The 56,412-nt window shown below is 54.7% G+C and carries 56 protein-coding genes (1 of these 56 cut by a window edge); 44 read left to right on the top strand and 12 right to left on the bottom strand.

Going from position 1 to position 56,412, the window contains the following annotated elements; genetic code table 11:
* The 3 genes from upp to OGX94_RS12330 all read left to right on the top strand — a co-directional run.
* On the top strand, positions 1-64 hold the end of the coding sequence (gene upp / locus OGX94_RS12320; RefSeq protein ID WP_003835110.1) for a uracil phosphoribosyltransferase. The gene continues 563 nt to the left of window position 1, outside the view; the window shows 64 of its 627 coding nt (coding positions 564-627); its start codon lies beyond the left edge, outside the window; it ends in the stop codon at positions 62-64.
* A 96-nt stretch (positions 65-160) separates the two neighbouring features.
* The gene (uraA, locus tag OGX94_RS12325) at positions 161-1,450 is read left to right on the top strand and encodes a uracil permease (RefSeq protein ID WP_003835107.1); all 1,290 of its coding nucleotides are present in this window, start codon (positions 161-163) and stop codon (positions 1,448-1,450) included.
* Between the two features lie 95 nt (positions 1,451-1,545).
* Positions 1,546-2,247, top strand: coding sequence for a DnaA inactivator Hda (locus OGX94_RS12330; RefSeq protein WP_257661984.1), 702 nt, complete (start codon positions 1,546-1,548; stop codon positions 2,245-2,247).
* A gap of 35 nt (positions 2,248-2,282) precedes the next feature.
* On the opposite strand, the gene arsC is transcribed toward OGX94_RS12330, so the two are convergent.
* Complete coding sequence (arsC, locus tag OGX94_RS12335) at positions 2,283-2,642, bottom strand: arsenate reductase (glutaredoxin) (protein WP_125112684.1); 360 nt, start codon at positions 2,640-2,642, stop codon at positions 2,283-2,285.
* 123 nt (positions 2,643-2,765) lie between these two features.
* Complete coding sequence (bepA, locus tag OGX94_RS12340; RefSeq protein ID WP_286569331.1) at positions 2,766-4,229, bottom strand: beta-barrel assembly-enhancing protease; 1,464 nt, start codon at positions 4,227-4,229, stop codon at positions 2,766-2,768.
* A gap of 226 nt (positions 4,230-4,455) precedes the next feature.
* On the opposite strand from bepA, the gene OGX94_RS12345 reads away from it, so the two are divergent.
* The 4 genes from OGX94_RS12345 to iadA all read left to right on the top strand — a co-directional run bounded on the left by OGX94_RS12345 (position 4,456) and on the right by iadA (position 7,982).
* A complete protein-coding gene (locus tag OGX94_RS12345) occupies positions 4,456-5,520 on the top strand; it encodes an AI-2E family transporter (RefSeq protein ID WP_003037941.1) in 1,065 nt (354 codons plus the stop codon).
* 122 nt (positions 5,521-5,642) lie between these two features.
* Entirely contained in the window at positions 5,643-6,344 is a 702-nt protein-coding gene (locus OGX94_RS12350; protein ID WP_286569333.1) for a nucleoside recognition domain-containing protein, read from the top strand.
* Between the two features lies 1 nt (position 6,345).
* Entirely contained in the window at positions 6,346-6,807 is a 462-nt protein-coding gene (locus OGX94_RS12355) for a YjiG family protein (protein ID WP_003835099.1), read from the top strand.
* Between the two features lie 11 nt (positions 6,808-6,818).
* The gene (gene iadA / locus OGX94_RS12360; protein ID WP_193134302.1) at positions 6,819-7,982 is read left to right on the top strand and encodes a beta-aspartyl-peptidase; all 1,164 of its coding nucleotides are present in this window, start codon (positions 6,819-6,821) and stop codon (positions 7,980-7,982) included.
* A gap of 105 nt (positions 7,983-8,087) precedes the next feature.
* Here iadA and bcp read toward each other — a convergent pair whose 3' ends face one another.
* Complete coding sequence (gene bcp / locus OGX94_RS12365; protein ID WP_003835095.1) at positions 8,088-8,558, bottom strand: thioredoxin-dependent thiol peroxidase; 471 nt, start codon at positions 8,556-8,558, stop codon at positions 8,088-8,090.
* On the bottom strand, positions 8,558-9,130 hold the full coding sequence (locus OGX94_RS12370; protein WP_003037954.1) for a glycine cleavage system transcriptional repressor: 573 nt from the start codon (positions 9,128-9,130) through the stop codon (positions 8,558-8,560). Before OGX94_RS12370 ends, bcp begins: the two co-directional genes overlap by 1 nt.
* 145 nt (positions 9,131-9,275) lie before the next feature.
* On the opposite strand from OGX94_RS12370, the gene dapA reads away from it, so the two are divergent.
* The 6 genes from dapA (at position 9,276) to ypfH (ending at position 15,828) form a co-directional block, all read left to right on the top strand.
* Complete coding sequence (gene dapA, locus OGX94_RS12375; protein ID WP_003037957.1) at positions 9,276-10,154, top strand: 4-hydroxy-tetrahydrodipicolinate synthase; 879 nt, start codon at positions 9,276-9,278, stop codon at positions 10,152-10,154.
* Between the two features lie 16 nt (positions 10,155-10,170).
* On the top strand, positions 10,171-11,205 hold the full coding sequence (gene bamC / locus OGX94_RS12380; protein ID WP_003835088.1) for an outer membrane protein assembly factor BamC: 1,035 nt from the start codon (positions 10,171-10,173) through the stop codon (positions 11,203-11,205).
* Positions 11,206-11,316: 111 nt separating this feature from the next.
* The gene (purC, locus tag OGX94_RS12385; RefSeq protein ID WP_286569336.1) at positions 11,317-12,030 is read left to right on the top strand and encodes a phosphoribosylaminoimidazolesuccinocarboxamide synthase; all 714 of its coding nucleotides are present in this window, start codon (positions 11,317-11,319) and stop codon (positions 12,028-12,030) included.
* A gap of 128 nt (positions 12,031-12,158) precedes the next feature.
* A complete protein-coding gene (ypfJ, locus tag OGX94_RS12390) occupies positions 12,159-13,025 on the top strand; it encodes a KPN_02809 family neutral zinc metallopeptidase (RefSeq protein ID WP_003037967.1) in 867 nt (288 codons plus the stop codon).
* Between the two features lie 15 nt (positions 13,026-13,040).
* Positions 13,041-15,056, top strand: a complete 2,016-nt coding sequence (locus OGX94_RS12395; protein ID WP_257661766.1) for a tRNA(Met) cytidine acetyltransferase TmcA — start codon at positions 13,041-13,043, stop codon at positions 15,054-15,056.
* Positions 15,057-15,129: 73 nt separating this feature from the next.
* Positions 15,130-15,828 carry an esterase gene (gene ypfH, locus OGX94_RS12400; protein ID WP_003835082.1) on the top strand — a complete coding sequence of 233 codons (699 nt, stop codon included), beginning with the start codon at positions 15,130-15,132 and terminating at the stop codon, positions 15,826-15,828.
* Between the two features lie 103 nt (positions 15,829-15,931).
* Here the strand turns inward: ypfH and OGX94_RS12405 are convergent, their stop codons facing one another.
* From OGX94_RS12405 to OGX94_RS12415, 3 genes are read right to left on the bottom strand one after another with little or no spacing between them, the layout of a single operon-like run.
* The gene (locus tag OGX94_RS12405; protein WP_003835080.1) at positions 15,932-16,132 is read right to left on the bottom strand and encodes a YpfN family protein; all 201 of its coding nucleotides are present in this window, start codon (positions 16,130-16,132) and stop codon (positions 15,932-15,934) included.
* A 27-nt stretch (positions 16,133-16,159) separates the two neighbouring features.
* On the bottom strand, positions 16,160-17,287 hold the full coding sequence (dapE, locus tag OGX94_RS12410) for a succinyl-diaminopimelate desuccinylase (RefSeq protein WP_003037976.1): 1,128 nt from the start codon (positions 17,285-17,287) through the stop codon (positions 16,160-16,162).
* 3 nt (positions 17,288-17,290) lie between these two features.
* Positions 17,291-17,647, bottom strand: a complete 357-nt coding sequence (locus OGX94_RS12415) for an ArsC family reductase (RefSeq protein WP_003835078.1) — start codon at positions 17,645-17,647, stop codon at positions 17,291-17,293.
* A gap of 389 nt (positions 17,648-18,036) precedes the next feature.
* Between OGX94_RS12415 and ypfM the strand changes: the two genes are divergently transcribed.
* Entirely contained in the window at positions 18,037-18,096 is a 60-nt protein-coding gene (gene ypfM, locus OGX94_RS12420) for a protein YpfM (protein ID WP_001386977.1), read from the top strand.
* Between the two features lie 75 nt (positions 18,097-18,171).
* Here the strand turns inward: ypfM and acrD are convergent, their stop codons facing one another.
* Both acrD and narQ read right to left on the bottom strand, forming a co-directional pair.
* A complete protein-coding gene (gene acrD / locus OGX94_RS12425; RefSeq protein WP_286569339.1) occupies positions 18,172-21,285 on the bottom strand; it encodes a multidrug efflux RND transporter permease AcrD in 3,114 nt (1,037 codons plus the stop codon).
* A gap of 184 nt (positions 21,286-21,469) precedes the next feature.
* Positions 21,470-23,167 (bottom strand): nitrate/nitrite two-component system sensor histidine kinase NarQ, encoded by a 1,698-nt coding sequence (gene narQ, locus OGX94_RS12430; protein WP_125112678.1) that lies wholly within the window; start codon positions 23,165-23,167, stop codon positions 21,470-21,472.
* A 260-nt stretch (positions 23,168-23,427) separates the two neighbouring features.
* Here narQ and aegA point away from each other — a divergent pair, with 260 nt between their 5' ends.
* From aegA to OGX94_RS12445, 3 genes are all read left to right on the top strand, one after another.
* Complete coding sequence (gene aegA / locus OGX94_RS12435) at positions 23,428-25,407, top strand: formate-dependent uric acid utilization protein AegA (protein ID WP_206159765.1); 1,980 nt, start codon at positions 23,428-23,430, stop codon at positions 25,405-25,407.
* 156 nt (positions 25,408-25,563) lie between these two features.
* Positions 25,564-26,139 carry a GDP-mannose pyrophosphatase NudK gene (gene nudK, locus OGX94_RS12440; RefSeq protein ID WP_003835070.1) on the top strand — a complete coding sequence of 192 codons (576 nt, stop codon included), beginning with the start codon at positions 25,564-25,566 and terminating at the stop codon, positions 26,137-26,139.
* Between the two features lie 123 nt (positions 26,140-26,262).
* A complete protein-coding gene (locus OGX94_RS12445) occupies positions 26,263-27,306 on the top strand; it encodes a DUF1176 domain-containing protein (protein ID WP_286569341.1) in 1,044 nt (347 codons plus the stop codon).
* Here the strand turns inward: OGX94_RS12445 and tkt are convergent.
* A complete protein-coding gene (tkt, locus tag OGX94_RS12450) occupies positions 27,296-29,290 on the bottom strand; it encodes a transketolase (protein WP_286569342.1) in 1,995 nt (664 codons plus the stop codon). The genes OGX94_RS12445 and tkt overlap by 11 nt on opposite strands.
* Positions 29,291-29,570: 280 nt before the next feature.
* Between tkt and maeB the strand changes: the two genes are divergently transcribed.
* The 18 genes from maeB to eutR all read left to right on the top strand — a co-directional run bounded on the left by maeB (position 29,571) and on the right by eutR (position 46,870).
* A complete protein-coding gene (maeB, locus tag OGX94_RS12455) occupies positions 29,571-31,850 on the top strand; it encodes an NADP-dependent oxaloacetate-decarboxylating malate dehydrogenase (RefSeq protein ID WP_003835063.1) in 2,280 nt (759 codons plus the stop codon).
* A gap of 160 nt (positions 31,851-32,010) precedes the next feature.
* The gene (eutS, locus tag OGX94_RS12460; RefSeq protein WP_003037995.1) at positions 32,011-32,346 is read left to right on the top strand and encodes an ethanolamine utilization microcompartment protein EutS; all 336 of its coding nucleotides are present in this window, start codon (positions 32,011-32,013) and stop codon (positions 32,344-32,346) included.
* A 12-nt stretch (positions 32,347-32,358) separates the two neighbouring features.
* Positions 32,359-32,838, top strand: a complete 480-nt coding sequence (gene eutP / locus OGX94_RS12465) for an ethanolamine utilization acetate kinase EutP (protein ID WP_257661769.1) — start codon at positions 32,359-32,361, stop codon at positions 32,836-32,838.
* Positions 32,816-33,514 carry an ethanolamine utilization acetate kinase EutQ gene (gene eutQ, locus OGX94_RS12470; protein ID WP_003835059.1) on the top strand — a complete coding sequence of 233 codons (699 nt, stop codon included), beginning with the start codon at positions 32,816-32,818 and terminating at the stop codon, positions 33,512-33,514. The genes eutP and eutQ overlap by 23 nt, the downstream gene beginning before the upstream one ends.
* Positions 33,515-33,523: 9 nt before the next feature.
* Positions 33,524-34,327: an ethanolamine utilization cob(I)yrinic acid a,c-diamide adenosyltransferase EutT gene (gene eutT / locus OGX94_RS12475; RefSeq protein ID WP_063941691.1), complete on the top strand. Its 804-nt coding sequence runs from the start codon at positions 33,524-33,526 to the stop codon at positions 34,325-34,327.
* Positions 34,324-35,340, top strand: coding sequence for a phosphate acetyltransferase (gene pta, locus OGX94_RS12480; RefSeq protein WP_257661771.1), 1,017 nt, complete (start codon positions 34,324-34,326; stop codon positions 35,338-35,340). The genes eutT and pta overlap by 4 nt, the downstream gene beginning before the upstream one ends.
* Before the next feature lie 36 nt (positions 35,341-35,376).
* On the top strand, positions 35,377-35,670 hold the full coding sequence (gene eutM / locus OGX94_RS12485; RefSeq protein WP_003835054.1) for an ethanolamine utilization microcompartment protein EutM: 294 nt from the start codon (positions 35,377-35,379) through the stop codon (positions 35,668-35,670).
* 114 nt (positions 35,671-35,784) lie between these two features.
* Positions 35,785-36,072, top strand: coding sequence for an ethanolamine utilization microcompartment protein EutN (eutN, locus tag OGX94_RS12490; protein ID WP_003038011.1), 288 nt, complete (start codon positions 35,785-35,787; stop codon positions 36,070-36,072).
* A gap of 11 nt (positions 36,073-36,083) precedes the next feature.
* Complete coding sequence (locus OGX94_RS12495; protein WP_003835050.1) at positions 36,084-37,487, top strand: aldehyde dehydrogenase family protein; 1,404 nt, start codon at positions 36,084-36,086, stop codon at positions 37,485-37,487.
* A 12-nt stretch (positions 37,488-37,499) separates the two neighbouring features.
* Positions 37,500-38,339, top strand: coding sequence for an ethanolamine utilization protein EutJ (gene eutJ, locus OGX94_RS12500; protein ID WP_063941690.1), 840 nt, complete (start codon positions 37,500-37,502; stop codon positions 38,337-38,339).
* Positions 38,329-39,516: an ethanolamine utilization ethanol dehydrogenase EutG gene (eutG, locus tag OGX94_RS12505; RefSeq protein ID WP_148361673.1), complete on the top strand. Its 1,188-nt coding sequence runs from the start codon at positions 38,329-38,331 to the stop codon at positions 39,514-39,516. Before eutJ ends, eutG begins: the two co-directional genes overlap by 11 nt.
* Positions 39,517-39,635: 119 nt before the next feature.
* Entirely contained in the window at positions 39,636-40,868 is a 1,233-nt protein-coding gene (eutH, locus tag OGX94_RS12510) for an ethanolamine utilization protein EutH (protein WP_003835043.1), read from the top strand.
* Entirely contained in the window at positions 40,865-42,268 is a 1,404-nt protein-coding gene (gene eutA / locus OGX94_RS12515) for an ethanolamine ammonia-lyase reactivating factor EutA (RefSeq protein WP_257661772.1), read from the top strand. The genes eutH and eutA overlap by 4 nt, the downstream gene beginning before the upstream one ends.
* An 11-nt stretch (positions 42,269-42,279) precedes the next feature.
* Complete coding sequence (eutB, locus tag OGX94_RS12520) at positions 42,280-43,641, top strand: ethanolamine ammonia-lyase subunit alpha (RefSeq protein WP_003038029.1); 1,362 nt, start codon at positions 42,280-42,282, stop codon at positions 43,639-43,641.
* 20 nt (positions 43,642-43,661) lie between these two features.
* Positions 43,662-44,558, top strand: coding sequence for an ethanolamine ammonia-lyase subunit EutC (eutC, locus tag OGX94_RS12525; RefSeq protein WP_008785418.1), 897 nt, complete (start codon positions 43,662-43,664; stop codon positions 44,556-44,558).
* A gap of 9 nt (positions 44,559-44,567) precedes the next feature.
* Positions 44,568-45,227: an ethanolamine utilization microcompartment protein EutL gene (gene eutL / locus OGX94_RS12530; RefSeq protein WP_063941688.1), complete on the top strand. Its 660-nt coding sequence runs from the start codon at positions 44,568-44,570 to the stop codon at positions 45,225-45,227.
* 11 nt (positions 45,228-45,238) lie between these two features.
* The gene (gene eutK, locus OGX94_RS12535; RefSeq protein WP_003835033.1) at positions 45,239-45,769 is read left to right on the top strand and encodes an ethanolamine utilization microcompartment protein EutK; all 531 of its coding nucleotides are present in this window, start codon (positions 45,239-45,241) and stop codon (positions 45,767-45,769) included.
* 48 nt (positions 45,770-45,817) lie between these two features.
* Positions 45,818-46,870, top strand: a complete 1,053-nt coding sequence (eutR, locus tag OGX94_RS12540) for an HTH-type transcriptional regulator EutR (RefSeq protein WP_003835032.1) — start codon at positions 45,818-45,820, stop codon at positions 46,868-46,870.
* 95 nt (positions 46,871-46,965) lie between these two features.
* Here eutR and hemF read toward each other — a convergent pair whose 3' ends face one another.
* Both hemF and amiA read right to left on the bottom strand, forming a co-directional pair.
* Positions 46,966-47,865 carry an oxygen-dependent coproporphyrinogen oxidase gene (hemF, locus tag OGX94_RS12545; RefSeq protein WP_003835030.1) on the bottom strand — a complete coding sequence of 300 codons (900 nt, stop codon included), beginning with the start codon at positions 47,863-47,865 and terminating at the stop codon, positions 46,966-46,968.
* Positions 47,866-47,867: 2 nt separating this feature from the next.
* The gene (amiA, locus tag OGX94_RS12550; protein ID WP_003038046.1) at positions 47,868-48,737 is read right to left on the bottom strand and encodes an N-acetylmuramoyl-L-alanine amidase AmiA; all 870 of its coding nucleotides are present in this window, start codon (positions 48,735-48,737) and stop codon (positions 47,868-47,870) included.
* 212 nt (positions 48,738-48,949) lie between these two features.
* On the opposite strand from amiA, the gene OGX94_RS12555 reads away from it, so the two are divergent.
* The 9 genes from OGX94_RS12555 (at position 48,950) to cysA (ending at position 56,373) form a co-directional block, all read left to right on the top strand.
* The gene (locus tag OGX94_RS12555; protein WP_003038048.1) at positions 48,950-49,375 is read left to right on the top strand and encodes a GNAT family acetyltransferase; all 426 of its coding nucleotides are present in this window, start codon (positions 48,950-48,952) and stop codon (positions 49,373-49,375) included.
* Positions 49,362-49,811, top strand: a complete 450-nt coding sequence (locus OGX94_RS12560) for a DUF2919 domain-containing protein (protein ID WP_003835027.1) — start codon at positions 49,362-49,364, stop codon at positions 49,809-49,811. The genes OGX94_RS12555 and OGX94_RS12560 overlap by 14 nt, the downstream gene beginning before the upstream one ends.
* A 59-nt stretch (positions 49,812-49,870) precedes the next feature.
* Complete coding sequence (locus OGX94_RS12565) at positions 49,871-50,446, top strand: RpoE-regulated lipoprotein (RefSeq protein WP_003835025.1); 576 nt, start codon at positions 49,871-49,873, stop codon at positions 50,444-50,446.
* Between the two features lie 93 nt (positions 50,447-50,539).
* Complete coding sequence (gene yfeX / locus OGX94_RS12570; RefSeq protein ID WP_286569343.1) at positions 50,540-51,439, top strand: porphyrinogen peroxidase; 900 nt, start codon at positions 50,540-50,542, stop codon at positions 51,437-51,439.
* Positions 51,440-51,611: 172 nt separating this feature from the next.
* Positions 51,612-52,403: an SDR family oxidoreductase UcpA gene (gene ucpA / locus OGX94_RS12575; RefSeq protein ID WP_003835020.1), complete on the top strand. Its 792-nt coding sequence runs from the start codon at positions 51,612-51,614 to the stop codon at positions 52,401-52,403.
* Between the two features lie 157 nt (positions 52,404-52,560).
* A complete protein-coding gene (gene cysP / locus OGX94_RS12580; RefSeq protein ID WP_003835019.1) occupies positions 52,561-53,577 on the top strand; it encodes a thiosulfate/sulfate ABC transporter substrate-binding protein CysP in 1,017 nt (338 codons plus the stop codon).
* Positions 53,578-54,411 carry a sulfate/thiosulfate ABC transporter permease CysT gene (gene cysT, locus OGX94_RS12585; RefSeq protein ID WP_003038061.1) on the top strand — a complete coding sequence of 278 codons (834 nt, stop codon included), beginning with the start codon at positions 53,578-53,580 and terminating at the stop codon, positions 54,409-54,411.
* Complete coding sequence (gene cysW, locus OGX94_RS12590) at positions 54,411-55,286, top strand: sulfate/thiosulfate ABC transporter permease CysW (RefSeq protein WP_003038064.1); 876 nt, start codon at positions 54,411-54,413, stop codon at positions 55,284-55,286. The genes cysT and cysW overlap by 1 nt, the downstream gene beginning before the upstream one ends.
* Positions 55,276-56,373: a sulfate/thiosulfate ABC transporter ATP-binding protein CysA gene (gene cysA, locus OGX94_RS12595; protein WP_286569347.1), complete on the top strand. Its 1,098-nt coding sequence runs from the start codon at positions 55,276-55,278 to the stop codon at positions 56,371-56,373. The genes cysW and cysA overlap by 11 nt, the downstream gene beginning before the upstream one ends.
* The last annotated feature ends 39 nt before the right edge of the window (positions 56,374-56,412 follow it).

The following is a 56,412-nucleotide window of genomic DNA, read 5'->3' on the forward strand; positions in this document are numbered from 1 at the left end:
CGAGCACGGATACATTATTCCGGGGCTCGGCGATGCCGGCGATAAGATTTTTGGTACTAAGTAAACGAATAAGTGAAAAGAAGCCGACTTTAAGAGTCGGCTTTTTTTTGAATAAAACAACCCAATGGCTAATAACAAACAACACTCAGAGGAAAACACTATGACGCGCCGTGCTATCGGGGTGAGTGAAAGACCGCCGCTTTTACAGACAATCCCGCTTAGTTTGCAGCACCTGTTCGCCATGTTTGGCGCAACGGTGCTGGTGCCAGTCCTGTTCCACATCAACCCAGCTACCGTTCTGCTGTTTAACGGCATTGGTACGTTGCTGTATCTCTTTATTTGTAAGGGTAAAATTCCCGCATATCTGGGTTCCAGCTTTGCCTTTATTTCCCCGGTACTGCTGCTGCTGCCGTTAGGGTATGAAGTGGCGCTGGGCGGTTTCATTATGTGTGGCGTCCTGTTCTGCCTGGTTTCTTTCATTGTTAAGAAGGCAGGAACCGGCTGGCTGGATGTCATGTTCCCGCCTGCGGCGATGGGCGCAATCGTTGCCGTCATCGGTCTGGAGCTGGCTGGCGTTGCTGCGGGTATGGCGGGGTTACTGCCTGCTGAGGGGCAATTACCGGATTCAAAAACCATCATCATTTCTATGGTAACGCTGGCGGTAACGGTCTTTGGTTCCGTATTGTTCCGCGGTTTTATGGCGATTATCCCGATTCTGATCGGGGTGCTGGCCGGTTATGCGCTCTCCTTCGTGATGGGCGTTGTGGACACTACGCCGATTGCGCAGGCCCACTGGTTCGCGCTGCCGACGTTTTACACGCCGCGTTTTGAATGGGTTGCCATTCTGACCATCCTGCCAGCAGCGCTGGTGGTCATCGCTGAACACGTCGGGCACCTGGTGGTAACGGCAAATATCGTGAAAAAAGATTTGATTCGCGATCCTGGCCTGCATCGTTCTATGTTTGCCAACGGTCTGTCTACGGTAATCTCTGGTTTCTTCGGCTCTACGCCGAACACCACGTACGGCGAAAACATCGGCGTAATGGCGATCACCCGCGTTTACAGTACCTGGGTTATCGGCGGTGCGGCAATTTTCGCCATTCTGCTCTCCTGCGTGGGTAAACTGGCTGCAGCGATCCAAATCATTCCACTGCCGGTTATGGGCGGCGTATCGCTGCTGCTGTACGGTGTGATTGGTGCTTCTGGTATTCGCGTACTGATCGAGTCGAAGGTTGACTATAACAAGGCGCAGAACCTGATCCTGACCTCGGTTATTTTGATCATCGGCGTAAGTGGCGCGAAAGTTCACATCGGTGCCGCAGAGCTGAAAGGCATGGCGCTGGCGACCATCGTTGGTGTCTGTCTGAGCCTGATTTTCAAAGTTATCAGCCTGCTGCGTCCGGAAGAAGTCGTGCTTGACGCGAAAGATGCAGACAGTCCGCAACAGTAAATCTCTGACCGGGCGGCAACGCTGCCCGGTTCTATCGCGACGTATTTCTGTGTTAAACTCAACGCGATTTTATGAAATCCTGGGTTGAGGTATCTCTGAACACACCGGCACAGCTCTCTTTGCCACTTTATCTTCCTGACGACGAAACTTTCGCAAGTTTCTGGCCGGGGGATAACTCCTCTTTACTGGCTGCACTGCAAAACGTGCTGCGTCAGGAACATAGCGGGTATATTTATCTCTGGTCGCGTGAAGGCGCTGGCCGTAGTCATTTGCTGCATGCAGCCTGTGCGGAACTCTCCGCGCGCGGCGATGCGGTAGGCTACGTGCCGCTCGACAAACGCACCTGGTTCGTCCCCGAGGTGCTCGACGGGATGGAGCATTTATCGCTGGTATGCATCGATAACATCGAATGTGTGGCTGGTGATTCGCTGTGGGAAATGGCGATCTTTGATCTCTACAACCGTATCCTGGAATCGGGGAAAACGCGTCTGCTGATCACCGGCGATCGCCCGCCAAGACAGCTGAATCTGGGGTTGCCGGATCTCGCCTCGCGCCTGGACTGGGGACAAATCTACAAGCTGCAGCCGCTTTCCGATGAAGATAAGCTGCAGGCGTTGCAATTACGCGCCAGACTTCGTGGATTTGAACTGCCGGAAGATGTGGGACGCTTTCTGCTTAAGCGTCTGGATCGGGAAATGCGTACGCTGTTTATGACGCTGGATCAGCTTGATCTTGCTTCGATCACCGCCCAACGTAAGCTGACCATTCCGTTCGTAAAAGAAATTCTGAAGCTGTAAGCGCCGCAGCCGGGAAGACTGCGGCAGGTTGCAGGTTAACCGACGATTTCCAGTACCTGCTCAGGCGGGCGTCCAATTCGAGCCTGACCTTTGGCAACCACAATCGGGCGCTCCATCAGTTTCGGGTTTTCCACCATTGCCTGAATCAGCGCGTCTTCACTCAGATTTTTGTCCGCCAGGTTAAGCGATTTATAAAGATCCTCTTTCTGGCGCATCAGTTCACGCGCGCTGGACATGCCGAGCATCTGCAGCAGTTCACGCAGGGTTGCTGCGTCAGCCGGCGCTTCCAGATACAACACCACTTCCGGGTCCACGCCGTTGGACTTCAGTAATTCCAGCGTTTCACGGCTCTTGGAGCAACGTGGGTTATGGTAGATTTTAATCGCGTCTGACATGACTTCTCCTTGCATAACAATACTGCCGGATGGCGGCCAAAAGACCTTATCCGGCCTACATATTGCGTCTGACGTAGGCCGGATAAGACGCTACAGCGTCGCCATCCGGCAAAGGTTCGATAATTACATCTTCGTATACGGTTTAAAGCGTTCTTGCAGCTGGCGTAGCTGGTCAATACGGGCATCGTATCTGGCCTGCTGCTGGCTACCCAGTTTTACCTGAGAACTTGCGCTGCTGAGCATCGAAATAGCCTGATCCAGACGTCCCGCGAGGGCATACCCCTCCGCGCGCGCCGCCAGCTCCTGATCGCGGTTGCTCAGGTTGGCTTCCGTTTGCGCTAACAGATCCCAGCCGTTAGGGTCATCTTTATGGTTAAACGTATAGCGATTCAGGATGGTCGCCGCCTCTTTGGCTTGTCCACCCTGTAAATAGGCATTCGCCAGGTTGAGCTGCAGAACCGGGTTAGTGCGCAGGTCGCGGGCGTTTTTCAGGCGGTTAATGGCATCACTGGTTTTCTTCTGGCCGAGATCGATATCCGTTGCCAGGTCGAGATACCAGGCATTGTTAGGATCTGCCGCCAGCAGCGGTTGCAGCGCTTTACGCGCCTCGTCATATTTACTGGCTTCCATCGCCTGCAATGCCCGGCCATACTGCGCCGCACGTTGCTCACGTACGTTGCCTTTCGACCAGTTACTCAGCAGGTCATCGGTTAACTGGTTACGACCAGAGTTGTACATGCCCAAGGTTCGTGCCTTAGCCAGATAAAAATATTCTGACGACTGGACGACCACCGGGCGCATCTGGTTGGCGCGGTTACGGGCATCAGACAGACGGCTTTCCGGCAGGGGGTGAGTCAGCAAAATTTCCGGCGGACGCGAAGAGTAACGAGCCTGGTCGAGTAGTTTTTCCAGGAACGTTGGCATGGCCTGGGGATCGAATCCCGAGCGTTGCAGTACCTGAATACCGATGCGGTCTGCTTCCTGTTCGTTTTGCTGCGTAAAGCTGATCATTCCCTGACGTGTACCCGCCAGCGTACCGGTCAGCGCCGCCATACCCGCCTGCGGGCTGGCCATTGCTAATAAAATTGAACCTAACGCACCAACCCACGTTAGTGGCGCGCTGCGTTTCTGATCTTCCATGGCACGCGCCAGGTGACGCTGCGTAACGTGGGAAATTTCGTGCGCCATAACCGATGCCAGCTGGCTTTCGTTGTCGGAATAGCGAAATAGTGCAGAGTGCAGGACAACGTTGCCGCCAAAGAAAGCAAAGGCGTTGATTTCATCGTTGTTAATCAAAAAGAAGGTGAAGGGCGTTTTTACCGAGTCGGCGTGCGAGACCAGACGCATCCCCAGCGCATTAATGTATTGGGTGAGCAATGGATCGTTAATTAATGGCGCACTGCCGCGCAGTTGGCGTACGTAATAATCGCCCATCTGCATTTCCTGTCCTATGGAAAGCGTACTGCCTGCCGACGTTCCCATATCAGGCAGGGTGTCCGCAGTATCAGCAAATGCGGGCGCAACCTGACCGATAGTCAGTGCGGCAATGAGGGTAGCAACCAGGTTTTTTTTCAACTGCCTGAACATAACCTCTGTCCTGTATTCTTTTTTGAGATAGCCATTTGACCGATGCTGTGAAGTATCGTTCACACTCCGCAAGCTTACGGAGTGTAACTGCGAAACCTGACGATGAACACCCAGGAAAAATGTCTTTTCACTTTGCGTAATCAGCCATAAAAAGCGAAGTCTTTTTTGTGACATTTCGATACAATTCGGGATCGCAATCCCGCTATTGGGTTCATGGAAGGGTTTTATGCTCGAAATGTTGATGCAATGGTATCGTCGCCGCTTTAGCGACCCCGAAGCCATCGCCCTGCTGATTATTCTTGTTGCCGGTTTTGGCATCCTGTTTTTCTTTAGCGGCCTTTTGGCGCCGCTGCTGGTCGCCATTGTGCTGGCGTACCTGCTTGAATGGCCGACAGTGCGGCTGGAACATATTGGTTGTTCACGACGTTGGGCGACATCGATTGTGCTGGTGGTGTTTGTCGGTATTTTACTACTGATGGCCTTTGTGGTGATGCCCGTTGCGTGGCAGCAGGGAATTTACCTGATCCGCGACATGCCCGGCATGCTCAATAAATTGTCTGATTTTGCCGCCACCTTGCCACGACGTTACCCGGCGCTGATGGATGCAGGCATCATTGATGCGATGGCGGAAAATATGCGCTCGCGAATGCTCACCATGGGCGATTCGGTGGTGAAATATTCGTTAGCCTCACTGGTTGGATTGCTGACCCTGGCGGTCTATCTTGTTCTTGTCCCATTGATGGTGTTCTTCCTGATCAAAGATAAAGGACAGATGCTGAACGCTGTGCGCCGGGTGCTGCCGCGTAACCGCGGGCTGGCGGGGCAGGTATGGAAAGAGATGAATCAGCAAATCACCAACTATATCCGCGGAAAGGTGCTGGAAATGGTGGTGGTCGGCGTAGCGACCTGGCTCGGCTTCCTGCTGTTTGGTCTCAACTATTCGCTGCTGCTGGCGGTGCTGGTCGGGTTCTCTGTGCTGATCCCGTATATCGGCGCTTTTGTGGTGACGATTCCGGTGGTTGGCGTGGCGCTGTTCCAGTTTGGCCTTGGCACTGAGTTCTGGAGCTGTTTTGCCGTATACCTGATAATCCAGGCGCTGGACGGCAATTTGCTGGTTCCCGTGCTGTTCTCCGAGGCGGTCAATCTGCATCCACTGGTCATTATTCTCTCCGTGGTGATTTTCGGCGGTTTGTGGGGATTCTGGGGCGTATTCTTTGCGATTCCTCTGGCGACGTTAATCAAAGCGGTAATGCATGCCTGGCCGGATGGTCAGGTCGTTGACGAACCCTAATCTGCAAGATCCGGCGATATCATGTCGCCGGATATGAACTTGTCTGACCTCTATCCACTCTTTCTGAATAATCTCCTCTGGTGTCGTTTTTCTCCGCGTTTGTCTTTAACTTGACCATCGTGATGTCTTTTAGTCACACAAGGATTAAGGCCAACAGGAGAACAAAATGGATCACAGCACACACGCAGCAAAAGGTGGGATGGGGCGGTTATCTCGCTTTTTTTATTACGATTATTCTTTTTTCCGGCATGTTTGCGAAAAGTACCGAATGGTGGCGGGTCTTTGACTTCACCGTCCTCAACGGTGCGTTTGGGCAGATTAATGCTGCGGGCGGCACGGCGGTCTCTTTTCGTGGCACAGGGGGGATGGGGGCCAAAGACGGTTTCTTATTCGCGCTTGAGCTGGCACCTTCCGTCATTCTTTCGCTTGGGATTATTTCTGTCACCGAAGGGTTGGGTGGGTTGCGCGCGGCACAACAGCTGATGACGCCGGTCCTGCGTCCGTTACTGGGCATTCCGGGTATTTGTTCGCTGGCGTTGATTGCGAATTTGCAAAATACCGATGCCGCGGCCGGGATGACCAAAGAAATGGAGGAAGAGGGCATTATCACAGAGCAGGAACGCGCTATTTTTGCCTGCTGGCAAACCAGCGGCAGCGCGTGCATTACCAACTATTTTTCTTCTGGCGCAGCGCTGTTTACGATGGTGACCGTTCCGGTGATTACGCCGCTGGCGGTGATCCTTGTCTTCAAATTTGTGGGCGCGAACCTGTTGCGTGTATGGATCGCGCAGCTGGAAAATCGCCGTATGCAGCAGGAGGCGTGAGATGACAACACAGGTACGTAAAAACGTCATGGATATGTTTATCGATGGCGCACGGCGCGGGTTTACCATTGCAACAACCAGTCTGTTGCCTAACGTGGTGATGGCGTTTGTGATTATTCAGGCGCTGAAGGTGACAGGGCTGCTCGAGGTTGTCGGGCGGGTATGCGAGCCGGTAATGGCGCTGTGGGGGCTGCCGGGGGAATCTGCCACTGTGCTGCTGGCAGCGGTGATGAGTATGGGAGGCGGCGTCGGCGTGTGCGCCAGCCTGGTTGTCGCCGGTACGCTTTCGGGACATGATGCCACGGTGTTGTTACCGGCTATCTACCTGATGGGAAATCCGGTGCAAAATGTGGGCCGTTGTCTGGGGACCGCGGGGGTTCATCCTCGTTATTACCCGCTAATTATTGCGGTATGCGTCATTAATGCGCTGCTCTCTATTTGGGTTATGCAGGTTATTGCCTGACAAGGAAGGTTATGAACTGTTCAATTCTTGATTTGACGTTGTTCCAGCAGGGACACGTGTATGCGCCGGAAGATTTAGGGCGACAGGATATACTGGTCTCCGGCAGCAAAATTGTTGCCATCGCCCCGTCAATTTCTCCTGAAGACTTTCCCGGTTGCGAGTGTATCAATCTTGACGGCGCGATTGTATGCCCAGGATTTATCGATCAACACGTCCATCTTATTGGCGGTGGTGGGGAGGCGGGGCCGCATACCCGCACCCCGGAAGTGCGCTTGTCACGGCTGGTTGAAGCTGGCGTCACGTCGGTGGTGGGTTTGCTGGGTACCGATGGCATTACCCGTCACCCGGAATCGCTGCTGGCAAAAACCCGCGCGCTGGAGTTTGAAGGCATCAGCGCATGGATGCTGACCGGGGCGTATTCTCTGCCTTCCCCGACGATCACCGGCAGTATCGATCGCGATGTGGCGCTGATTGATAAAGTTATTGGTGTGAAATGTGCGGTTTCGGACCATCGTTCTTCAGCCCCGGATACCTCGGCGCTGGCAAATATGGCGGCGCAGTCGCGTGTCGGCGGATTGTTAGGGCGCAAACCGGGGATCAGCGTTTTCCATATGGGCGACAGCCCGCGCTTGCTGGAACCGTTGTACCAGATCCTTGACTGTTGCGATGTGCCGATTACTAAACTGTTGCCAACACACGTTAACCGTGCGGAACCGTTGTTCCAGGCGGCGCTGGAGTATGCCCGTAAAGGCGGTTATATCGACATTACCAGCAGCATTGATGAGCCCGTCGACCCGGCCACGGCTATCGCCACGGCGCTACGCCAGAACGTGCCGCTGTCGCGCATTACCCTTAGCTCGGATGGCAACGGCAGCCAGCCGGAATTTGATGAGCTTGGCAATCTCACCGGCATCGGTGTCGCGGGGTTTGAATCACTGGCCGAGACGGTGCGCCAGTTGGTGAAGATTCATGCCATACCGCTGGAACAGGCGCTGTGTCCGCTGACGCGTACGGTCGCAGAATTTTTGGCACTGGAGCATAAAGGGCGTCTGGCGGTGGGATGCGATGCGGACATTCTGGTGCTCAACGACGCGCTGGAAGTTCATCACTTGTGGGCGAAGGGAAAAGCCGTGGTGAAAGAGCAGAAAGCGTGCGTGAAAGGGACGTTTGAGTAACCGGGCGGTCATCTGCCGGATGGCGACGCTAACGTCTTATCCGGCATACGTGCGTGCATTTGTAGGCCGGATAAGGCGTTCACACCGCCATCCGGCATTTCACGGTCAGGCGTTCTCTTTCAGCCAGTTCATTACCACGTCGTGGTGGTTGCTGGTTTTGAAGTCATCAAACACATGCTCAATTTTCCCTTCGGCATCAATCAGGAAGCTGATGCGGTGGATGCCATCGTAGGTTTTGCCCATAAATGACTTCTCACCCCAGACGCCGAACTGCTCGCAAACCTGATGATCTTCATCGGACAGGAGCGTGAAATTCAGGACTTCTTTCTCCGCGAATCGGGAAAGCTTCTCTGGTTTGTCAGTGCTGATCCCCAGCACTTCAACACCCGCTTTTTTTAACTCATCCATGTTATCGCGCAGGCCGCAGGCCTGTACGGTACAGCCGGGTGTCATGGCTTTCGGGTAAAAATAAACCAGAACACGCTGTCCCTGGAAGTCGGTTAAATTTACTTGTTCTCCGTCTTGATCCGGCAAGCTAAATTTCGGTGCGATATCACCGGCTTTCAGTGGGTTCATTACTTAACTCCATCCTGTTCATCATGCTGTGAGTAATTGACGACGTTAATACTGCCTTGCGCATTGAGTTCTGTACAGAGTGCTTTAAACGCATCTTCAATATTTGCCGAATCATGTGACGCAGGACTATGTGCGGTAATTTGAATAAACAACTGCGCCGCCTTTCCATTCTCAGCCGGTTGCGTGCGTGAAACCAGTTCCGCAATATTCATTTGGTGGCTGTCAAACAGAGCGGTGAAGCGTTCAATCAAATGGGGAGAATCAGGGACATCGACCTGCACCCATACCGTAGCAGGCATTGCCGGACGGGGGCGCGCGGTCGTGCGCTTCATCACAATGAGTAAATCCAGCTCTGCGCCTTTTAATGGCAGGGTTGATTCAATCAGGGTGATGGCATTCCAGGTTCCCGACAGCAACATGATAAACGTGAACTCATCACCCAGCATGGCCAGTCGGCTGTCTTCGATATTACAGCCGCAACTGCTGACATGACGCGTGATGGTGTTCACAATTCCTGGGCGATCGGCACCCAGCGCAGTAATGACCAGATAGTGTTGCGATGACGATGTCAAACCTGTTCTTCCTTTGAGCGGTGAGGTAATCATAAGGAAAGCATAAAAAAAACATGCATACAACAATCAGAACGGCTCTGGTCGCTTGCTTTTATTGTCGTACCAAACGTACCATTGAGACACTTGTTTGCACAGAGGATGGCCCATGTTCACGGGAAGTATTGTCGCGCTTGTTACGCCGATGGATGAGAAAGGTAAAGTCTGCCGGTCGAGCCTGAAAAAACTGATTGATTATCATGTCGCCAGCGGCACCTCGGCGATCGTTTCTGTTGGCACCACCGGTGAGTCCGCCACCCTGAGTCATGATGAACATGGCGATGTGGTGATGATGACGCTGGAACTGGCTGACGGGCGTATTCCGGTGATTGCCGGAACCGGCGCCAATGCGACCGCGGAAGCCATTAGTCTGACGCAGCGTTTCAACGACAGCGGTGTTGTCGGCTGCCTGACGGTGACGCCTTACTACAACCGCCCGACCCAGGAAGGTTTGTTCCAGCATTTCAAAGCCATCGCTGAACATACTGACCTGCCGCAAATTCTGTATAATGTGCCGTCCCGTACTGGCTGCGATATGCTGCCGGAAACCGTTGGTCGCCTGGCGAAAGTTAAAAATATTATCGCTATTAAAGAGGCCACGGGGAACTTAAGTCGCGTTCACCAGATCAAAGAGCTGGTTTCGGACGACTTTATTCTGCTCAGCGGTGATGACGCGACCGGACTGGATTTTATGCAGCTCGGTGGTCATGGCGTGATTTCCGTAACGTCTAACGTTGCGGCACGTGATATGGCTGAAATGTGCAAACTGGCGGCAGCCGGGCAATTTGCCGAGGCGCGGGTGATTAACCAACGTCTGATGCCGTTACACAACAAACTATTTGTCGAACCCAACCCTATTCCCGTGAAATGGGCGTGTAAGGAGTTGGGACTTGTGGCGACCGATACGCTACGTCTGCCGATGACGCCAATCACGGACAATGCTCGTGAAATCGTCAAAGCGGCGCTTAAGCATGCCGGTTTGCTGTAAAGTTTAGGGAGATTTGATGGCTTACTCAGTACAAAAGTCGCGCCTGGCCAAGGTTGCGGGTGTTTCGCTTGTTATGTTGCTCGCGGCCTGTAGCTCTGACTCGCGCTATAAGCGCCAGGTGAGCGGTGATGAATCCTATCTGGAGGCCGCACCGCTTGCTGAGCTTCATGCTCCAGCTGGGATGATTTTGCCGGTTATGTCGGGCGACTATAATATCCCGGTAACCAACGGCAGTGGTGCCGTGGGTAAAGCGCTGGATATTCGTCCACCGGCTCAGCCGTTAGCATTAGTCACCGGTGCTCGCACACAGATCGCGGGTGATACGTCGACATTACTGGTGGAAAACGGTCGTGGCAACACACTGTGGCCGCAGGTCGTTAGCGTCATTCAGTCTAAAAACTACACGATCACCAAACGTGATGATGCCAGCCAGACGTTGACCACCGACTGGGTTGACTGGAACCGTCTGGATGAAGACGAGCAGTACCGTGGACGTTATCAAATCTCGGTTAAACCGCAGGGCTATCAGCAAGCGGTAACGGTGAAACTGGTTAACCTCGAGCAAGCGGGTAAACCCGTAGCCGATGCGGCATCAATGCAGCGCTACAGCGCTGAAATGATGAACGTTATCTCTGCTGGTCTGGATAAGAACGCCACAGACGCCGCGAATGCCGCGCAGAACCGCTCTGCAGCCACCATGGATGTTCAGAGCGCCGCCGATGACACCGGTTTACCAATGCTGGTGGTACGCGGGCCGTTCAACGTGGTGTGGCAGCGTCTGCCGGCAGCGCTTGAGAAAGTGGGGATGAAGGTAACCGACAGCACCCGTTCTCAGGGCAGCATCGCGGTGACCTACAAACCACTGTCCGATAGCAACTGGCAGGAGTTGGGTGCAAGCGACCCGGGTCTGGTATCCGGCGACTATAAACTGCAGGTCGGTGATTTAGACAACCGCAGTAGCTTGCAGTTTATCGATCCGAAGGGGCATACCCTGACGCAAAGCCAGAACGACGCGCTGGTCGCCGTCTTCCAGGCAGCGTTCAGTAAGTAAAAATAAAGGGCTGGATAACTCCAGCCCTTTTTTTCTGATATGATACGCAAACGTGTGCGTCGGCAGAAAAACGCAATATTTATCGTTAATTCACACCCAGGAGTAATAAAGATGCAAAAGCAAGCTGAGTTGTATCGTGGTAAAGCGAAGACCGTATACAGCACGGAAAACCCGGACCTGTTGGTGCTCGAATTCCGCAATGATACGTCAGCAGGGGATGGCGCGCGCATTGAACAGTTTGACCGTAAAGGCATGGTGAACAACAAATTCAACCATTTCATTATGACTAAACTGCAAGAAGCGGGTATTCCTACCCAGATGGAGCGACTGCTTTCTGATACCGAATGTCTGGTGAAAAAACTGGAGATGGTACCGGTTGAATGTGTGGTACGTAACCGCGCGGCAGGCTCTCTGGTTAAGCGTTTAGGCGTTGAGGAAGGTATTGAACTGAATCCGCCGCTGTTTGATCTGTTCCTGAAAAACGATGCTATGCACGATCCAATGATTAACGATTCCTATTGCGAAACTTTTGGTTGGGTGAGCAAAGAGAATCTGGCACGTATGAAAGAGCTGACCTACAAAGCTAACGACGTGCTGAAAAAGATATTTGATGATGCTGGTCTGATTCTGGTCGACTTCAAACTTGAGTTTGGTTTGTATAAAGGTGAAGTGGTCCTGGGTGATGAATTCTCACCGGACGGTAGCCGCCTGTGGGACAAAGAAACGCTGGATAAAATGGACAAAGATCGCTTCCGCCAGAGTCTGGGCGGCCTGATCGAAGCCTATGAAGCCGTCGCGCATCGCCTGGGTGTGAAGTTAGACTAATCATCCCCTGAGCCGGCGATCGCTCTCCGGCTCATTAACCCCACCTGATTTGATTACTATTTCTTATGGTAATCCTGTTCCGAACCGCCTACGATCATCATCATAATGAATAAAAAGTTGAGGTGATTATGCGCTGGCAAGGGCGTCGTGAAAGTGACAACGTGGAAGACAGACGAAACAGCTCTGGCGGCGGCCCCTCTATGGGTGGGCCTGGTTTTCGTCTGCCCAGTGGTAAAGGCGGCATCATTCTGCTGATTGTGGTGCTGGTGGCGGGTTATTATGGCGTGGATCTCACCGGGCTAATGACTGGCCAGCCGGTCTCCCAACAGCAATCATCACGCTCCATCAGCCCAAACGATGATGAAGCGGCAAAATTTACCTCGGTGATTCTGGCTACCACAGAAGATACCTGGGGACAGCAGTTTGAAAAAATGGGCCGCACCTACCAACAGCCGAAGCTGGTGATGTACCGGGGCGCGACGCGTACCGGCTGCGGCGCGGGTCAGTCCGTGATGGGGCCATTTTATTGCCCGGCAGATGGTACGGTTTACATCGACCTTTCATTCTATGACGACATGAAAAACAAGCTGGGCGCTGATGGTGATTTTGCTCAGGGCTATGTTATCGCCCATGAAGTGGGTCACCACGTGCAGAAACTGCTGGGCATTGAACCTAAAGTTCGTCAGATGCAGCAGAATGCCTCACAGGCAGAAGTGAACCGTCTTTCCGTTCGAATGGAACTGCAGGCAGACTGCTTTGCCGGTGTCTGGGGCCACAGCATGCAGCAGCAGGGCGTACTGGAGTCTGGTGACCTGGAAGAGGCACTGAACGCCGCACAGGCCATTGGTGACGATCGTCTGCAACAGCAGGGACAAGGACGCGTCGTGCCGGACAGCTTTACTCACGGAACCTCTGAACAGCGTTTTACCTGGTTCAAACGCGGTTTTGATAGCGGCGATCCGGGGCAATGTAATACCTTTGGTAAAGGTATTTAAGATACTGAGGCAGGGATGTCCGATAACACGGCGCTGAGCACGTTAACCGAACAAATGACCCTCGAAGGGATCCGTCGTCTGCTGATTATCAGCGGCGAGGATAACTGGTGTCAGGAACAGGCATTAGCGCTACGCAGCATGTTACTCGGCGACTGGCTGTGGGTAGGGGAGCAAGCCCCTACCGAGCCGTGCTGTACGCCGCAGGCGCTAAAAACATTATTAGGGCGCGAGTTTCGTCATGCGGTTTTTGACGCCAGGCAAGGTTTTGACGCTGCGGCGTTTGCCGCCTTAAGCGGCACACTGCTTTCTGGCAGTTGGCTGGTATTGCTGACCCCACCCTGGCATTCCTGGCACACGCATCCGGACGCGGATTCACTACGCTGGAGCGATTGTGCTGAACCTATCCCTACACCGCACTTTATTGAACACGTCAAACGGGTGATTTCCCGCGATAGACAGGCTCTGCACTGGCAACAGCATCAGCCGGTTTCCTGTCCGCACTTTCCTGCTCGCGCAGCCTGGCACGCGGCAACCGGCGAACCCCAGCCAGAACAGGCGATGATATTAAATCATTTGCTGGCTATGCCTCCCGGTGTGGTTGCGGTGACGGCGGCACGGGGTCGGGGTAAATCCGCTCTGGCAGGGCAACTCATAGCGCGGATTAACGGCACTGCGATTGTGACAGCGCCTGCCAAAGCGGCAACCGATGTGCTGGCGCAATTTGCCGGGGAGCGTTACCGTTTTATGGCCCCGGATGCGCTGTTAAGCAGTTCTGCAATCGCAGACTGGCTAATTGTGGATGAAGCCGCCGCGATCCCCGCGCCGCTGCTGCATCAACTGGTGGCGCGTTTTCCTCGTACGCTGTTAACCACTACAGTACAAGGCTACGAGGGAACGGGGAGAGGCTTCTTGCTGAAATTCTGTGCCCGCTTCCCCAATCTTCAACGCTATGAATTGCAGCAACCGGTACGCTGGGCGCAGGGATGTCCGCTGGAGCAAATCGTCAGCGATGCGCTGGTGTTTGATGATGAAACGTTCACGCATGCCCCATTGGGGGAGCTTCACTTCTCGGCATTTGAGCAACAGTCCTGGCATGCTAACCCGGCGCTGCCGTTAGCGGTATACCAACTGCTTTCCGGAGCGCATTATCGCACCTCGCCATTGGACCTGCGACGAATGATGGACGCGCCTGGACAGCATTTTCTTCAGGCATCAACCGCTGACTCAGTGGCGGGAGCCGTCTGGTTGGTCGATGAAGGGGGACTATCCGCAGAATTAAGCCAGGCCGTCTGGGCCGGATATCGCCGACCAAGGGGCAATCTGGTTGCGCAGTCGCTGGCGGCGCACGGTGGTGACCCGTTGGCGGCGACGCTCGTCGGGAGACGGGTCAGTCGAATTGCGGTTCATCCTGCGCGCCAAAGAGAAAGTATTGGGCAACAGCTGATTATGCTGGCCCACCGCTATTCCACATCGTGTGACTATCTGTCGGTCAGTTTTGGGTATACGGCTGAACTATGGCGTTTCTGGCAGCGCTGCGGTTTTGTGCTGGTGCGAATGGGAAATCATCGGGAAGCCAGCAGCGGCTGTTATACCGCCATGGCGTTACTTCCCATTAGCGAAGCGGGGAAACGCCTTGCTGAACGGGAGCACCAGCATTTGCGTCGTGATGCGGAAATCCTTGCGCGATGGAACGGTGTGAACATTCCGCTGGTCCCTCTGAAAGAGGCTACGCTTAATGAGGATGACTGGGCTGAGCTGGCCGGGTTTGCCTTCGCGCATCGGCCATTATTGACGTCGCTAGGCTGTCTGAGTCGTCTGCTTGAGCACAGTGAGTTACCTCTTCCGGCCTTGCGCGGACGCATCCAGGCTAAACGTAGCGACGCCGAATTGTGCCAACAGTTCAAGATTTCTGGTCGTAAAGCGTTGCTGGTCATTCAGCGAGCCGAAGCGGCGCAGGCATTAAATCAGCTGGATGCAGAGCGTGAACAGCGGCTACATAATCGCATTATGCAATGGCAATTTTTTCACTAACTTCTTCAATTTCCTGGCATGGTCATTGCGGTTAAGCGGCGTAGAATGATTCTCATCAGCTAAGGAGAACGCCATGAAACATGACCATTTTGTTGTTCAAAGTCCCGATAAACCCGCTCAACAGCTACTGCTGCTGTTTCATGGCGTCGGCGATAACCCGGTTGCTATGGGCGAAATTGGCACCTGGTTTGCGCCGCTGTTTCCGGATGCGCTAATCGTTAGCATTGGCGGGGCAGAGCCTTACGGGACGACGTCCGGACGTCAGTGGTTTTCGGTGCAGGGCGTAACAGAAGAGAGTCGTCAGGCACGCGTTGACGCCATAATGCCGGTGTTTATCGAAACCGTGCGTTACTGGCAGAAGCACAGCGGCGTTTCGCCGCAGGCAACCGCGCTGATTGGCTTTTCTCAGGGGGCGATTATGTCACTTGAGAGCATCAAAGCTGAGCCGGGGCTGGCATCGCGGGTCATCGCCTTCAATGGCCGCTATGCCACCTTGCCAGAGGCTGCAACCACCGCGACGACGGTGCATTTGATTCACGGTGGTGAAGACCGGGTAATTGAGTTATCTCATGCCGTTGCCGCGCAGGAAGCGTTAATGCGCGCTGGTGGAGACGTGACGCTGGATATCGTCGAAAATCTGGGGCACGCCATTGATGAACGCAGCATGCAGTTTGCGCTCGATCATCTGCGTTTTACCGTACCGAAGCACTACTTTGATGAAGCGCTGAGCGGCGGTAAGCCTCACGATGATGATGTGATTGCCATGATCTGATTGATCACCGTAGGCCGGATAAAACGCGAAGCGTTGCCATCCGGCACGTAATGCCCGGTGGCGCTAACGCTTACCGGGCCTACGGGACTTATCTGCCTATTAATTATTTCTTCGGTTGGTCCTTATTCGGCCAATCGTCGTCGTCATCCCATTTATCGTTAAAGTCACGATGCGGGGGAAGCTCCGGCTTGTTGGCAAGAAATTTCTTGTGATCGACGCGCTTGAGATCTTTAATCACGTTCAGCAGCACGCCTACCAGAAACACCAACACCAGAATCCACCAATATTTTGCCAGCCAGTCCATGCTCATTTCCTCTTACAGGAACACTCATCAGGCGACGAGTTGCTCCATGATACGTTGATACATACGGGCAAGCAGCTGCAGGTCGGCGGCATTAACACATTCATTAATTTTATGAATAGTGGCGTTGACCGGCCCAAGTTCTACTACCTGCGCCCCCATGCGGGCAATAAAACGCCCGTCGGACGTCCCGCCTGTAGTCAGTAACTGCGGTTTAATCTCATTATAGTGCTCAATGGCGTTCACCACTGCATCCACCAGTTTACCGCGTTCGGTCAGGAACGGCTGACCGGAAAGCCACCAGTCGACGGTATAACGCAGCTGATGTTTCTCCAGCAGCGCGTGAACCCGTGCTTTAATCATCTCATCGGTCAGCTCAGTGCTGAAACGGAAGTTGAACTGGATAAACAGTTCTCCAGGGATAACGTTGTTGCTGCCGGTTCCAGCCTGGATATTGGCAATCTGCATGCTGGTCGCCGGGAAGAATTCGTTACCCTGATCCCACTCGATCGCCACCAGTTCGTTGAGCATGGGGGCCGCGCGGTGTACCGGGTTATCGGCCAGATGCGGATAGGCTACGTGGCCCTGCACGCCGTGAATGGTCAGGTTGCAGGTCAGTGAACCACGACGTCCATTTTTCACCACGTCGCCAACGATTTCCGTGCTGGATGGCTCACCCACCAGGCAATAATCCAGTCGTTCATTACGCGCCATCAGCGCTTCAACCACCTTCACGGTGCCGTTTTTGGCGCTGGCTTCTTCGTCAGACGTTATCAAAAAGGCCAGACGACCCTGATGGTTTGGATGCTGGGCGACAAAACGTTCTGCGGCCACGACCATCGCCGCCAGTGAACCCTTCATATCGGCAGCGCCACGCCCGAACAACATGCCATCGCGAATGGTCGGTTCGAACGGTGGATTGATCCAGCGATCGACATCGCCGGCAGGCACTACGTCGGTGTGACCGGCAAATGCCAGGGTCTCACCTTTACCGCGCCATGCCCAAAAATTCTGTGTGTCACCAAAGTCCATTCGCTCAACGGTAAAACCTACCGCGCGCAGGCGTTCAATCATTAACGCCTGGCACCCGGCATCATCCGGGCTCAGGGAAGGACGGCGAATAAGCTGCTGTGTCAGCTCAATGACCGGGCACGACATAGACTACACCTCATTAAAAAACAGAGTATAACTGGATTCACTGAAACCAAGCAGCATAGGCTTACCCGGCGCGCAGAGCAATGGGCGTTTGATAATTGCTGGCATTTCAATCATCAACGCGGCGGCGGAAGCCGCATCGGTGATTTGACTGCGCGTGGATTCATCGAGTTTACGCCAGGTGGTTCCACGCGTATTGAGCAGCGCCTCCCAACCTAATTCGCTGATAAAGGACTGTAATAGCGTGTTGTCCAGACCGTCGACGCGATAATCATGAAATCGGTAGTCAATACCTTGAGCCTCCAACCAGCGTCTGGCTTTTTTAATCGTGTCGCAATTCTTAATGCCGTAGAGGGTGATCATTTGAATCCTTATTGACGTAATTTGAATATTTATTCTTTTATTCTGTGGCAATGAATAATACATATTGTCATTCAATCGTTATAGAAAAATATAACATTGTTGAACAACAGTGAATAATGATTCCTGAAAGCTCCAAAAAATACCGTATAACTAAAAATCAGAATCTGCCTGTTTGCATCAGCCTGTTTTTCCATCAGAATTGCAAAAGTAGTAGATGATGTATGAATATTTCAAAATATTGCAGTAAGTCACATAAAATTTATGGGTATAGCGCATAGTGATCACATAAACCCCAAACACTGGAGGAATCAATCGCAACCATCGGTTAAATTGCCTTCTTTTAATGATGATGATTTCGTAGAATGCCCATAATAATAAGAGAGGTTGTTATGATTGAACGTGAACTGGGGAACTGGAAAGACTTTATCGAAGTGATGCTTCGTAAATAATTTTCTGGAAGAAATTCATATCCTGTAAAGGATAAAAAAAGGCGACTCAACGTAAGTCGCCTTTTTTGTGCCCGATTATTCTGGGCGTGGCTTCAATGGGAAGCGTCTGCGCACCAGCACAAAGAACAGGGGAACGAAGTAAATCGCCAGAATTGTGGCTGAAATCATCCCGCCCATTACGCCAGTCCCCACCGCATGTTGACCGCCAGAACCAGCGCCACTGCTGATGGTCATCGGCAGCACCCCGAAGATAAACGCCAGTGAGGTCATCAGGATTGGGCGTAAACGTTGGCGACAAGCATGGAGCGTGGCGTCGAGCAGATCGTGTCCTTTCTCGTTCATCTCATTGGCGAATTCAACAATCAATATTGCGTTCTTCGCCGATAGCCCGATAACGGTAAGTAACCCGACCTGGAAATAAACGTCGTTTTCCAGGCCGCGCATCCAGGTCGCCAGTAGCGCGCCAATAACCCCCAATGGCACGACCAGCATGACGGAGAAGGGTACCGACCAGCTTTCATACAGGGCCGCCAGACACAGGAACACGACCAGCAGAGAAATGGCGTACAGGGCGGGGGCCTGAGAACCCGACAGCCGTTCCTGATAGGACATCGCCGTCCATTCGAGGCCGAACCCGGTCGGCAACTGGCGCACCAACGATTCCATTATGTCCATTGCCGTACCGGTACTGACGCCCGGCGCGGCTTCGCCGACAATCTCGACCGCGGAGTAGCCGTTATAGCGCTCCAGACGTGGTGAACCGGTTTCCCAGCGTGAAGTCGCAAAGGCCGAGAAAGGCACCATGCCACCGTTGTTATTGCGTACGTACCACAGGTTGATGTCGTCCGGGAGCATGCGATATTTTGCTGCCGCCTGCACGTAAACCTTCTTCACACGGCCCCGGTCCATAAAGTCATTGACGTAGCTGGAACCCCAGGCCGTTTGCAATGTGTCGTTGATGTCGTCGATGGAAACGCCCAGCGCCTGGGCTTTGCGCTGATCGATATCAATTTGCAACTGCGGGCTGTCGTCCAGACCGTTATGACGAACGCGGGTCAGGGAGGTGTCTTTCCCGGCCAATTCAATGAGTTTGTCGCGCGCGGCCATTAACGCATCATGGCCCGCACCGGCGTGATCCTGCAGCTCCATATCGAAACCGGCAGAGCTTCCGAGGCCGCTGATAGCCGGAGGGCTGCTGGCGAAGACGCGGGCTTCTTTAATCTTATTAAAGGCTTTGGTCGCACGTTCGATGATGGCGAAAGAGGTTCCGGTAGTGGTGTCGCGCTCATCCCAGTCTTTTAAGCGGACAAACATACGCGCCACGTTTTGACCGTTCCCGCCAGGGCCAGAACCGACCGTGGAAAAGACTGACATAATGTTGTCTTTCTCATGGGTGAAGTAATACTTCTCCACTTCCTCAACCACTTTCAATGTTTGCTGCTGCGTGGAGCCGCTGGGCAACTGTACCGAGGTGGCAAACATGCCGCGGTCTTCCAGCGGCAGGAAGGAGGTTGGCAGGCGCAGGAACAGGAAAACCATCCCGCCGAGCAGCAGGCCGTAGATCAGTATCCAGCGCAGACTGCGGTGCAGAATTCTGGCAACGCCTTTTTCGTAGCGCTCGGCGTTGCGATTAAACATCCGGTTAAACCAGCCGAAGAAACCGGTTTGTCCGTGATGCTCGCCCTTATGCAGCGGTTTGAGCAGGGTGGCGCACAGAGCGGGGGTCAGGATCATCGCCACCAGAACAGACAGCACCATAGCGGAGACGATAGTAATCGAGAACTGACGGTAAATAGCCCCGGTAGTGCCACCGAAGAAGGCCATCGGGATAAACACCGCTGACAGCACCATGGCGATACCGACCAGCGCACCCTGGATTTGCCCCATCGATTTCCGTGTCGCTTCCCGCGGAGAGAGTCCTTCCTCACTCATAATACGCTCGACGTTTTCCACTACCACAATGGCGTCATCGACCAGCAGGCCGATCGCCAGCACCATCGCAAACATCGTCAAGGTATTAACGCTATAGCCAAAGGCGTAAAGCACGGAGAAGGTACCCATCAGGACGACGGGAACGGCGATGGTGGGAATCAGCGTGGCGCGGAAGTTTTGCAGGAACAGGTACATCACGAGGAATACCAGCGCGATCGCTTCCAGCAGGGTTTTTACCACGTCGATGATTGAGGCTTTGACAAAGGAGGTGGTTTCATATGCCACCTTATATTCCAGCCCGTGCGGAAAATATTGCGACAGCTCGTTCAGACGGTTGATAACCAGCTCCGCCGTCGCCATTTCATTGGCGCCGGAGGCCAGCTTCACGCCCAGGCCGGAGGCAGGATTTCCATTAAAGCGGCTGAGGTAATCATACTTTTCAGCACCCATTTCGACCGTCGCCACATCGCCCAGTTTAACTTCTGAGCCATCCTGGTTGACGCGTAGCGTAATGGCGCGGAATTCATCCGGAGTCTGTAGTAGCGACTGGGCGTTGATCGTCGCGTTCAGCGCCTGCTTGTCCACCGAAGGCGTACCGCCAAGTTGTCCGACGGCAATCTGCGCATTCTGTGACTCGATAGCGTCGGTCACATCTTTAGCGGTCATCTGGAAACTGTTCAGTTTGGCCGGGTCAAGCCAGATACGCATGGAGTACTGTGAGCCGTAAGCGTCAATATCTCCCACGCCGTTAATACGGCTAAGCGGATCCTGAATGTTACTGGCGACATAGTCGGCGATGTCCTGCTTATCCATTGAGCCATCGGTGGAGACAAAGGCGATAGTCAGAATATTGGTGTCCCCGGTCTTACGCACCGTGACCCCCTGATCCTGTACCGCCTGCGGCAGTTTACGCATTGCCGATTGCAGCTGGTTTTGCACCTGCTGGACGGCCTCGTCAGGATCGGTTCCGGCAACAAAGCTCAACGTAACCGTCGCCTGACCTGTCCCGCTGCTCTGCGATGACATGTACATCAGGTTATCGAGACCGGTCATGTTCTGCTCGATAACCTGGGTGACGGTGTTTTCCAGAGTCTGAGCCGAAGCGCCGGGATAGTTGGCGGTGACCCGCACGTTTGGCGGTGCCAGATCGGGATATTGCTCAACGGGCAGTGAAAAAATAGCCAGGGCTCCTGTCAGGCACAACAGGATAGCTAACACCCAGGCAAAAATGGGGCGATCGATGAAAAAATTCGCCATTAAAAGAGGACCTCGTGTTTCTGCGTATCGTTATGGGTATGGCTTGCTTCACTTTAGCGGCAAGGTACGGGTCAAACGTGGAGAAAAAAAGAAGATAATGTAAATTATCATGCCCGTTTACAGCATACCTTTCGTGCCAACGCCGTCAGGCCTGGATCCAGACCCGACGGCGCTTTGCGGTTCTTTACGTTAGCTCACTGTCTGATTCAGCCGAACGGAAACTGATGCTCACCAACGTTCCCCCTCCGGAAGGTTGAGAGAAGGTCAACGTGCCGCTTAGTCTTTCCGCCCGCTCACGCATAATATTGAGTCCATAGTGCCCTGTAGGCTCATGCGGCTCGCCAATGCCGATGCCGTTATCGCGGATATAAACCGTGTGGTTGCCGTCCGGAGCCGTTACGCAGCTGACGGCAATTTCGCTCGCACTCGCATGTTTAATGGCGTTCAGCACCGCTTCACGGATGATCTGCAACAGATGCACCTGCATTTGCGCATCCAACGCTAGCGTGGGTAACCGACAGTCGAGTGTGAGTTTAGCTGAGGTTTGATTTTGCAGCGTTTCCAACATTTCATGCAGGGCGGAGGGTAAGTCTGCCTGCTGTAAGGTCAGACGGAAGGTGGTGAGCAGTTCTCGTAGCTGACGGTAGGCATCGTTCAGCGCCTGGGAGAAATCCGCCATAATGCTTTGCGCCGGGGCGTTATCTTTCGGAATTGAACGCTTCAGCAGCGTGAGCTGAATACGTAAATAAGAGAGCACCTGCGCCAGTGAGTCGTGCAGTTCGCGTGCAATTGTCGCTCGCTCCTCCATTAACAACAGCTGCTGAAAATGTTTTTGCGCCTGGTTGAAGTACAACCCGCGTCCCAGCATCGAGGAGACGCTGTTGAGCAGCGGAGTAGAAGCACTGACGTTTGGACTTTGCCAGTGCAGTTCGCCGTAGACGGTTTCCTGCATGGTGACAGGCAGGATCTGCATCGGCAGCTCGGGGCTTTTAGTCCCTTCGCTAATCCGCCAGTTATCACCGACGGTGAGTTCAAGGAAATACGCGGCGTCATGTTCGCGGACGATCTGTAAAATATGGCGGAAGCAGTGCACGTCAATCTGGCTGGTATTTAACGCCTGGGAGCACTGATACAATACCTCCAGACGGCGATTGGCTTCGTGGAGATCGTGAGTTTTCTCGGCCACAGACGCTTCCAGCGAACGATACAGCTTGTGTAATTCACTCGACATCTGGCTAAACGTTTTGCCCAGCAATCCCAGTTCATTGGGCAAACCGGTATCCAGCGGTGGGATATCAAACTGACCGTGTTCAATTTGCTGACTGGCCATCACCAGTTTATTCAGCGGACGCACCACCTGCTGGCGAATGCGCCGCAGGGTAAAGAAGACGAGGGTGAATATGCCTATCCCGCCCGCCAGCGAGATGCCAAATACCAGCATCACTTTGCGTTCGGCATAATGCTGCAACGCCAGCACGAAGAGATCGATCTGATCGACGTAGTTGTTGATGTTGGCCTGGTACCATTTCAAATCGCCGTCGACCAGGCGGGCGTTCATTTCCAGCCAGTTAGCATGCAGACGTCCATAGCGGCTTTTTACCGCTTGTGGCACATACCACGCGTTCAGATTCTGTAGTGCTGGCGAGTTTAGCGCCTGCTGGAAAAGCTGGCGGTGGGCGTTAAGCTGCGGGCTCTGGCTTTGTAGATCGTAACCCAGACGGTAGCTTTGCATGCGCAACGAGCCAGCAACGTTGATGGCTTCGGCATCTCGCAAGCTGCTGGTCAGCGTGAGCAGCGCAATACCCGTTGAGAGAATTGACAGCAGCACTATGTAGAAAAAAGCTTTAGCCAGACTGGCCGAGACCGGACGCTTTACCGTCACTTGTGCATCCTCACACAATACACGTCGCGCCTGAAAACAGCGTGAACGATGCGGTGTATTTGATAAATGTTAATAAAACGCCATGAAACTGGATGGTAACTGAAACACAATTTCATATGCGATGAAATAAATTGATCTGCCACAGGTTCTGGATAAATAGTTGTGCTTCCTGGGCAAATGAACATTGCCGCTTCCTTCCGTGTCGGTTAATAACACTCTTATAAAGAATAAGGTTTTTGCAACCAAAAAAGAAGGAAGCCATGAATCGTTTTATTATGGTCAATAGCCAGCAGTGCCTGGGATGCCATGCCTGTGAGGTCGCCTGCGTCATGGCTCACAATGGCGAACAGCATGTCCTGGACCAACGGCATTTTCAGCCCCGAATTACCGTCATTAAGCATCAGCAGCAGCGCAGCGCGGTGACCTGTCACCACTGCGAAGATGCACCCTGCGCCAGAAGTTGCCCAAACGGGGCAATTAGCCATGATAACGACAGCGTTCAGGTGGACTCACAAAAGTGCATTGGCTGCAAATCGTGCGTCGTTGCCTGTCCTTTCGGCACCATGCAGATCGTACTCACTCCCGTCGCCAAAGGGAAGGTGAAAGCTACCGCGCACAAATGCGATCTGTGCCAGGGGCGTGAACAGGGACCCGCCTGCGTAGAGAACTGTCCGGCGCAGGCGTTACAGCTGGTGACGGAAAATTCGCTTACCGGTCTGTCAAAAGCGCGCAGGCTGCGTGCCGCAAGTCTGGAAAGCCAGCCATGGCATGCCAGCACTACCGATTTTGTTCCACATGTCATCACTAAACGTGAGCAAATGCAGGCGACGCCTGCGCGTGGGGAGCCGGATAAACTGGCGATTGAAGCCCGGAAAACCAGCTTTGAAGAGATCTATCTGCCGTTTCGTACGGCACAGGCGGAGCGCGAAGCCTCTCGCTGCCTGAAATGCGGCGACCACAGTATCTGCGAATGGACCTGTCCACTGCATAACCACATTCCGCAGTGGATTGAACTGGTCAAAGCCGGGAATATCGACGCGGCGGTTGAGCTTTCTCACCAGACCAACTGCCTGCCGGAGGTGACCGGACGCGTTTGCCCGCAGGATCGACTCTGCGAAGGGGCATGCACGGTGCGTAGCGAGCATGGCGCAGTCACCATCGGTAATATTGAGCGTTACATCTCCGATCGGGCGCTGAGTAAAGGATGGCGACCGGACTTAAGCCATGTGCAGAAAGTGGACAAGCGTGTTGCCATCATCGGTGCGGGTCCGGCGGGTCTGGCCTGTGCGGATGTGCTGGCGCGCAGCGGCGTCAGCGCCACCGTTTACGATCGCCATCCTGAAATTGGCGGTTTGCTGACGTTCGGTATTCCGGCCTTCAAGCTGGACAAATCGCTGCTGGCCCGTCGCCGTGAAATCTTCAGCGCCATGGGCATTCATTTTGAACTTAACTGTGAAGTGGGTAAGGATGTCGCGCTTGAAAAGCTGCTGGAGGATTACGATGCTGTGTTCGTGGGCGTAGGAACCTATCGTTCCATGAAGGCGGACCTGCCAAATGAAGATGCGCCTGGCGTGTATGATGCGCTGCCGTTCCTGATTGCCAACACCAAGCAGGTGATGGGGCTGGAGGAACTGCCTGAAGAACCGTTTATCGATACCGCCGGACTAAACGTGGTTGTGCTGGGCGGAGGCGATACGGCAATGGACTGTGTGCGAACCGCCCTGCGTCATGGCGCAAGCCAGGTGACCTGCGCCTATCGTCGTGATGAAGCCAACATGCCCGGCTCAAAAAAAGAGGTGAAGAACGCCCGGGAAGAGGGGGCAAACTTCGAGTTTAACGTCCAGCCGGTTGAGCTGGTGCTGCATGCCGATGGGCGAGTCAGCGGCGTGCGTTTCTTACGAACCCAACTTGGCGAACCTGATGCGCAGGGCCGTCGTCGCCCGGTTCCCATCGCCGGGAGTGAGTTTGTTATGCCCGCAGATGCGGTGATCATGGCGTTTGGCTTTCACCCACACGGCATGCCGTGGCTGGAGTCGCATGGCGTTAAGGTCGATAACTGGGGGCGCATTGCCGCCGATGTTGAAAGCGCATACCGTTATCAAACCAGTAACCCGAAAATCTTTGCCGGTGGCGACGCGGTACGCGGTGCGGACCTGGTGGTGACGGCCATGGCGGAAGGGCGGCATGCTGCCCAGGGGATCGTCGACTGGCTGGGCGTAAAATCAGTCAAATCTCATTAATCGGCGAGTAGGCCGGATAAAACGCGTTAGCGTTGCCATCCGGCAATGTGCCGCATGAATGCCTGATGGCGCTTTGCTTATCAGGCCTACATTGTTCCAAGACAAACCCGGTTTCACGGCGTAGTATTATTTCTCACTTCTTGCTGTGGAGCCGGTATGTCGCAAAAAATTACCCTCATCAAAGATAAAGTCCTTTCCGATAACTACTTCGTCCTGCGCAATATCACTTATGACCTGACCCGTAAGAATGGAGAGGTGATCCGTCACAAACGTGAGGTTTACGATCGTGGCAACGGCGCCACAATCCTGCTGTATAACCCGGAGAAGAAAACGGTGGTGCTCATCCGCCAGTTTCGCGTTGCGACATGGGTCAACGGTAACGAAGACGGTCAACTGATTGAAACCTGCGCCGGGCTGCTGGATAACGACGAACCGGAAGCATGTATTCGAAAAGAGGCGATTGAAGAGACCGGCTTTGAAGTGGGTGAAGTACGTAAACTGTTTGAGCTATACATGTCGCCGGGCGGTGTGACGGAAATAATCCACTTCTTCATCGCACAATACAGTGACAGCCAGCGTGCAAACGCGGGTGGCGGCGTGGAAGATGAAGATATTGAAGTTCTGGAACTGCCGTTCACACAGGCGCTGGAAATGATCAAAACAGGTGAGATCCGTGACGGTAAAACGGTGCTATTACTGAACTATTTGCAGTCATCGCATCTCATGGACTGATGCGCGGGATTTATATTTCTTTACAAATTTACGGCCAATCCGACGATTCTTATTGAGCCACATCAGTCGCGCAAGGAAGATACCGCTTAGGCTGTGTGTTTTGACTTCGGGGTTGTACCGTCCATGCGCTATCGCGTTATTCTCCTTTTCCTGCTCGGGTTGCTACCCGCCCGTTTGCTGTGGGCTGCGCCCGCGCAACAGGCGTTTTCTGACTGGCAGGTGACGTGTAATAACCAAAATTTTTGCGTGGCGCGCAATACCGGGGAGCACCACGGCCTGGTCATGACCTTGAGCCGCAGCGCCGGGGCACATACCGATGCCGTGTTGCGTATTGAGCTGGGCGGGCTGGAATCGTCCAGCGTCAAAGAGAGCGATATTGCGCCGCGTCTGCTGTTGGATGGTGCGCCACTCTCGCTGAGCGGCGAACATTGGCGCATAACTCCCTGGCAGGTGACGACCGATGATCCGGCCACCATCAGCACATTTTTACAAACCGTACAGGACGCGAAGGCGATTAGCCTGCAAAAAGGTGCGCAAAACCTTTCGCTGGTCGGGCTAAAAGCCGCGTTGTTGTTTATCGACGCCCAGCAAAAACGGGTGGGGAGCGAAACCGCATGGATTGAAAAAGGTGACGAGCCTCCGCTCAGCGTACCTCCGGCCCCCGCGCTGAAAGGTGTAGCGGTCATTAATCCAACGCCAACGCCTCTCACACAGCAGGAGCGCAGTGAACTGCTGGACTATGGTAACTGGCGGATCAACGGTATTCGCTGCTCTATCGATCCGCTGCGTCGCGAGATGCGCGTCACGGCCCTAACGGATGATAAAGCGCTGCTGATGATTGGCTGTGAGGCCGGGGCGTATAACACCATCGATCTGGCGTGGGTGGTTTCACGTACGACTCCGTTGACTTCACGCGCGGTACGGTTAAACCTGCCGTTTAAAACGGATGCAGAAAGTCGCGATATGGAGCTGACCAACGCGACGTTTGACGAGAAATCGCGGGAGCTGGTCACCCTCGCTAAAGGACGAGGGTTGGCAGATTGCGGTATCCAGACCCGCTGGCGCTACGACGGTCAACGTTTTCGCCTGGTGCGCTATGCCCAGGAGCCAAGCTGCGATAACTGGCATGGGCCAGATGCCTGGCCCACACTGTGGATCACGCGTTAAGCACCTTGTGCGCTTTGTCGACGATGTTATCTACCGTAAAGCCGAAGAACGGGAACAGTTTGTCCGCTGGAGCCGACTCTCCATAACCCGTCATCCCAACAATTGCCCCTTTCAGCCCGACATATTTGTACCAGTAGTCAGCAATTCCTGCTTCTACCGCCACGCGAGCGCTGACGTTTGCTGGCAGGACCGATTCCCGGTACGCCTCATCCTGGGCGTCAAAGATATCGGTTGAGGGCAGAGAAACCACTCGCACGTTACGACCTTCGCCGGTCAGTTTTTCCGCTGCCAGCAGCGTGATTTCCATTTCTGAACCGGTAGCAATCAAAATAACATCCGGCTTACCGCCGCCATCCTTGAGCACATAGCCGCCGCGGGCAATTTGCTGCACCTGCTCTGGCGTGCGCTCAACCTGTGCCAGATTCTGCCGCGAGAGGATCAGCGCCGTTGGCCCGTCATGACGTTCGACTGCCAGCTTCCAGCCTACCGCCGCCTCAACCTGATCGCATGGTCGCCAGGTGCTGAAATTAGGCGTTAGACGCAGGCTGGCGAGCTGTTCAACGGCCTGGTGCGTAGGACCATCTTCCCCCAGACCAATTGAGTCGTGGGTATAAACCATGATTTGTCGGGCCTTCATCAGCGCCGCCATACGCGCGGCATTTCGGGCATATTCGACAAACATCAGGAACGTGGCGGTGTACGGTACGAAGCCCCCGTGATGGGCGATACCGTTGGCAATCGCCGTCATGCCAAATTCCCGCACGCCGTAGTGAATGTAGTTTCCTGCATGATCCTCTTTAAGAGAGGAGGAGCCTTTCCAGATGGTCAGGTTGCTGGGGGCCAAATCCGCCGATCCGCCAAGCAGCTCAGGCAGTATAGGCCCGTAAGCGTTTAGGGTATTTTGCGAGGCCTTGCGGGTGGCGATTTTGGCCGGATTGGCCTGCAGCTCGGTAATATATTTCTGAGTTGTTTCTTCCCACTTTTCCGGCAGCCCACCGCTCATCCGGCGAGTAAACTCTGCCGCCAGTTCCGGGTAGGCTTGTTGGTAAGCTGCGAATTTCTCCTTCCAGCCCTGTTGCGCTTTTTCGCCTTTCTCGCGTGCGTCCCACGCCCGGTAAATCTCTTTGGGGATTTCAAAAGCAGGATGATGCCACCCCAGTTTCTGCCGGGTCAGCGCCACCTCTTCTTCGCCCAGCGCAGCGCCGTGTGCTTCCTCTTTCCCGGCTTTATTTGGTGAGCCAAAACCAATCACCGTGCGGCAGATAATCAGCGACGGTTTATCGGTAACAGCCTGCGCTTCCTGAATGGCTTTTTTCACCGCCTCAGGGTCATGACCGTCAATCTCGTGCACCACATGCCAGTGATAAGCCTCAAAGCGTTTTGCAGTATCGTCGGTAAACCAGCCGTCGGTTTCGCCATCAATCGAGATGCCGTTGTGATCGTAGAAGCCGATGAGTTTGCCAAGCCCCAACGTGCCCGCCAGCGAACAAGCCTCGTGTGAAATACCCTCCATCAGACAGCCGTCGCCCATAAAGACCCAGGTAAAGTGGTCAACAATCTCATGGTCTGGCTGGTTAAACTGCGCTGCCAGCGTTCGCTCGGCAATGGCCATGCCGACGGCGTTGGCTAACCCCTGGCCCAGCGGTCCGGTGGTGGTTTCCACGCCCGGTGTGTAGCCAATTTCCGGGTGACCTGGCGTTTTCGAATGGAGCTGACGGAAGTTCTTTAATTCTTCGATCGGCAGGTCGTAACCGGAAAGATGCAACAGGCTGTAAAGCAGCATTGAGGCGTGGCCGTTGGACAGAATAAACCGGTCACGATCGTACCAGGTGGGATCGGCCGGGTTATGGCGTAGAAAATCGTTCCACAGCACTTCGGCGATATCGGCCATCCCCATTGGTGCTCCAGGGTGGCCGGAGTTTGCTTTTTGGACGGCATCCATACTTAGCGCACGAATGGCATTGGCAAGCTCTTTACGGGTCATAGGAAATACTCCTTGAAAAGTAAAGTGTTAGATGCGTGTTGTGATTCACACTTTTGGGAAAATTGCGGGCGTTGTCAGCAAAAAGCATAGCAGACAAGCATGGTATTGCTGGATTAAGCAGGTAACATGGCTGTTATAAATTGATAACAAATTCTTTCTTTGAATGGTGAGAGTTTGGGGACCTTCAAAGTTTGTGCCGTTGACTGAGGTGATAATGTGCGGCTCAGTAGAATGGTTACCCGCGCCACTTTTTTGATAGATACGTGAAAGGAACAACAAGATGGATGACCAGTTAAAACAAAGCGCCCTCGATTTCCACGAATTTCCGGTACCCGGTAAAATCCAGGTTTCTCCAACCAAGCCTCTGGCAACGCAGCGCGACCTGGCGCTGGCCTATTCGCCGGGTGTGGCTGCACCGTGTCTTGAAATTGAAAAGGACCCGCTGGCAGCCTACAAATACACCGCGCGCGGCAACCTGGTTGCGGTTATTTCCAACGGTACAGCGGTGCTGGGTCTCGGCAACATTGGCGCGTTGGCCGGCAAACCGGTGATGGAAGGTAAAGGCGTTCTGTTTAAGAAATTCGCCGGGATCGACGTGTTCGACATTGAAGTCGATGAACTCGATCCGGATAAATTTATCAATGTGGTTGCGGCCCTGGAACCCACGTTTGGCGGTATCAACCTCGAAGATATCAAAGCGCCGGAGTGCTTCTACATTGAGCAAAAACTGCGCGAACGCATGAATATTCCGGTCTTCCACGATGACCAGCACGGTACGGCAATCATCAGTACTGCCGCAATTCTGAACGGTCTGCGGGTGGTTGAGAAAAATATCTCTGACGTGCGCATGGTGGTGTCTGGTGCAGGTGCGGCGGCGATTGCCTGTATGAACCTGCTGGTAGCGCTGGGTATGCAGAAACACAATATTGTGGTCTGTGACTCCAAAGGCGTGATTTACAAAGACCGCGAACCGAACATGGCGGAAACCAAAGCGGCTTACGCGGTGGTGGATGATGGTAAGCGCACGCTGGATGATGTTATTGACGGCGCAGATATTTTCCTCGGCTGCTCGGGCCCGAAAGTGCTGACGCAGGAAATGGTTAAGAAGATGGCGCGTGCGCCAATGATTCTGGCACTCGCCAACCCGGAGCCGGAAATCCTGCCGCCGCTGGCAAAAGAGGTGCGTTCCGACGCCATCATCTGTACCGGTCGTTCAGACTACCCGAACCAGGTTAACAACGTCCTGTGCTTCCCGTTCATCTTCCGCGGTGCGCTGGACGTTGGTGCGACGGCCATCAACGAAGAGATGAAACTGGCGGCGGTGCACGCCATTGCTGAGCTGGCGCATGCCGAGCAGAGTGAAGTGGTGGCCTCTGCTTATGGCGATCAGGACCTGAGCTTCGGCCCGGAATACATCATTCCGAAACCGTTCGACCCGCGTCTGATCGTCAAAATCGCCCCTGCTGTGGCGAAAGCGGCGATGGACTCCGGCGTGGCAACGCGTCCGATTGCCGACTTTGACGCTTACATCGATAAGCTGACTGAATTCGTCTACAAAACCAACCTGTTCATGAAGCCGATTTTCTCCCTGGCACGCAAAGCGCCGAAGCGCGTGGTGCTGACCGAAGGGGAAGAAGCGCGCGTACTGCACGCTACCCAGGAGCTGATCACGTTAGGGCTGGCGAAGCCGATCCTGATCGGTCGTCCAAGCGTTATTGAAATGCGCATCCAGAAACTGGGTCTGCAGATCAAAGCGGGCGTCGATTTTGAAATCGTCAACAATGAGTCCGATCCGCGCTTTAAAGAGTACTGGAGCGAGTACTACCAGATTATGAAGCGTCGTGGGATTACCCAAGAGCAGGCGCAGCGTGCGGTGATCGCCAACACCACGGTGATCGGCGCAATCATGGTACAGCGCGGCGAAGCGGATGCGATGATCTGCGGTACGATTGGCGACTACCATGAGCACTTCAGCGTGGTGAAAGAGGTATTTGGTCATCGCGACGGCGTGCATACTGCCGGGGCGATGAACGCCTTGCTGCTGCCAAGCGGTAACACCTTTATCGCCGATACCTACGTCAACGACGATCCTACGCCTGAGCAACTGGCGGAAATCGCCGTGATGGCGGCAGAGACCGTGCGTCGCTTTGGTATCGAACCGAAGGTGGCGTTGCTGTCGCACTCCAACTTTGGTTCCTCTAACTGTCCGTCGGCCAGCAAAATGCGCGACGCGCTGGAGCTGATTAAGGCGCGCGCGCCAGAGTTGATGATTGACGGCGAAATGCACGGCGACGCCGCGCTGGTGGAAAGCATCCGTAATGACCGCATGCCGGACAGTCCGTTGAAAGGCTCAGCGAATATTCTGGTGATGCCAAATATGGAAGCGGCCCGTATTAGTTACAACTTACTACGCGTTTCCAGTTCTGAAGGCGTAACGGTTGGCCCGGTGCTGATGGGGGTTGCGAAACCTGTTCACGTATTAACGCCGATCGCCTCTGTTCGTCGTATCGTTAATATGGTGGCGCTGGCGGTTGTAGAAGCCCAAACGCAGCCGCTGTAATTTCACTTTAATTTATTTCCGGCGCGGGTTTCTCCCGCGCCTTTTTATTTTCCCTTTCTTAGTGATCTACTTCACCTTTTAAACCTGGTTGCCGAATTTTGTTATTTACTCTGACAAAAAATTGCCACGATGAGGGCAGTTTTAGCGGAGGCGGTGAGCAATGGAAAAAGAACGCATTATTCAGGAATTTGTGCCGGGGAAACAGGTCACGCTGGCGCATCTCATTGCGCACCCCGGCGAGGAATTAGCGAAAAAGATCGGCGTTCCCGAAGCGGGCGCTATCGGCATCATGACGCTGACGCCAGGCGAAACCGCGATGATTGCCGGTGACTTAGCCATGAAGGCGGCGGATGTACATATCGGTTTTCTCGATAGATTCAGCGGCGCACTGGTGATCTACGGTTCGGTAGGCGCAGTAGAAGAAGCGTTATTACAGACGGTAAGCGGTCTGGGTCGATTATTAAATTTCACTTTGTGCAACCTGACAAAAAGTTAATCAGAGGCGGCGATGAAACGTATTGCATTTGTCGGTACGGTGGGGGCGGGGAAAACAACGCTCTTTAATGCGCTACAGGGGAATTATTCCCTCGCCAGAAAAACACAGGCCGTGGAGTTTAATAAAAATGGCGATATCGATACGCCAGGGGAATATTTTAGCCATCCGCGCTGGTATCACGCCTTAATTACCACGCTGCAGGATGTCGATACGTTGATTTATATACACGCGGCAAATGATAAAGAAAGTCGCTTACCTGCCGGGCTGTTGGATATCGGCGCCAGTAAACGACAAATCGCCGTTATCAGTAAAACGGACATGCCGGATGCCGACGTCGCCGCAACGCGACAACTACTTCGCGGGATGGGGTTTCAGGAGCCGATTTTTGAGCTCAATAGCCATGACCCGCGCAGCGTGCAGCACCTGGTGGATTATCTGACTGAGCTCAGCCAAAAGGAGGAAAGGGCAGGTGAAAAAACTCATCACAGCTAATGATATTCGTGCGGCCCACGCACGCGGCGAACAGGAAATGTCGGTTGTTCTGCGCGCCAGCATCATCACCCCGGAGGCGCGCGAAGTTGCGGAGCTGCTGGGCGTTACCATCAGTGAATGCGAGGAATCCGCGTCAACTGCTGCTGTACCGGCGGCGGTTGATGATGGCAAAACGGAAAGCCAGCGCATTCGCGAAACCATCATTGCGCAGTTACCGGAAGGGCAGTTTACCGAAAGCCTGGTCGCCCAGCTGATGGACAAAGTTATGAAGGAGAAGCAGTCGCTGGAACAGGGCGGAATGCAGCCGAGCTTTAACTCGGTAACCGGCAAAGGCGGCGTCAAAGTCATCGACGGCAGCAGCGTGAAGTTTGGTCGTTTTGACGGCGCGCAGCCGCACTGCGTGGGCTTAACCGATCTGGTGACCGACCAGGACGGTAGCAGTATGGCCGCCGGGTTTATGCAGTGGGATAACGCCTTTTTCCCATGGACGCTGAACTACGACGAAATCGACATGATTCTGGAAGGCGAGCTGCACGTTCGCCACGAAGGCGAAACCATGATTGCAAAAGCCGGGGACGTAATGTTTATCCCGAAAGGTTCCAGCATCGAATTTGGTACGCCATCGACGGTGAAGTTTCTGTATGTGGCCTGGCCTGCGAACTGGCAGTCCTGCTAAGGCGGATGTATGAAGGATTTCATTACCGAAGCATGGCTCAGAGCGAATCATACGCTCAGCGAAGGGGCTGAAATTCATCTCCCCGCTGACGCTCGCCTGACGCCGTCTGCCCGGGAATTACTGGAAAGCCGACATCTGCGTATTAAGTTTATCGACGAGCAGGGCAGCCTGTTTATTGATGACGAAGAACAGCAGCCGCAGCCGGTGCATGGATTAACCAGCAGCGATACGCATCCACAGGCCAGCTGCGAACTGTGTCATCAACCGGTGGTGAAGAAACCGGACACCCTGACGCATCTGACGGCGGACAAGATGGTCGCCAAAAGCGATCCGCGTCTGGGATTTCGCGCCGCGCTGGACAGCACCATCGCCCTGGCCGTGTGGTTGCAGATTGAGATGGCAGAACCGTGGCAGCCGTGGCTGGCGGATATCCGCTCGCGCCTGGGCAATATTATGCGCGCTGATGCCATGGATGAGCCGCTGGCAGCACAAGCTGTCGTGGGTTTAAGTGACGAAGATTTACACCGTCTTTCGCATCAACCGCTGCGCTATCTGGACCACGACCATCTGGTGCCGGAGGCCAGCCACGGACGTGATTGCGCGCTGCTTAATTTGCTGCGTACCAAAGTCCGTGAAACGGAGACGGTGGCGGCCCAGGTGTTCATCACTCGCAGTTTTGAGGTTATGCGACCGGACATTATGCAGGCGCTCAATCGCCTTTCCAGTACGGTCTACGTGATGATGATTCTGAGCGTTGCGAAGCATCCGCTGACGGTTAACCAAATTCAACAGCGACTGGGGGAGAAGCAATGATCATTGAACGTGCTCGTCAACTCGCCCAACGCTCACCTGCACGGGTGGTGTTCCCGGATGCGCTGGATGTCCGGGTGCTGAAGGCGGCGAATTACCTGCATCAGCACGGTCTGGCACATCCCATTCTCGTCGCCAGTCCGTTTGCGCTGCGCCAGTTTGCCCTCAGCCACCGGGTGGCAATGGATGGCATTCAGGTTATCGATCCGCAAAGCAATCAGCCAATGCGCGAAGAGTTTGCGCTGCGCTGGCTGGCCCGCGCGGGAGATAAAACGCCTGCGGATGCGCTGGAAAAACTCAACGATCCGCTGATGTTCGCCGCTGCAATGGTCAGCGCGGGTAAAGCTGACGTCTGTATTGCGGGCAATCTCTCATCAACAGCGAACGTGCTGCGTGCCGGATTACGCATTATCGGGCTACAGCCTGGCTGTAAAACGCTGTCGTCAATTTTCCTGATGCTGCCGCAGTACCTTGGGCCGTCATTAGGCTTTGCCGATTGCAGCGTCGTACCGCAGCCCACCGCCGCACAGTTGGCGGATATTGCGATTGCCAGCGCACAGACATGGCAGGCGATCACTGGTGAAGAGCCGCGCGTCGCCATGCTGTCGTTTTCAAGCAATGGCAGTGCTCGCCATCCTAACGTCGCTAACGTGCAGCAGGCGACCGAGATCGTTCGTGAGCGTGCCCCGCAGCTTACCGTGGACGGAGAACTGCAATTTGATGCCGCCTTTGTTCCGGATGTCGCTGCGCAAAAAGCGCCAGCCAGTCCGTTAAAGGGCAATGCCAATGTGATGGTCTTCCCATCGCTGGAGGCAGGCAATATTGGCTACAAAATCGCTCAGCGTCTGGGAGGGTATCGCGCAGTAGGTCCGTTGATTCAAGGGCTTGCCGCACCGCTTCATGATCTCTCTCGTGGCTGTAGCGTACAGGAAATTATCGAACTGGCGTTGGTGGCAGCAGTGCCGCGCCAGACTGACATGAGTCGTGAAAACGCCTCACAAACACTGGTTGTTTAGGTCCCGTTCTGGACCCCTTAATGAGAGGAAAACACAATGGAAGCATTAGGAATGATTGAAACCCGGGGCCTGGTTGCACTGATTGAGGCTTCTGACGCAATGGTTAAAGCGGCACGCGTGAAACTGGTTGGCGTGAAGCAGATCGGTGGCGGTCTGGTCACTGCCATGGTCCGTGGCGACGTAGCGGCATGTAAAGCTGCAACGGACGCAGGTGCTGCGGCAGCACAGCGTATTGGCGAGCTGGTTTCAGTACACGTGATCCCACGTCCGCACGGCGATCTGGAAGAAGTGTTCCCGATCAGCTTTAAAGGCGACAGCAACGACATGTAAGTCGTCCATGTGACGCCACAGACTTCATTGCTGGCGTCACCCTCTCTCCTTTTCACATTACCTTCTGCGGAGGGTAGGGGGAGGTTTTACCTGAAATATGCCACGGAGGCGCGTATGAAACTGGCAATCGTTACAGGACAAATTGTTTGTACCGTACGCCATCAGGGGCTCGCGCACGACAAGTTGCTGATGGTGGAAATGATTGACGCCCAGGGAAATCCCGATGGGCAATGTGCTGTTGCTATCGACAGCATCGGGGCGGGAACCGGAGAGTGGGTGCTGCTGGTCAGCGGAAGCTCCGCCCGTCAGGCGCACCGGAATGAATCATCGCCTGTCGATCTGTGCGTGATTGGCATTGTCGATGAAGTGGTGGCAGGTGGTCAGGTGATCTTCCATAAATAAGGCAGAAAATCATGAATCAACAGGATATTGAACAGGTCGTGAAAGCGGTACTGCTGAAAATGAAAGACAGCAGCCAACCCGTCAGTGCCGTTCAAGAAATGGGCGTTTTTGCCTCCCTGGATGACGCAGTGGCGGCAGCAAAACTGGCCCAGCAGGGGCTGAAAAGCGTCGCCATGCGCCAACTGGCTATCACGGCTCTACGTGAGGCGGGCGAAAAGCACGCCAGAGAATTAGCGGAACTTGCCGTCACTGAAACCGGCATGGGACGTGTCGAAGATAAATTTGCCAAAAACGTGGCGCAGGCGCGCGGCACGCCGGGTGTGGAATGCCTGTCTCCACAGGTTCTGACCGGCGATAACGGTCTGACGCTGATTGAAAACGCGCCGTGGGGCGTGGTGGCCTCGGTAACCCCATCCACCAACCCGGCCGCGACCGTCATTAACAACGCCATCAGCCTGATTGCCGCTGGTAACAGCGTGGTTTTCGCACCGCATCCGGCGGCGAAAAAAGTCTCTCAGCGCGCTATCACTCTGCTTAACCAGGCGGTGGTTGCCGCAGGCGGTCCGGCAAACCTGTTGGTGACGGTTGCCAACCCGGATATCGAGACTGCCCAGCGTCTGTTCAAGTACCCAGGTATCGGCCTGCTGGTGGTGACCGGTGGTGAAGCCGTAGTGGACGCCGCGCGTAAGCACACCAACAAACGTCTGATTGCCGCTGGTGCGGGTAATCCGCCAGTGGTGGTTGATGAAACGGCTGACCTGGCACGCGCGGCGCAGTCGATAGTCAAAGGTGCATCGTTTGACAACAACATCATCTGCGCCGACGAAAAAGTGCTGATCGTGGTCGATAGCGTCGCTGATGAACTGATGCGTCTGATGGAAAGCCAGCATGCGGTGAAACTGACCGCGGCTCAAGCCGAACAGCTGCAGCCGGTGCTGCTGAAAAATATCGATGAGCGCGGTAAAGGCACAGTCAGTCGTGACTGGGTCGGGCGCGATGCCGGAAAAATCGCTGCGGCGATTGGTCTGAACGTACCGGAGCAAACCCGTCTGTTATTCGTCGAAACCTCCGCGACGCATCCGTTTGCCGTTACCGAACTGATGATGCCGGTGCTGCCGGTCGTACGGGTTGCCAACGTCGATGAAGCCATTGAACTGGCGGTCAAGCTGGAAGGCGGCTGCCACCATACGGCGGCGATGCACTCACGCAATATCGAAAATATGAACCGTATGGCAAACGCCATTGATACCAGCATCTTCGTTAAGAACGGACCGTGCATTGCCGGTCTTGGACTGGGCGGTGAAGGCTGGACCACGATGACCATTACCACACCAACCGGGGAAGGGGTGACCAGTGCGCGTACGTTTGTGCGTCTGCGTCGCTGTGTGTTGGTAGACGCCTTCAGAATTGTATAAGGAGTAAATGAGATGGCGCACGACGAACAACGTTGGTTGACACCCAGACTGCTAAAAGCGGCAACGCTATGTAACCAGACGCCCGCAAAGAGCGATTCACCGCTGTGGTTGGGCATTGATTTGGGAACGTGTGATGTGGTGTCGATGGTTGTGGACAGTGACGGACAGCCGGTCGCGGTTTGCCTGGACTGGGCCGATGTCGTGCGCGATGGCATCGTCTGGGATTTCTTTGGTGCGGTGACCATCGTTCGTCGCCATCTCGATACGCTCGAACAACAGCTGGGTTGCCGTTTTACCCATGCGGCAACCTCGTTTCCACCGGGAACTGACCCACGCATCTCTATTAACGTGCTGGAGTCTGCCGGGCTTGAAGTGAGCCATGTCCTCGACGAACCAACCGCGGTGGCGGATCTGTTGCAGCTTGATAACGCCGGAGTGGTGGATATTGGTGGTGGCACTACCGGGATTGCAATTGTTAAACAGGGAAAAGTGACTTACTCCGCTGATGAAGCGACCGGCGGGCACCATATCTCTCTGACGCTGGCCGGGAACCGTCGTATCCAGTTGGAGGAAGCCGAGCAGTACAAGCGCAGCAATGGCAAAGAAATCTGGCCGGTGGTGAAGCCTGTCTACGAAAAGATGGCAGAAATCGTGGCGCACCATATTGCCGGACAGAGTGTCGCTGATTTGTGGCTGGCGGGTGGCTCCTGTATGCAGCCGGGCGTTGATGAACTGTTCCGTAAGCGTTTCCCGGAACTGCAGGTGCATTTACCCCAGCACAGCCTGTTTATGACTCCGCTGGCGATTGCAAACAGCGGAAAAGAAAAAGCGGAAGGAATCTATGCAAGCTGAATTGCAGACCGCGCTCTTTCAGGCATTCGATACCCTGAATCTGCAACGCGTAAAAACGTTTAGCGTTCCCCCGGTTACGTTATGTGGACTGGGAGCGCTCAGTACCTGCGGACAGGAAGCACAAACGCGCGGACTGACGCATATGTTCGTCATGGTTGACAGCTTTCTGCATCAGGCGGGGATGACCGCCGCACTGGAGCGCAGCCTGGCGATGAAAGGTGTGGCAATGACGCTGTGGCCATGTCCGGTAGGTGAACCGTGCATTACGGACGTCTGCGCGGCAGTCGCGCAACTGCGTGAATCAAAGTGCGACGGCGTCGTGGCTTTCGGTGGCGGTTCCGTGCTGGATGCCGCCAAGGCAGTGGCGTTGCTGGTGACCAATCCTACCCAGACGCTGGCTGACATGGACGAGCGTAGCGTGTTACGCCCGCGTCTGCCGCTGATTGCCGTACCGACTACCGCCGGAACGGGCTCAGAAACCACGAACGTCACGGTGATTATTGACGCCGCGACCGGACTCAAAAAAGTGCTGGCCCACGCAACTCTGATGCCGGATGTGGCGATCCTTGACGCCGCATTGACGGAAGGCGTGCCTGCACACGTAACGGCGATGACCGGGATTGATGCATTGACGCACGCCGTTGAAGCGTATAGCGCACTGAACGCGACGCCGTTTACCGACAGCCTGGCGATTGGCGCGATAGCGATGATCGGTAAATCGCTGCCGAAGGCCGTCGGCTACGGTCAGGATCTGGCTGCGCGCGAAAGCATGCTGCTGGCTTCCTGTATGGCCGGGATGGCGTTTTCCAGCGCTGGGCTTGGCCTGTGCCATGCGATGGCGCACCAGCCGGGGGCGACGTTGCACATTCCACACGGACAGGCTAACGCCATGCTGCTTCCTACGGTAATGGGGTTCAACCGCATGGTGTGTCGTGAGCGCTTCAGCCATATCGGACGCGCGTTAACCAACAAGAAATCGGACGATCGTGATGCTATCAACGCGGTCAGCGAGTTGATTAGCGAAGTGGGCCAGACCAAACGACTCTCTGACGTTGGGGCAAAGCCCGAGCAGTACAGCGCATGGGCTCACGCCGCGCTGGAGGATATTTGTATTCGCAGTAACCCACGCACCGCCACGCAGACACAGATCATCGACCTGTACGCGGCTGCCGGGTAATGCCTGTAGGCCGGATAAGGTGCTCGCACCGCCATCCGGCAATAACACGGCGTTAATGCCGGAGGCGACGTAAACGTCTTATCCGGCCTACAAATCACAAATGACAGGGAGTAGGGGCTATGGGAATTAACGAAATCATCATGTACATCATGATGTTCTTTATGCTGATTGCCGCCGTGGACAGGATCCTGTCGCAGTTCGGCGGTTCGGCACGCTTCCTCGGGAAGTTCGGTAAGAGTATTGAGGGATCGGGCGGCCAGTTTGAAGAAGGTTTTATGGCGATGGGCGCGCTGGGCCTGGCGATGGTCGGTATGACCGCGCTGGCACCGGTTCTGGCGCATGTGCTCGGGCCAGTAATTATTCCGCTGTATGAAATGTTGGGCGCGAACCCGTCGATGTTTGCCGGAACGCTGCTGGCGTGCGATATGGGTGGCTTCTTCCTGGCGAAAGAACTGGCGGGCGGCGACGTTGCGGCGTGGCTGTACTCTGGCCTGATCCTCGGGGCGATGATGGGGCCGACGCTGGTCTTCTCCATTCCGGTTGCGCTGGGGATTATTGAACCGTCTGACCGTCGTTATCTGGCGCTGGGCGTGCTGGCGGGTATTGTCACCATTCCAATTGGTTGTATTGCGGGCGGTTTGATTGCGATGTACTCCGGCGTCGAAATCAACGGACAGCCGGTGGAATTCACCTTCGCGCTGATCCTGATGAATATGATCCCGGTGTTGATCGTGGCTGTGCTGGTGGCGCTGGGACTGAAATTCATCCCGGAAAAAATGATCAACGGCTTCCAGATCTTCGCGAAATTCCTGGTGGCGCTGATCACCATCGGCCTGGCAGCAGCGGTGGTTAAATTCCTGCTCGGCTGGGAGCTGATCCCAGGTCTTGATCCTATCTTCATGGCTCCGGGCGACAAGCCGGGTGAAGTGATGCGCGCCATCGAAGTTATCGGTTCTATTTCCTGCGTACTGCTCGGTGCGTACCCAATGGTACTGCTGCTGACTCGCTGGTTTGAAAAACCGCTGATGAGTGTCGGTAACCTGTTAAAAATCAATAATATTGCGGCTGCCGGCATGGTCGCGACGCTGGCGAACAACATCCCAATGTTCGGCATGATGAAGAATATGGATACCCGCGGCAAAGTGATCAACTGCGCCTTTGCGGTCTCCGCGGCCTTTGCATTGGGTGACCACTTAGGCTTCGCCGCTGCCAACATGAACGCGATGATCTTCCCGATGATTGTCGGCAAGTTGATTGGCGGCGTGACGGCGATTGGTGTGGCTATGCTGTTGGTACCGAAAGATGAAGATGTGCCAGCAGAAGTAGAAACCAACCCGGAGGCGCAATCGTGAATACTCGCCAGCTACTGAGCGTCGGTATCGATATCGGCACCACTACCACTCAGGTGATTTTCTCGCGCCTTGAACTGGTTAACCGTGCGGCAGTGTCGCAGGTGCCGCGCTACGAATTCATCAAACGCGAAATTAGCTGGCAAAGCCCGGTGTTCTTTACCCCCGTTGATAAGCAGGGCGGGTTGAAAGAGGCCGAACTTAAGGCGCTGATCCTCGCCCAGTATCAGGCGGCGGGTATTGCGCCTGAGACTGTCGATTCCGGCGCGATCATCATCACCGGAGAAAGTGCCAAAACCCGCAATGCGCGACCGGCGGTGATGGCGCTCTCTCAGTCGCTGGGGGATTTTGTGGTGGCCAGCGCCGGTCCGCATCTGGAATCGGTGATTGCCGGTCACGGTGCGGGGGCACAAACCCTGTCCGAGCAGAAGTTGTGCCGCGTACTGAATATCGACATCGGTGGCGGTACGTCGAACTACGTTCTGTTCGATGCCGGAAAGGTCAGCGGTTCGGCTTGCCTCAACGTCGGCGGACGATTGCTGGAAACGGACGGCCAGGGGCGCGTTGTGCATGCGCATCAGCCGGGACAGATGATTGTTGATGACGTATTTGGTCCGGGCACCGACGCCCGAACCCTCAATGCGGTGCAGCTTGTTCAGGTAGCCCGACGGATGGCGGCGCTGATTGTGGAGGTGATTGACGGCACGTTATCACCGCTGGCGCAGGCGCTGATGCAAACCGGCCTGTTACCGGCGGGCGTGAAGCCGGAAGTGATTACGTTGTCCGGCGGGGTGGGCGAATGCTACCGCAACCAACCTGCCGATCCATTCTGTTTTTCCGACATTGGCCCGCTGTTAGCGACGGCGCTGCATGAACATCCGCGCCTGCGTGAGATGAACGTGCAGTTCCCGGCGCAAACCGTGCGCGCCACGGTGATTGGCGCCGGTGCGCATACGCTGTCGCTTTCGGGCAGCACTATCTGGCTGGAAGGTGTGGCGCTTCCGCTGCGCAATCTGCCGGTGGCGATTCCGGTTGATGAGGCTGATTTGGTGGCCGCCTGGCAACAGGCGCTAATGCAGCTCGATCTTGACCCGCAAACAGACGCCTACGTGCTGGCGCTGCCCGGTTCACTGCCGGTGCGCTACGCCGCGCTGTTAACGGTGATTGATGCGCTGCTGGCCTTCGTCGCGCGCTATCCGAATCCGCATCCCCTGCTGGTGGTAGCCGAGCAGGATTTTGGTAAGGCCCTGGGCATGCTGTTACGCCCACAGTTACAGCAACACCCGCTGGCAGTCATCGATGAGGTGGTTGTCCGGGCGGGGGACTATATCGACATTGGTACGCCTCTTTTTGGCGGATCGGTTGTGCCGGTGACGGTGAAATCACTCGCATTTCCTTCCTGAGGGAACGACTTATGAAACTAAAGACCACATTGTTCGGCAATGTTTATCAGTTTAAGGATGTTAAAGAGGTGCTGGCAAAAGCCAACGAACTGCGTTCGGGGGATGTGCTGGCAGGAGTGGCTGCAACCAGTTCGCAGGAGCGCGTGGCGGCCAAGCAGGTACTGTCGGAAATGACGGTGGCGGATATCCGCAATAACCCGGTGATTTCCTATGAAGAGGACTGTGTAACGCGTCTGATTCAGGATGACGTCAACGAAACGGCATATAACCGTATCAAAAACTGGAGTATCAGCGAGCTGCGCGAGTACGTGCTGAGCGATGAAACCTCCGTTGATGACATTGCGTTTACGCGCAAAGGGTTAACGTCGGAAGTGGTCGCTGCGGTAGCAAAAATCTGCTCTAACGCGGACCTGATCTACGGCGGTAAGAAAATGCCGGTGATCAAAAAGGCCAATACCACCATCGGTCTGCCGGGCACCTTCAGCTGCCGTTTACAGCCGAACGACACCCGTGATGACGTGCAGAGTATTGCGGCACAAATCTACGAAGGGCTGTCCTTCGGGGCGGGCGATGCGGTGATTGGTGTTAACCCGGTAACGGATGACGTGGAAAACTTAAGCCGCGTACTGGATACCGTGTACGGCGTTATCGACAAATTCAACATCCCGACCCAGGGCTGCGTACTGGCACACGTGACTACCCAGATCGAAGCGATTCGTCGCGGTGCGCCGGGCGGGCTGATTTTCCAGAGTATCTGCGGTAGCGAAAAAGGCTTAAAAGAGTTTGGCGTTGAGCTGGCCATGCTGGATGAAGCGCGTGCAGTGGGCGCTGAGTTCAACCGTATCGCCGGGGAAAACTGCCTGTACTTCGAAACCGGGCAAGGGTCTGCGCTTTCCGCGGGCGCGAACTTCGGCGCCGATCAGGTGACGATGGAAGCGCGTAACTACGGGCTGGCACGTCACTACGATCCGTTCCTGGTGAACACCGTGGTGGGCTTTATCGGGCCGGAGTATCTCTACAACGACCGTCAGATTATTCGCGCGGGTCTGGAAGATCACTTTATGGGCAAGCTGAGCGGCATCTCGATGGGCTGCGACTGCTGCTACACCAACCATGCTGATGCTGACCAGAACCTTAACGAAAACCTGATGATTCTGCTCGCCACCGCTGGCTGCAACTACATCATGGGCATGCCGCTCGGTGACGACATCATGCTCAACTATCAGACCACCGCCTTCCACGACACCGCGACCGTGCGTCAGCTGCTGAACCTGCGTCCGTCGCCGGAGTTTGAACGTTGGCTGGAAACCATGGGCATTATGGCAAACGGTCGCCTGACCAAACGGGCGGGCGATCCGTCACTGTTCTTCTGATGACGCGGGGATGACACACGATGGATCAAAAACAGATTGAAGAAATTGTACGCAGCGTAATGGCGTCAATGGGTGAGTCTCAACCGCAGGCTCAAGAACCGTCAGCACCAGCAAAATGCAGCACCACGCAGTGCGCCGCGCCGACCGGTGAAAGCTGCGCGATGGACTTAGGCTCAGCCGAAGCCAAAGCATGGATTGGCGTAGAGAATCCGCACCGTGCAGAGGTGTTGACTGAACTTCGCCGTAGCACCGCTGCGCGTGTATGTACCGGTCGTGCCGGTCCTCGTCCGCGTACCCAGGCGCTGCTGCGTTTCCTGGCTGACCACTCACGTTCGAAAGATACGGTATTGAAAGAAGTACCGGAAGAGTGGGTAAAAGCCCAGGGGCTGCTGGAAGTGCGCTCGGAAATCAGCGACAAAAACCTGTATCTGACGCGTCCGGACATGGGGCGTCGTCTGAGTGCGGAAGCCATTGAAGCACTGAAATCACAGTGTGTAATGAATCCGGATGTGCAGGTGATTATTTCTGATGGCCTGTCTACCGACGCGATTACCGCCAACTACGAAGAGATCCTGCCGCCGCTGTTGTCGGGCTTAAAACAGGCTGGATTGAAAGTCGGGACGCCGTTCTTTGTTCGCTATGGGCGCGTGAAAATCGAAGATCAGATCGGCGAACTGCTGGGTGCAAAAGCGGTAATCCTGCTGGTTGGTGAACGTCCGGGCCTCGGTCAGTCGGAAAGTCTTTCTTGCTACGCCGTCTATTCGCCGCGTGTGGCAACCACCGTTGAGGCTGACCGTACCTGCATCTCGAACATTCACCAGGGCGGTACGCCTCCGGTTGAAGCGGCAGCAGTAATTGTGGATTTGGCCAAGCGCATGCTGGAGCAAAAAGCATCCGGCATCAATATGACCCGTTAAGGAGGCATCATGCCAGCATTAGATTTGATTAGACCTTCAGTCACCGCGATGCGCGTGATTGCCTCGGTTAATGACGGTTTTGCCCGCGAACTTAAGTTGCCGCCACATATACGTAGCCTCGGACTCATCACAGCAGATTCTGATGACGTGGCGTATATTGCCGCAGACGAAGCGACAAAACAGGCAATGGTCGAAGTGGTTTATGGCCGCTCGCTGTATGCCGGTGCGGCGCACAGTCCTTCTCCAACATCGGGCGAAGTGCTGATTATGCTCGGTGGACCAAACCCGGCCGAAGTTCGCGCGGGTCTGGACGCGATGGTGGCCAATATTGAAAGCGGGGCGGCATTCCAGTGGGCGAATGACGCAGAAGATACCGCCTTCCTGGCGCATGTGGTTTCGCGTACCGGTTCGTATCTCTCCGCAACCGCGGGATGCCGACTGGGTGATCCGATGGCGTATCTGGTAGCTCCGCCGCTGGAAGCGACATTTGGTATTGATGCCGCGCTGAAATCTGCCGATGTACAACTGGTGACCTATGTACCACCGCCGTCAGAAACTAACTATTCAGCCGCGTTTTTGACCGGTAGCCAGGCCGCTTGTAAAGCCGCATGTAACGCCTTTACCGATGCCGTTCTGGATATTGCCCGTAATCCAATCCAGCGCGCGTAAGAGAGGTAGTGATGATCAATGCACTGGGATTACTGGAAGTGGATGGCATGGTGGCTGCCGTGGACGCGGCCGATGCCATGCTGAAAGCCGCGAACGTGCGTCTGCTTAGCCACGAAGTGCTCGATCCTGGTCGGCTGACGCTGGTGGTGGAAGGCGATCTGGCGGCATGCCGGGCAGCGCTGGATGCTGGCAGTGCAGCCGCAGCGCGTACGGGCCGTGTTATCAGCCGTAAGGAAATAGGCCGGCCGGACGATGACACCCAGTGGCTGATCGGCGGTTTTAAACGCCAGCCGAAGAAACCTGAACAGAAGCCAGAAGCGAAAACAGAAGTGAAACCAGAGAAGACACAGGACGCCCCAGTGACGTCTGAATCCTCTGCCCAACTTCTGACGCTGTTAGCATCGGTCCGTCAAGGAATGACGGCAGGGGAAGTGGCTGCCCACTTTGGCTGGTCACTTGATGAAGCCAGAAATGCGCTGGAACAGCTCTTTTCTGATGGAGCGTTGCGTAAACGCAGTAGTCGCTACCGCTTAAAAAATTAACTTGTCGGAGGGCCGGGGGCTTCGTTGAAGCTTCCGGCTTAAAAGATCATGAAAAAGAACCGTACTGCAAACTTGCACCATCTTTATCATGAAGTATTACCCGAAGACGTTAAACTGACGCCGAAAGTGGAAGTGGACAACGTTCACCAACGGCGAACAACGGATGTGTATGAGCATGCGCTGACGATTACCGCCTGGCAGCAGATCTACGACCAGTTGCATCCGGGAAAATTTCATGGCGAGTTCACGGAAATCCTGCTCGATGATATTCAGGTGTTCCGTGAATACACCGGACTGGCGCTGCGTCAGTCGTGCCTTGTCTGGCCAAACTCATTTTGGTTTGGCATTCCGGCCACGCGCGGCGAGCAGGGATTTATTGGTACCCAGTGTTTGGGTAGCGCTGAAATTGCCACCCGCCCAGGCGGGACGGAGTTTGAACTGAGTACGCCGGATGATTACACCATTTTGGGTGTCGTCATTTCGGAAGAGGCCATTGCTCGTCAGGCCAACTTCCTGCATAACCCGGAAAGGGTGTTGCATATGCTGCGCAATCAGTCGGCGCTGGAAGTTAAAGAACAACACAAAGCCGCGCTATGGGGCTTTGTGCAGCAGGCGCTGGCGACGTTTAGTGAGAATCCTGAAAACCTTCACCAACCCGCGGTGCGTAAAGTGTTGGGGGATAACCTGCTGCTGGCGATGGGCACCATGCTGGAAGAAGCGCAGCCGATTATGACTGCGGAGAGCATCAGCCATCAGAGTTATCGTCGCTTGCTGTCGCGTGCGCGCGAATATGTGCTGGAAAATATGTCAGAGCCGCTGACCGTGCTCGACTTATGCAATCAACTGCACGTTAGCCGCCGGACGTTGCAAAACGCCTTTCACGCGATCCTCGGTATTGGCCCGAATGCATGGTTGAAACGTATTCGCCTGAACGCCGTGCGCCGTGAGTTGATAAGCCCATGGTCGCAGAGTGCGACGGTGAAAGACGCCGCCATGCAGTGGGGATTCTGGCATTTAGGGCAATTTGCCACCGACTACCAGCAGCTGTTTGCGGAGAAACCATCGTTGACGCTGCATCAGCGTATGCGCCAGTGGGCATGATGAGACTATTGTGCCGGATGCGACGCTAACGCGTCTTATCCGGCCTACGGGGTTGCCGTTGTTGTAGGCCTGATAAGCGTAGCGCCATCAGGCAATTACACCCAGTCGCGGACCTGAATAAACTCGCTAAGGGCAGCTTCCGGGCTGTTTGCTTCCGGCTGCCAGTCATACTCCCAGCGTACCAGCGGCGGCATCGACATCAGAATCGATTCCGTGCGTCCGCCGGTTTGCAAACCGAACAACGTGCCGCGATCCCACACCAGATTAAATTCCACATAGCGCCCACGACGATAAAGCTGGAAATTACGCTCGCGCTCGCCCCAGCTCATCATTTTGCGGCGTTCGACGATGGGCAGATACGCCTCGGTGTAACCTTGACCTACTGCCTGCATAAAAGCGAAGCAGTGGTCGAAATCAGGGGTATTCAAATCATCGAAAAACAGCCCGCCAATGCCGCGCTGCTCGTTGCGGTGCTTGAGGAAGAAGTAGTCATCGCACCACTTTTTGTAACGTGGATAAACGTCATCGCCAAACGGCTGGCACAGATCCCGCGCCGTGCGATGCCAGTGAACCGCATCCTCATCAAAGCCGTAGTAGGGCGTTAAGTCAAAGCCGCCGCCAAACCACCACACGGGATCGGCCCCCGGTTTTTCCGCGATAAAAAACCGTACGTTGGCATGGCTGGTTGGAATGTAGGGATTCTGCGGGTGCACCACCAGCGAGACGCCCATCGCTTCAAAGCTGCGCCCGGCAAGCTCCGGGCGATGCGCGGTAGCTGAGGCCGGCATAGCATCGCCGTGGACGTGAGAGAAATTAACGCCTGCTTGCTCGAAAATACCGCCGTTACGCAACACCCGACTGCGCCCGCCGCCGCCCGCTTCGCGTTGCCAGTTATCCTCAACAAATTCGCTGCCGTCTACGGTGGATAACTGCTGACAAATCTCCTCCTGCAGGCTGAGCAGGAACTGTTTTACGCGCTGTGCATCGGGCTTCATGGTTAACGTTTCTTCGAGTGGGCTTTCTGGTTATCAAACCAGTGGAAATAGCTGATGATGCCATTGGCGATAGCGGTGGCGATTTTCTGACGAAACGCCGCCGTACCCAGCAATCGTTCTTCTTCCGGGTTGGTGATGAACGAGGTTTCGACCAGGACCGACGGAATCGAAGGTGATTTTAGCACCACGAAGGCGGCCTGTTCCGTGCTGCGACTGTGCAGACGGTGTACCGGCTTGATCTTCTTAAGAATATGCGAGCCTAACGTCAGGCTGTTTTTTATGGTGTCAGTTTGCACCAGATCGAACAGCACCTGCTGCAACAAATGATCTTTGTCAGTGGCCTTCTTTCCGGCGACTTCATCGGCCCGGTTTTCACGATCGGACAGATATTTCGCCATGGCGCTACTGGCGCCGCGATTGGATAAGGCAAAGACCGAAGCACCTGCAGCGCTCGGATTGGTAAAACCGTCGGCGTGGATCGACATGAACAGATCGGCACCATGCTTGTGGGCGATCTCGACGCGATCGTAGAGCGGAATAAACGTATCGCCGGAGCGGGTCAGGCGTGCATCAATCCCTTGGTTGCGTAGGATCGAGCGCACGTTTTTGGCAATAGCTAACACAACGTGCTTTTCTTTCGAGCCGTTGCGACCAATTGCGCCGGTATCAATCCCTCCGTGCCCCGGATCAAGGACAACAACGCGCTTAGCACCGGATTTTTTCGCTTTCGGTTTGCTGTGTCCATTGCTGGTCTTTAGCGCTTCTTCTTTAGCGATGGCTTGTGACATGCCTGACAGCGTCAGGGCGGCCAGCCCGGCTTTCAGCACCTGGCGGCGCGATGTGAGTGTTTTTAGTGGTTTAAAAGTGCTCATACGGCCTGAGTTGTAAAAAAAAGGTTCTAAACGTTATATCGTATCGCGTAGTCCGTTGCGACGGATCGAGATAAGAATTGTTTTACTTTTCATTTCAATACGTGACAATTCCGTATTATGCCATTTTTTCCGCCGCTTCGCGTCAGATATTGGCTAAATCAGCCGTTCGCGCCATAATCGCTTTTTAACGTCCTGAAAAGGTACCCAATACCATGGAAATACGCGTTTTTCGCCAGGAAGATTTCGAAGAGGTGATTACCCTCTGGGAGCGTTGTGATTTGCTGCGTCCATGGAACGACCCCGAAATGGACATCGAACGTAAAGTCAATCATGACGTCAGCTTGTTCCTCGTTGCTGAAGTGAACGGCGAGGTGGTCGGCACGGTGATGGGCGGATACGACGGGCATCGCGGTTCCGCCTATTACCTGGGCGTGCATCCTGAGTTTCGCGGACGCGGTATTGCCAATGCGCTGCTCAACCGGCTGGAGAAAAAGCTCATTGCCCGCGGTTGTCCGAAGATTCAAATCATGGTGCGTGACGATAACGACGTCGTACAGGGCATGTATGAACGTCTGGGCTATGAACATGCGGATGTACTCAATCTGGGCAAGCGTTTGATCGAAGATGAAGAGTACTGAGTTTCATCCGGCCGACTATGATGGTCATGGGCGTCTGCGCCTGCCTTTTCTCTTCTGGTGCGTACTGCTGTTGCAGGCACGCACCTGGGTTTTGTTTGTGATTGCCGGTTCTTCCCGTGAGCAGGGCAACACCTTGCTGAATCTGTTTTATCCCGATCATGACGCATTCTGGCTGGGGTTGCTTCCCGGCGTTCCCGCCGTGTTGGCGTTTTTACTCAGCGGGCGACGCTTTGCGTTTCCGGTGATCTGGCGCTGGCTGCGCGGATTATTGATTCTCGCTCAACTAGTGCTGCTGTGCTGGCAGCCGGTGATGTGGCTGGCAGGCGATCCGCTCAATGGCGTCGGACTGGCGCTGCTGGTGGCGGATATTGTCGCGCTGATCTGGCTGTTAACCAATCAACGTCTGCGCGCCTGTTTTTCCCTTGAGAAAGAATAACGGCACTTTTTGGGGAAACCGGACTCCAAGCAACGTTGATAAATAAGGAAGGAAGTGAAATGAAATCACTGCGTTTGACTTTATGCGCGATGCCGCTGCTACTGGCCGGGTGTTCAACGTTGTCCTCGGTGAACTGGTCTGCCGCCAATCCGTGGAACTGGTTTGGTTCTTCAACGCAGGTCACAGAGCAGGGCGTCGGAGCGTTAACGGGCGCTACGCCGCTGGATGAAAAAGCCATTGCTGATGCGCTGGACGGTGATTACCGCCTGCGTAGCGGAATGAAGACCGATAACGGTAATGTGGTGCGCTTCTATGAAGCGATGAAAGACGACAAGCTGGCGATAGTCATCAACGGCAGCCAGGGAACCATCAGTCGTATTGATATATTAGATCACGATATTTCGTCAGCCGCGGGTGTCGAAATCGGTACACCGTTTAGCGACCTTTACACTAAAGCTTTCGGTAATTGCCAAAAAGCAACCGGCGATGACAGCGCGGGCGTTGAGTGTAAAGCTGAGGGAAGTCAACATATTAGCTATATTTTTTCCGGTGAATGGAGCGGGCCTGAGGATATAATGCCGTCTGACGACACGCTGAAAGCGTGGAAAGTAAGCAAAATTATCTGGCGGCGTTAATTTGCGTCTGAACAAATCGGCTTGTTAAAAAAACAGGTAGAATAGCGCCCATCAATGCCACGATGTCGTGGCATCTTTTTTTCAGGAGGAACAATGTCTCAGGTTCAGAGTGGCATTTTGCCAGAACATTGCCGTGCGGCGATTTGGATTGAAGCCAATGTTAAAGGCGACGTTGAGGCCCTGCGTGCGGCCAGCAAAACCTTCGCCGATAAGCTGGCGACCTTTGAAGCTAAGTTCCCGGATGCGCATCTGGGCGCGGTTGTCGCTTTTGGCAACAATACCTGGCGTGCATTGAGCGGCGGCGTTGGTGCTGAAGAGTTAAAAGACTTTATCCCTTACGGTAAAGGTCTGGCACCAGCAACCCAATATGACGTGTTGATCCATATTCTCTCTTTGCGTCATGACGTGAATTTCTCCGTTGCGCACGCGGCAATGGAAGCATTTGGCGACTGTATTGAAGTCAAAGAAGAAATCCACGGTTTCCGTTGGGTCGAAGAGCGCGATCTCAGCGGCTTTGTTGACGGTACGGAAAATCCGGCAGGCGAAGAAACGCGCCGTGAAGTTGCCGTTATCAAAGATGGCGTGGATGCCGGTGGCAGCTATGTGTTTGTACAGCGTTGGGAACATAACCTGAAGCAGCTTAATCGCATGAGCATCCATGACCAGGAAATGATGATTGGTCGCACCAAGGAAGCCAACGAAGAGATTGACGGTGATGACCGTCCGGTCACCTCTCACCTGAGCCGTGTTGACCTCAAAGAAGACGGTAAAGGGCTGAAAATTGTGCGCCAGAGCCTGCCATACGGTACTGCCAGCGGCACGCATGGTCTCTATTTCTGCGCCTACTGCGCTCGTCTGCACAACATTGAACAACAATTGCTGAGCATGTTTGGTGACACTGACGGTAAGCGTGATGCGATGCTGCGCTTCACCAAACCGGTAACCGGCGGCTATTACTTTGCACCGTCGCTGGACCGTTTAATGGCGCTGTAATGGTGAGCTGATCCTGTTATCGGCCACGAAATAGACATCCCCGCATCGTCGGGGATTTTTTTTACCTGAGATTAACCTGATTTAGTGAGCTATTCCTCAGCACTAATTTGTTATTGCTGTATCTTCTGCGTGAATGAAGCGAAGGCTTCATATTCAAAAGGAGAATATTGAAATGGGAAAACTCACGGGCAAAACAGCATTGATTACGGGCGCATCTCAGGGTATTGGCGAGGGTATCGCCAGAACGTTTGCCCGCCATGGTGCGAACTTAATCCTGCTGGATATCTCCGATGAGATTGAAAAACTGGCGGATGAGTTGGCTGGGCGTGGGCACCGTTGCACAGCCGTTCACGCTGACGTCAGAGATTTTGCGTCGGTCAAGGAAGCGGTGACGCGCGCGAAGCAGATTGAAGGCAAAATCGATATTCTGGTGAACAATGCCGGCGTATGCCGCCTCGGCAACTTCCTTGATATGAGCGATGAAGATCGCGATTTTCACATTGATATCAACATTAAAGGCGTCTGGAACGTGACGAAAGCCGTTCTGCCGGAGATGATTGCGCGCAAAGATGGGCGCATCGTGATGATGTCATCGGTGACCGGCGATATGGTTGCTGACCCGGGCGAAACGGCCTACGCGCTGTCGAAAGCCGCGATCATCGGTTTGACCAAATCCCTGGCGGTAGAATATGCGCAGTCCGGCATTCGCGTGAATGCCATTTGCCCTGGCTACGTTCGTACGCCGATGGCGGAAAGCATTGCGCGTCAGTCTAACCCGGAAGATCCTGAATCCGTTTTAGTCGAAATGGCTAAAGCGATCCCGATGCGTCGTCTGGCCTGCCCGCTTGAGGTCGGTGAACTGGCGGCGTTCCTGGCATCGGATGAGTCCAGTTATTTAACTGGCACGCAAAACGTGATTGATGGCGGCAGCACTTTGCCTGAAAGCGTAAGCGTCGGCGTCTGATTGATGCCGGTCTCCTCCCCATGTGCTGGGGAGGAGGTACCCCTTATTCTCTTTTCAACTTTCAAATCATCAAACGGTATATAAAACCGTTACTCCTTTAGCACTGGTTATAAATATGATGACCATAAGAAAGTCATTTAATTTATAAGGGTGCGCAATGGCCGTTAACTTACTGAAAAAAAGAACACTGACGCTGGCAGCCATGCTGTTGCTGGTGGGGCAGGCGCAGGCAACGGAACTGCTGAACAGTTCATACGATGTTTCCCGCGAGCTGTTTGCCGCCCTTAATCCGCCGTTTGAACAGCAATGGGCGAAGGATAACGGCGGCGACAAACTGACGATTAAACAATCTCATGCCGGGTCATCAAAACAGGCGTTGGCGATTTTGCAGGGGCTGAAAGCTGACGTCGTGACCTATAACCAGGTGACCGACGTGCAGATCCTGCATGACAAAGGCAAGCTGATCCCTGCCGACTGGCAAAGCCGCCTGCCGAATAACAGTTCGCCATTCTATTCCACCATGGCGTTTTTGGTGCGTAAGGGCAACCCGAAGAATATCCATGAATGGAACGATCTGGTTCGCCCGGACGTGAAGCTGATTTTCCCGAACCCGAAAACCTCCGGTAACGCACGCTATACCTATCTGGCAGCGTGGGGCGCGGCAGATAAAGCGGACGGTGGGGATAAAGCTAAAACCGAACAGTTCATGACCCAGTTTCTGAAAAACGTGGAAGTATTTGATACCGGCGGTCGTGGTGCAACTACCACCTTCGTGGAGCGCGGTCTGGGCGACGTACTGATTACCTTTGAATCGGAAGTGAACAATATCCGTAAACAGTATGAAGACCAGGGCTTCGAAGTGGTGGTGCCGAAGGTCAACATTCTGGCGGAGTTCCCGGTGGCCTGGGTAGATAAAAATGTGCAGGCCAACGGTACTGAAAAAGCGGCGAAAGCTTACCTGAACTGGCTGTACAGCCCGCAGGCGCAAACCATCATTACCGATTTCTACTACCGCGTGAATAACCCACAGGTAATGGACAAGCTGAAAGATAAATTCCCGCAGACCGAATTGTTCCGTGTGGAAGATAAGTTTGGCTCGTGGCCTGAAGTGATGAAAACACATTTTGTCAGCGGCGGTGAGCTGGACAAACTGCTGGCGGCGGGGCGTAAGTAAATGTTTGCTGTTTCTTCCCGACGCGTGCTGCCCGGCTTCACTTTGAGCCTGGGCACCAGCTTACTGTTTGTCTGCCTGATATTGCTGCTGCCGCTGAGCGCGCTGGTGATGCAACTGGCGCAAATGAGCTGGGCGCAATACTGGGATGTGATTACCAATCCGCAGGTGGTGGCGGCTTATAAAGTGACGCTGCTGTCGGCGTTTGTGGCGTCGATTTTTAACGGCGTGTTCGGTTTGCTGATGGCGTGGATATTAACCCGCTATCGCTTTCCGGGCCGTACGCTGTTGGATGCGCTGATGGACCTGCCGTTTGCACTGCCTACGGCGGTGGCAGGTCTGACGCTGGCGTCACTGTTTTCGGTTAATGGCTTCTACGGCGAGTGGCTGGCGAAGCTGGATATCAAGGTGACCTACACCTGGCTCGGTATCGCGGTAGCGATGGCCTTTACCAGCATTCCGTTTGTGGTGCGTACTGTGCAACCAGTACTGGAAGAGTTAGGCCCGGAATATGAAGAAGCCGCTGAAACACTCGGTGCTACGCGCTGGCAAAGTTTCCGTAAAGTAGTGCTGCCGGAGCTGTCTCCCGCGCTGGTGGCGGGCGTTGCGCTGTCGTTTACCCGCAGCCTCGGTGAGTTTGGCGCGGTTATTTTTATCGCCGGAAACATCGCATGGAAGACGGAAGTGACCTCGCTGATGATTTTTGTTCGCTTGCAGGAGTTTGACTACCCGGCCGCCAGCGCGATTGCTTCTGTGATCCTCGGGGCTTCGTTGTTGCTGCTGTTTTCAATTAACACTCTGCAAAGTCGCTTTGGTCGACGTGTGGTAGGTCACTGATGGCAGACATTACCCAATTGAAACGCTATGGCGCACCCCGCATCAACTGGGGGAAATGGTTCCTGATCGGCACGGGCATGCTGGTCTCCGCGTTTATTTTGCTGGTGCCGATGATTTACATCTTCGTGCAGGCGTTTAGCAAGGGATTAATGCCGGTATTACAGAATCTGGCGGACCCGGACATGCTGCATGCCATCTGGCTGACGGTGCTGATTGCGCTGATTGCGGTGCCGGTGAACCTGGTGTTTGGCGTGTTGCTGGCCTGGCTGGTGACCCGCTTTAACTTCCCCGGACGCCAACTATTGCTGACGTTGCTGGATATTCCATTTGCTGTCTCGCCGGTGGTTGCCGGCCTGGTCTATCTGCTGTTTTACGGCTCTAACGGCCCGCTTGGCGGATGGCTGGATGAGCATAACCTGCAAATTATGTTTGCCTGGCCGGGGATGGTGCTGGTGACAGTGTTCGTGACCTGTCCGTTTGTGGTGCGTGAGCTGGTGCCGGTGATGTTAAGCCAGGGTAGCAATGAAGATGAAGCGGCTGTGCTGCTTGGCGCGTCCGGCTGGCAGATGTTCCGCCGCGTGACGCTGCCGAATATCCGTTGGGCATTGCTGTACGGTGTGGTGTTGACCAACGCCCGTGCGATTGGTGAGTTTGGCGCGGTGTCAGTGGTTTCCGGCTCGATTCGCGGCGAAACCTTATCGCTGCCGCTACAGATTGAATTACTGGAGCAGGACTACAACACGGTCGGCTCCTTTACCGCCGCGGCGCTATTAACGCTGATGGCGATTATTACCCTGTTTTTGAAGAGCATGTTGCAATGGCGTCTGGAGAACCAGGAGAAACGCGCGCAGCAGGAGGAAAATCATGAGCATTGAGATTTCCAATATTAAGAAGTCTTTTGGTCGCACCCAGGTGCTGAACGATATCTCGCTGGATATTCCTTCAGGTCAGATGGTTGCGCTGCTGGGGCCGTCTGGCTCGGGCAAAACCACGCTGCTGCGCATTATTGCCGGGCTGGAGCATCAGTCCAGCGGGCATATCCGTTTTCACGGTACCGACGTTAGCCGATTGCACGCCCGCGACCGTAAGGTGGGGTTCGTGTTCCAGCACTATGCGCTGTTTCGTCATATGACCGTTTTCGACAATATCGCGTTTGGTCTGACGGTCCTGCCACGGCGTGAGCGCCCGAATGCGGCGGCCATCAAAGCAAAAGTGACCAAACTGCTGGAAATGGTTCAACTGGCTCATCTGGCGGACCGTTTTCCGGCACAGCTCTCCGGCGGCCAAAAACAGCGCGTGGCGTTGGCGCGTGCGCTGGCGGTAGAGCCGCAGATCCTGCTGCTCGACGAGCCGTTTGGCGCGCTTGATGCGCAGGTGCGTAAAGAACTGCGTCGCTGGCTGCGCCAGCTGCATGAAGAGCTGAAGTTTACCAGCGTGTTTGTGACCCACGACCAGGAAGAAGCAACGGAAGTCGCAGACCGCGTGGTGGTGATGAGCCAGGGGCATATCGAACAGGCTGATGCGCCAGATCAGGTATGGCGCGAACCGGCTACCCGTTTTGTTCTGGAATTTATGGGTGAGGTTAACCGCCTGCAGGGGACGATTCGCGGTGGGCAATTCCACGTGGGCGCACACCGCTGGCCGCTGGGTTATACGCCAGGCTATCAGGGACCGGTGGATTTGTTCCTGCGTCCGTGGGAAGTGGACGTGAGCCGTCGTACCAGCCTGGATTCGCCGTTGCCGGTACAGGTGCTGGAAGCCAGCCCGAAAGGACACTACACCCAATTAGTTGTGCAACCCCTGGGGTGGTACAACGAGCCGCTGACGGTCATCATGCAGGGCGATGATTCCCCAAGCCGCGGCGAACGTTTGTTTGTCGGGCTGCAAAATGCGCGTCTGTATAACGGCGACCAGCGTATTGAAACGCGGGAAGAGGAACTTGCCCTGGCGCAAAGCGCCTGATAGGTTAATTCGTATAGTTATCATCCGGTGGCGCTGTGC

Origin of the sequence: Citrobacter sp. Cpo037 (assembly GCF_030332945.1) — a bacterium.
Taxonomy (GTDB): domain Bacteria; phylum Pseudomonadota; class Gammaproteobacteria; order Enterobacterales; family Enterobacteriaceae; genus Citrobacter; species Citrobacter portucalensis.

What these genes read in the sequence shown, in the direction of transcription:
- uraA (WP_003835107.1), top strand. Translation starts at nt 161, where the DNA reads ATGACGCGCCGTGCTATCGGGGTGAGTGAAAGACCGCCGCTTTTACAG.
- arsC (WP_125112684.1), bottom strand. Translation starts at nt 2,642, where the DNA reads ATGTCAGACGCGATTAAAATCTACCATAACCCACGTTGCTCCAAGAGC.
- bepA (WP_286569331.1), bottom strand. Translation starts at nt 4,229, where the DNA reads ATGTTCAGGCAGTTGAAAAAAAACCTGGTTGCTACCCTCATTGCCGCA.
- OGX94_RS12345 (WP_003037941.1), top strand. Translation starts at nt 4,456, where the DNA reads ATGCTCGAAATGTTGATGCAATGGTATCGTCGCCGCTTTAGCGACCCC.
- OGX94_RS12350 (WP_286569333.1), top strand. Translation starts at nt 5,643, where the DNA reads ATGTCTTTTAGTCACACAAGGATTAAGGCCAACAGGAGAACAAAATGG.
- OGX94_RS12355 (WP_003835099.1), top strand. Translation starts at nt 6,346, where the DNA reads ATGACAACACAGGTACGTAAAAACGTCATGGATATGTTTATCGATGGC.
- iadA (WP_193134302.1), top strand. Translation starts at nt 6,819, where the DNA reads ATGAACTGTTCAATTCTTGATTTGACGTTGTTCCAGCAGGGACACGTG.
- bcp (WP_003835095.1), bottom strand. Translation starts at nt 8,558, where the DNA reads ATGAACCCACTGAAAGCCGGTGATATCGCACCGAAATTTAGCTTGCCG.
- dapA (WP_003037957.1), top strand. Translation starts at nt 9,276, where the DNA reads ATGTTCACGGGAAGTATTGTCGCGCTTGTTACGCCGATGGATGAGAAA.
- bamC (WP_003835088.1), top strand. Translation starts at nt 10,171, where the DNA reads ATGGCTTACTCAGTACAAAAGTCGCGCCTGGCCAAGGTTGCGGGTGTT.
- purC (WP_286569336.1), top strand. Translation starts at nt 11,317, where the DNA reads ATGCAAAAGCAAGCTGAGTTGTATCGTGGTAAAGCGAAGACCGTATAC.
- ypfJ (WP_003037967.1), top strand. Translation starts at nt 12,159, where the DNA reads ATGCGCTGGCAAGGGCGTCGTGAAAGTGACAACGTGGAAGACAGACGA.
- OGX94_RS12395 (WP_257661766.1), top strand. Translation starts at nt 13,041, where the DNA reads ATGTCCGATAACACGGCGCTGAGCACGTTAACCGAACAAATGACCCTC.
- ypfH (WP_003835082.1), top strand. Translation starts at nt 15,130, where the DNA reads ATGAAACATGACCATTTTGTTGTTCAAAGTCCCGATAAACCCGCTCAA.
- OGX94_RS12405 (WP_003835080.1), bottom strand. Translation starts at nt 16,132, where the DNA reads ATGGACTGGCTGGCAAAATATTGGTGGATTCTGGTGTTGGTGTTTCTG.
- dapE (WP_003037976.1), bottom strand. Translation starts at nt 17,287, where the DNA reads ATGTCGTGCCCGGTCATTGAGCTGACACAGCAGCTTATTCGCCGTCCT.
- OGX94_RS12415 (WP_003835078.1), bottom strand. Translation starts at nt 17,647, where the DNA reads ATGATCACCCTCTACGGCATTAAGAATTGCGACACGATTAAAAAAGCC.
- acrD (WP_286569339.1), bottom strand. Translation starts at nt 21,285, where the DNA reads ATGGCGAATTTTTTCATCGATCGCCCCATTTTTGCCTGGGTGTTAGCT.
- aegA (WP_206159765.1), top strand. Translation starts at nt 23,428, where the DNA reads ATGAATCGTTTTATTATGGTCAATAGCCAGCAGTGCCTGGGATGCCAT.
- nudK (WP_003835070.1), top strand. Translation starts at nt 25,564, where the DNA reads ATGTCGCAAAAAATTACCCTCATCAAAGATAAAGTCCTTTCCGATAAC.
- OGX94_RS12445 (WP_286569341.1), top strand. Translation starts at nt 26,263, where the DNA reads ATGCGCTATCGCGTTATTCTCCTTTTCCTGCTCGGGTTGCTACCCGCC.
- tkt (WP_286569342.1), bottom strand. Translation starts at nt 29,290, where the DNA reads ATGACCCGTAAAGAGCTTGCCAATGCCATTCGTGCGCTAAGTATGGAT.
- maeB (WP_003835063.1), top strand. Translation starts at nt 29,571, where the DNA reads ATGGATGACCAGTTAAAACAAAGCGCCCTCGATTTCCACGAATTTCCG.
- eutS (WP_003037995.1), top strand. Translation starts at nt 32,011, where the DNA reads ATGGAAAAAGAACGCATTATTCAGGAATTTGTGCCGGGGAAACAGGTC.
- eutP (WP_257661769.1), top strand. Translation starts at nt 32,359, where the DNA reads ATGAAACGTATTGCATTTGTCGGTACGGTGGGGGCGGGGAAAACAACG.
- eutT (WP_063941691.1), top strand. Translation starts at nt 33,524, where the DNA reads ATGAAGGATTTCATTACCGAAGCATGGCTCAGAGCGAATCATACGCTC.
- pta (WP_257661771.1), top strand. Translation starts at nt 34,324, where the DNA reads ATGATCATTGAACGTGCTCGTCAACTCGCCCAACGCTCACCTGCACGG.
- eutM (WP_003835054.1), top strand. Translation starts at nt 35,377, where the DNA reads ATGGAAGCATTAGGAATGATTGAAACCCGGGGCCTGGTTGCACTGATT.
- eutN (WP_003038011.1), top strand. Translation starts at nt 35,785, where the DNA reads ATGAAACTGGCAATCGTTACAGGACAAATTGTTTGTACCGTACGCCAT.
- OGX94_RS12495 (WP_003835050.1), top strand. Translation starts at nt 36,084, where the DNA reads ATGAATCAACAGGATATTGAACAGGTCGTGAAAGCGGTACTGCTGAAA.
- eutJ (WP_063941690.1), top strand. Translation starts at nt 37,500, where the DNA reads ATGGCGCACGACGAACAACGTTGGTTGACACCCAGACTGCTAAAAGCG.
- eutG (WP_148361673.1), top strand. Translation starts at nt 38,329, where the DNA reads ATGCAAGCTGAATTGCAGACCGCGCTCTTTCAGGCATTCGATACCCTG.
- eutH (WP_003835043.1), top strand. Translation starts at nt 39,636, where the DNA reads ATGGGAATTAACGAAATCATCATGTACATCATGATGTTCTTTATGCTG.
- eutB (WP_003038029.1), top strand. Translation starts at nt 42,280, where the DNA reads ATGAAACTAAAGACCACATTGTTCGGCAATGTTTATCAGTTTAAGGAT.
- eutC (WP_008785418.1), top strand. Translation starts at nt 43,662, where the DNA reads ATGGATCAAAAACAGATTGAAGAAATTGTACGCAGCGTAATGGCGTCA.
- eutL (WP_063941688.1), top strand. Translation starts at nt 44,568, where the DNA reads ATGCCAGCATTAGATTTGATTAGACCTTCAGTCACCGCGATGCGCGTG.
- eutK (WP_003835033.1), top strand. Translation starts at nt 45,239, where the DNA reads ATGATCAATGCACTGGGATTACTGGAAGTGGATGGCATGGTGGCTGCC.
- eutR (WP_003835032.1), top strand. Translation starts at nt 45,818, where the DNA reads ATGAAAAAGAACCGTACTGCAAACTTGCACCATCTTTATCATGAAGTA.
- hemF (WP_003835030.1), bottom strand. Translation starts at nt 47,865, where the DNA reads ATGAAGCCCGATGCACAGCGCGTAAAACAGTTCCTGCTCAGCCTGCAG.
- amiA (WP_003038046.1), bottom strand. Translation starts at nt 48,737, where the DNA reads ATGAGCACTTTTAAACCACTAAAAACACTCACATCGCGCCGCCAGGTG.
- OGX94_RS12555 (WP_003038048.1), top strand. Translation starts at nt 48,950, where the DNA reads ATGGAAATACGCGTTTTTCGCCAGGAAGATTTCGAAGAGGTGATTACC.
- OGX94_RS12560 (WP_003835027.1), top strand. Translation starts at nt 49,362, where the DNA reads ATGAAGAGTACTGAGTTTCATCCGGCCGACTATGATGGTCATGGGCGT.
- OGX94_RS12565 (WP_003835025.1), top strand. Translation starts at nt 49,871, where the DNA reads ATGAAATCACTGCGTTTGACTTTATGCGCGATGCCGCTGCTACTGGCC.
- yfeX (WP_286569343.1), top strand. Translation starts at nt 50,540, where the DNA reads ATGTCTCAGGTTCAGAGTGGCATTTTGCCAGAACATTGCCGTGCGGCG.
- ucpA (WP_003835020.1), top strand. Translation starts at nt 51,612, where the DNA reads ATGGGAAAACTCACGGGCAAAACAGCATTGATTACGGGCGCATCTCAG.
- cysP (WP_003835019.1), top strand. Translation starts at nt 52,561, where the DNA reads ATGGCCGTTAACTTACTGAAAAAAAGAACACTGACGCTGGCAGCCATG.
- cysT (WP_003038061.1), top strand. Translation starts at nt 53,578, where the DNA reads ATGTTTGCTGTTTCTTCCCGACGCGTGCTGCCCGGCTTCACTTTGAGC.
- cysW (WP_003038064.1), top strand. Translation starts at nt 54,411, where the DNA reads ATGGCAGACATTACCCAATTGAAACGCTATGGCGCACCCCGCATCAAC.
- cysA (WP_286569347.1), top strand. Translation starts at nt 55,276, where the DNA reads ATGAGCATTGAGATTTCCAATATTAAGAAGTCTTTTGGTCGCACCCAG.